This window comes from Bythopirellula polymerisocia (assembly GCF_007860015.1).
Taxonomy (GTDB): Bacteria; Planctomycetota; Planctomycetia; order Pirellulales; family Lacipirellulaceae; genus Bythopirellula; species Bythopirellula polymerisocia.
This window is the reverse complement of sequence record NZ_SJPS01000007.1, coordinates 288,358-346,028: the sequence shown is the minus strand read 5'-3', so window position 1 is coordinate 346,028 and position 57,671 is coordinate 288,358. Positions and strand designations below refer to the sequence as shown.

The window sequence follows — 57,671 nt, the reverse complement described above, 5'->3', positions numbered from 1 at the left end:
ACCAATTCGACCAATGGAAGAATGAGGCACTAAGGATGGGATTTCTTGCCGTGGCGTCTGGCCCGTTGGTTCGCAGCAGTTATCGGGCGGGAATGCTTATGGTAGAGGCTGAGAGAGCGCAATTGGGGAAATCTTAGTCGTTGGATTCTCAATCAATCTTTGGGCATCTTGCAAAACCGATTCGAGATTGACCCCACAATAATTGGACAGCGAGAGTGAACCAAAGAGTTCGATCGCTCGCCGGGCGTGTCTGCCAACGCCAGTCGCATTCTTTTCGCGCTGTTTCACGCCTGCAGCGGCAAGCTTGATGAGGCCCTTTAGAAAATCTCCCTCGATTCCGGTGCGACCTGCGGCATGCCATAAGGCTTCCCACTGTTCGTGGGATTCCCAGTAGTAACCGTTATTGAACAAATCAACAGCGTACAGATAGATCTCGTTCCCTGGCCAATGCTCTGGATCAAGTGGCAGCGTCGGCGGCTCCGGATTGCCATACATGTGTCCGCGTGAGTCGCTCACGGGGTGCGGGGTGCCACTGCCGGGTACATAGCTATAAGGAGGAAACGGTAGCTGGCAATAGCGAGGAACTGGGGAGTCTGACATCATGGCAGGGCCGCAGGGGTCATCTTCAGTTCCACATGAGCCGCCAGCTCGCCGTCTGAGACGCGGAGGTCTCCCTGCATGCCGCGGAACCACTCCAAGAAAGAAAACTTGAACCCTTCTGGCACCTCGGTCAGCATAAAACGGTTAGCTACGGGAAGAGCAGAGGACGACCACACTGGAAGTGACCCTTCAGATTCGTTAAGTTCATACTCGCCATCTAAAGGGCACACAAATCTGCCATCCACGAGCCTTTCTGCAAATTCCTGAGATTGGTCTCGAGGTAAGTGTAGCGAATTGGCAAGCGAATTCATCAAGCGGCTAGGTGCCACGGAAGTCTCACGTGCTCGAGCGTAAGCCAAGGCATTTACTGCCTCAGAAACCTGCTTACCGGTTAGATCATCCACTCGAAACCGTACCTGAGCAGGACGCTCGGCGGGTTCGAAACCCAATTGTGGTTCGACTTCTTGAATCACATCTGGCTTAAACGAGATTAGCAGAAAATTCTCCGCTTGGGCCTGCCACATTTGGTCACCGAGAGCCTGTGGCTCAGGACCTTTGGCAGTATCCGGCCCCTGCAGGATTCCTAGAAGTCCAGGTCGAGGCCAGGCACCAACGTAAGCACGAACCAATTCACTGCGGGCAGCGTTAGGAGCCACTGCGCCCCGCCTTACGACGAGTGGAGAGCGAAAGTCCCGTAAACCTGCAAACAAAATGTGCGGCTGGTTCTCTCCCCCGATCAGTGGCACTGGCACATCGAGCACTGCTTCGAAAGAAACGACGTCGCCAGCGATTGGTTTCATCCTTTCTTCAATTGGATCGCCGAGCGAGTCAAGGAGTTTTCCCAACTTCACAGTCCCTAAAGGGGCCGCTAACACGTCAATCATTAGTGTGTGGTCCTCCTCAGGCGTACGAGGTAGCCGTTGTACCCCGGCAGCAATCGGTGGCATTTCACCCACTTCCTCAGCAAAATTAGCGAGAAACTTTCGATAGGCTGCCAGTTCAGCACCAGAAGCCTGCTTGAGTTCCATGTCGCCAACAGGAGTAAAATATCCCGGCGCACCTCGGAGTGAATCCACAGGTCCCGACTTAGTTTCCTCCAAGTGGCTGCCGTCTGCACGAATCCCAAAATCCTTTGGCAGAATACCCGTGGCAATGAGCTCATCAGTCGTCATCGCTGGCAATCCTTCACACTCAGCGGCGTAGCGTGCCATCTCAACCAGGAGCGGTTGCTGGGCTGCCTGTTGACGTCGTCGCACTTCAATCCAATATTCAGGAGTACAGAGATTCTGAAAGAATTTCTCTGAGAAGAATGCAAAAATCGTATCCTCTCGCTTGAGATCTAATTCTTGGCGTGCTTTCCGAAAACTTGGCAAGGAAGCTAGAGCACCAGCCCCCTGCCCTGCCTCAAGAAATCGCTCTGCGATCTTCCGCGAGGTCGCTACCAGATGGAAATCACCTGACTGGGCATAATACGAACGGACTCGACCATCCGGAGTGGCGATCAAGGAAACATCCTGCCCCGCAATAGTCACTGTTGATTCAGTAGCATCAGAGAACTTCTGTAGAGACTCTCGTCGCTGTCGCATGTAGTCTTGCGAAAGCAATTGATTATTTCGCGCCTGTACTAGAATCCCGATTGCAGCCCCCTGCCGCATATAGGGGTCAAGGCCGATCAGTGCCGCATCGCTAATGAATTGCGGAGCAAGGATTCTCGAAAGAACGTTTTCCTTCAAAGAAAGTTGTTGTTCGATGCGACTCGATTGGAGGCGACTAATTCCCCGACGTAGTAACATGTTCTTGAGATCACCGTCCCATTTTTCATTCAAATCGCGGAACCAAAAATAGTTCGTGAAATTGCCGAACCGCAAGTAAAAACATTCTTCCGGCACATGCGAAGCAAGGCCTTCGATTTCCACTTCATCGAATTGAGTCTCATCGATGCGAGGACTTGGCCAATTCGGAGCCGGTGGGAGGTCTTGCAACCTTTGGGATTCGTCATCTGTGCCGATCACCATGTCGCGGTCGACGGAAAGAAGAGCGGCTTCGCCCCCAAACAACTCCTGCAGCGCGGAGTCTTTTTCCTGCAAGCCGAATAATCCACCACCTATCTCCGGCACAGGGCGATTCAACCTACGGGAGAATGTCCCCACGAGAAAGTTCTCTGCAATAGGAGGAAACTCGGGGTCCTTTTGCAACCTTGACCAACGCTCTGTCAATTGTTTCCACCACTCACTGAGCAATCGCAGGTGTCCCTGAGGATTTCGCTGAGGCTTGATGCGAACTCCTTGCTCGACTGGCGAGTAGACAGAAACATCGAAAGGCGCTTCACCACGGAATAGGAAATACAGGGTCACCGTTCGGGGAGTTTCGATGCCCAGCAGTCCTCGCAAAAACTGGCGGGCGGGCTCTACCTTCACTATCGGATAAATCGCGCGACCATCTTTTTCAACGACTGTAAAACGTTCGTCATTGAGAGGCAACGAAGGTTCACCTCGAAACACGTCAACCGTCACGCGGGCCACGCCCAATGGCTGGCCGACGTAGGCCTCGACTTCAGGAGCCGCTTGAGCTTGGGTTAGCAGTGCGCAACTAAAAACCACAGCAAAAGTGAATCGAATTGAATCAAGAAGAATCCCTGTTGTTCGAGACATCTGCTCCCTCGTAAATCAAGAATATTGCTCATCAGGTGGATGTTTCATGCTACCCGCACACGCTTCGGCAGGCCAGGGGCGGCTATCTTCCCAGCCGATCAGTCTTGCTAGGTCGCGACGAAAGACTTGCTCAAAAGCAGGCAATTCTGCGAGAATAGCGGGCATGTTTATCCCGCGATTTACTTTGCTCACAACGTTGAAATGGGTCACGGTCTGCGCGCTGTTTTGCGTCGTATTGGCACATGCTGCTGCCGGAAGTTATTGGGCCACTGCTCTGAGCGTCGCAGTGTTGAGCGTTGTAGTCATTCTCCTAGTTCAGGCATTTACATTTGTGATTATTGCCGCATTTTCAAAAGTATTCGGAAAACAGCAATTGCCAGCAAGGACACCCCAAGGGGGCATTCAAACGAATCCCGATGAGCGCTATCTTCCCGGAAAACCCACGACAGAACGCAGTCCTTGATCTTCGACATCTCCATGACCTGTAACCACCATGCCTTGCTAAGTCGGTCGAAGACTCTCGCAATCGTTTCTGCGATGGTAATAGCTTGGATTACAGTTTCTTCATCACTGCTTGCCGACAGCGGCGGAATGTTCGAATTACCCTTCTCACAAAACAACAAGGCGCGATATTCTAAGCAATCAGGACTCCGAGTTAGAGTTAAAACGACCTGGATCGGCGAGCACGGCTACCGACCGGTTGTATTTACCTTGAAGTCTCAAACCCCCGCTCCGGCTGACGTTCAGCTCACAATACGTTTTTTCGCCAGCAAGGGCGGTGATACCGTAATCGATGTTGAGCAGGATTGTCAGCTTCTCGCTGGTGATACTTCTACAAGCCTGACAATGTTGGTTCCAGAATACGTTGAGTGGCGTTACGTTGGCTGTGAGATGTGGGTTGATGGCGTGAAGGACAACGAGCTGAGCATTGACCTTGTGCAACATGCCCCATCCTCTGTTTCTCGTGGTGGACACAACTTTTCGGCAATTTTGGTAGGGATTGATTCAAGTATGCTTGTTCCGCAACTCCTGCAGGATGTCCGAGGCGCGCCAGCAGAAATACACTTTTGGAATAATCGTCCACTTCCCGCAAAGTGGCTCGACTATTCTTCGTTTGACGTAGTCATCACAACGGTTGCCGCGTTGAATTCCATCAAAGAACTTCAGCCTGAGAGATTTGCAGAATTACTCCTCTGGATTCGCTCAGGTGGAAATCTTTGGTTTATGAATTCAGGTGAATCGTATCAACTCGTTCCAGAAATTGAGACGGTGATAGAGGTGACTTCTGATCCTGTCTCTTCCAAGATGACCTCAGAGGCACTTTTCGAACGAGGCTGGCGATTTCCGAGAGTGGATAATCCTGGAACGGATGCCATTGAGAAACTAAGCCAGCTTCAGACGCAGGAATCCTCGCCTAATGATGAGACAATCGAAAATGAGGATTCAAGTACTCCCGTCGATTCGCGACATTGGTTTACATCTCGACAATACGGAATGGGAACTGTTACGGCCTTCACTGGGCCGTTCATTGACAGAGTAGATGTTGAGGGCACCTCCTGGGCAATTACACAATCACTACTTTCCGACAGACTCTCTTGGACAAGACGTCATGGAAACAATCCGGATGAAGGAAATCAAAACTTCAACGACTGGTTAATACCTGAAGTGGGAACGGCACCAGTAACTGCCTTCCAAGTGCTGCTGACTTTGTTCGTGCTTGGAATTGGACCAGCAAACTATATCTTTTTGAAACGACGCGAACAATTACCTTACTTGTTGTTCACGGTACCAGCTGCGGCCGTTGGAACAATACTATTGCTGCTGGTCTACAGCTTCGTGTCCGATGGATTCGGAGTAATCGTGCGAGCTCGGAGCTTTACCCTGCTTGATCAGAATTCAAGAACTGCGGCGAGTTGGGCGAGACTTTCTTATTATGCGGGAATAGCGCCCGCAGAAGGATTAGAAGTACCCGCTACTACCGTAGTGTATCCAATTTTACCTTCTTCCCGAGCGGGGAATCGCAGATTGATTAGGAGCTATGCTCAGCAGCGACGAGTGTTGCACTGGAACGGATCTCAAAAACTGAGTGAAGGATGGCTCGCTTCCCGGACGCCTACTCAATATTTGACAATTTCCAGTCGTGAATCGCAAAAACAAATCGAATTCCAGGCAGTGGAAGATGGATTGCAAGCGAAGAATCAACTAGGCGTCAATATTCACACACTTGTCGTGGTGGATGCCGAGGGCAGGTTCTACCTGGCGGAGGACTTGCCCAATAACGAGTCACTTCTCCTCCCGCCATCGACTCAAGTCCAAGCGATTACAAAACTACGAAAACTGTTCTCAGACCAGCTACCTCAGTTTCCGGCTGGCACAGTAGAATCTCTTACTGCTAGTGAAGATATCCTCTCCTATCCATTGCCACAGAATCTCATGGAAACCCAATTAGCGGCGATTTCCTCAGCAGTGTCTCCTGGATGGAGCCCCCGGTCTTATGTCGCCATCACGGATCGTGGTATGGATTTATCCTTAGGACTGGAAGACATCTCTGAGGTCGGCAGTTTTCATGTCATACGAGGAGACTGGTAAGCATGATTTATGCCAGACAGCCTCTGATCGAATTGAGAAACTTGCATCGCTATTTTGGCAAGACCAAAGCCGTTGATGACATCAGTTTTGAAGTCTATGCCGGGGAAGTGTTGGGTTACATCGGACCAAATGGGGCTGGCAAAACGACCAGCATGAGAATTCTAGCCACGCTGGACGAACCGACCTCAGGAGACGCCATTGTCGATGGGTTCTCAGTGGTCGATGACCCAGATCGCGTGCGGCGTCGCCTCGGATTCATGCCAGACTACTTTGGGTCTTACGAAAACGTGAATGTCCGCGAGTATCTTGATTTCTTCGCCCGCGCATACGGTCTAAGAGGTACTGAGCGGAAGACCGCAGTGAATTCCGTCATGGGTTTTACTCTGCTCGATACCTTGGCGGAAAAGCCAATCAACGGTCTTTCAAAGGGAATGAAACAGCGACTCTGCCTCGGGCGCACGATGATTCATAACCCGGCAGTTCTCGTTCTCGATGAACCCGCTGCGGGGCTCGATCCACGTGCTCGTATCGAATTGCGAGAAATGATTGAGCAACTTGCTGAGTTGGGAAAAGCAGTATTGATAAGTTCTCATATCCTTACAGAACTTGCAGAATTGTGTGACCGCGTAGCCATTATCGAACAAGGACGACTACTGGCAACTGGTAGCGTCGAGGATATCAACAGCCGGTCAGATACGTTAAGTCGCATTTGGATGCGTGTGATTGATGATCCCCAACCCCTCTTGAATTGGCTTGAGAACCGTTCTGACATATCTGCGATCTCACTTGAAGCAGGAAAAGTGGCGTGTACACATGAAGGGGGACAAGAGAATCAAGCTGTGCTGCTGCGCGAAGTCGTAGAAGCAGGATTTCTCGTTCTGGAGTTTTCCTGCAAAACAAAAAGTCTTGAAGACTTGTTTCTATTCGTGACCGAAGGGAGAGTCCAATGAGCGCAGGAGCAGTCCCTAACCCTTCGCCCGTCACGGAGACGATCGAACGTCGCAATTCAGCAGAGATTATCACCTCTATCGCGCACTGGGCAGAGCAATTCATCGACCGACTGAATCCCATTCTTGTCAAGGAAACTCGGCAAGCCCTCAAGAGTCGCCAGTTCGTCGCAACGTTTCTCGTGGTGTTGATTGCCTGCTGGGCAGCCAGCTTTGCCGTTGTGGCGATAATCGGACCTGACGTCTATTACGTCGCTTCCGGCCAGACAATGCTGTTGGTCTATGCCTCGATCCTGGCATTTCCTCTCATCCTCATTGTTCCGTTTTCCGCATTTCGTTCGCTAGCTGCCGAACAGGAAGACAATACCTATGAACTTCTTTCAATTACCTCACTCTCGGCGAAGCAGATTATTTCCGGCAAGCTAGGTAGCGCTGCCGTGCAAATGATGATCTATATGTGTGGAGTAAGCCCTTGTATCGCCTTTACTTATCTCTTGCGGGGAGTCGACACCTTAACGATCGCCTTCATCTTGGCTTACTTCATGTTCTTGTGCATGGGACTCTCGATGTTGGGACTGCTGGCCGGAACGAATGCGAAAGCGCGTCATACACACGTCTTGATCTCGCTCCTGGTAGTCCTCTGCTTGACAATTGTTTTGGGAAGTACGATTACCTCACTTCCGGACTTTGTCGAATATGGCTTCGTCAATCTACAGAATTCATGGTTTTGGCTGGGAAGTCTGGCAGCATTGAGTTTTTATCTCACGTTATTTGCACTTGTCCATGCCGCGGCAGCGGCACAGATCGGATTTTCCAGCGATAATCGTTCGACACCCTTGCGGAAACGCATGATTGCTCTGCACGCATGCTTCATTGGTTGGATAAGCATAATCGTCCTGCTCACTCCCACTACGATTGATTATTTATTGCGAGTTATCCTCATAGCTGCCGCCGGCTCGGTGATGTTTTGGTACGCCATGGGAACTTTCATGACAAGCGAGTGGCCTCATCTCTCGCGAAGAGTCATGAGAAGCCTGCCATCGAGCACCCTTGGGAGAATGTTTCTCACCTGGTTCAATCCCGGCCCTCACACCGGTTTTATCTTCGCTGTGAGTTCTCTGGCGGCAGTTACGCTCGCTGGATTACTTACAGTTGCATTCCTACCAAATTCCACAAGATGGCCAACTCGCGAAACCGTCTGTTATTTTCTGTTGCTGAGTTGGTGCTATTGTGTGATTTTTCTCGGAGTAGGGAAAATGATTATCAGCTGGATGAGAACTATAACTTTTGTGCAGTTGTCAGCAGGATTCCTGATTCACTTGATATTGCTGCTTCTTGCTTGTGGTATACCTCAGGTGATTTACATGATGACTCCTTCGCTAAGAATGGGAAGCGAGTTCACTTACTTGCAGGCATGCAATCCAATTTGGACCCTAGTTACGCTAATAGACAATGGACCCATGGCGATTGAAGCTTTTACTTTGCTTTCAATCCTCGGGCCCTTTGCGATTGTTGTGGTCATATTGAACATTCGCCCTTTAGTGACCGAAGTTCAGTATTTGCCACGCGCAATTCCAGAGCGAGTAGTTCAAGACGAAATCGAACTACACCCTCCGCCAGCGTCGAAGCCGACAAGCCCCTGGGAAGAAAGCTCGTCTAAACTTTAATTGCTAACTGGAAATCGATTACCGACTAGTAATCCAGCGACTCTTGTCAACGCTGATGATTGCGCTGCAGTACGACAGTAGAGGGATGGATCGAAATCACTTCAATTCCGGAATTAAATCCGCCTTCAGCGATTGGCACGACCATGCCGTTGATGGAGATAATTGCTTTCTAACCATTAACGTCAGCAAACCCTGGGAGCTGAATATCGCCATCGGAATTGCCAACTCCGCTCCCGTCCGCCTTCTCCCTGCGCTGTGATTTCTGGAACAGATTCTCACGCTCGGGATACGGTTGCGTCTAGGCGACGGTTTCGGTGTCTTACTGGGCAGCTTGCTGATCAGTTTCTAATGACTTATCCGAATCTGCCTCCTGGCTACCGTTCTCGGATTCACTCGTTTGACAAGGGACGGGGCTGGCAATCTGCTCTTCTACCGTAGGTGTCACCTCAGGAATCGAGGATTCCTCAGCTGCCCCGCACCCGCAGATCGCAACGCATAAGAGAATGCACAACAAACGGTACAAGACTTCGTAACAAGATATCATCGGTCTGCCTGAAATAGAGGGCTACGGGCATGGTTGACTGCCAAAGAAATATTGCACACGTATCCTTCAGCACTGCCAGTATTCAAAGGAGCGTGACCAAATCGAGTACTTCCAGGAGTAGCTAGAACTCTAACAATCGAAACCAATACGGCGAGTTCTAAAAAGCTCATGGCCCGGCGCACCGAAATGCGTCGAGCCAGGTTAGCTTGGATTTGCGAGGTATGGTCATTGGAAACCACTAATCATCCCATCTACTTAGTTCACCCGATGCGTGGTAGCATTCAAAGAATACTCTTTGTTGTCCACTGGATTCAGGGGAACTCCGTCAGGAAAGTAGCTCTTATCGACGCCTATGTCACTCAGATTGTTCTTAGGCCAAGTCCCTTTATCGATATACCAGCGCTCGACCGTGGCGTTGATTGTCGCTTTGTGATGGTCTCGAACGCGTTGCTTGGCGGTATCATTGGATACAATAACCCGCGGAATGATAATAGCGGCAATAATGCCGAGGATCGTCACAACCGCAAGAAATTCGAGGAGCGAAAAACCGCTCCGATTCTTTCGTGATTTCATGGCTAGATGGCTCCTATACGAATCCGGTAAATCAGGTTCAAAGATTTGAGATTTCTGAAAAACTTTGCAACATATTTGATTGCTAAGGAAACGTAGGTTATTCCTAAAGTCGTGCTGATTTTTTCTGCAAATTTTAATGATCGTATCCAATTACCCGGCTTGTAACGGCGTTAAATACATGCGCCGAAGAATCCACCATACAATTTGGTGTTAGATCCGGAATATAGTCGGGTTCGGCCCCGATATCGCTCAGATTGTCGGCGGACCAGACTCCCGAGCTTTATAGTCAGAACTCGGCTTGGATTTCGCTATTTCCCGCTAAGATTGGATCGATCCGAGAACAAGGACCCGAGCAAAAATTGGTAGCCAATAGCGCTGTGAAACAAGTGTATGTATTCAAAGAGATCGTCAAACTTCGCACGCTGCTTCTTGGCTTCGGTACATCCCCTCCAACACATCGCGCCGAGCAATTACACCCAGCAGTCTTCCATCTTGCACTACCGGAATCCGGCGGACACGATGGATAATGCAAAGGTCAGCCACCTTGCAAATCAACTCTTGCGGCCCCACTGTGATCAGCTCCGTTGACATGTGTTTCAATACTTTTTCCTGGTGGATGCCTTCATTGTAAGCGATCGCTAACAAGGCGAATTCGGTCACCACACCTACGAGCTTTCCCTGTGCGTCAACCACGGGCAGTCCCGAGATGTGATTATCGAGTAGGATGTCAATAGCTTCCCGGACTAAGGCATTGGGGCCGATGGTCATCACACTTTTGGTCATTATGTCTTGTGCGAGTAGCATATCGTGTCTGGCCCCCCCGAGAATGGAAACAAGTCGAAATAATTGACAGTAGGATTACGCGAAGATCTCCCAAGTTTCACCAGAAGTTTAGCCCGCAAACGCTGGGTTCCGGCTGAGCTCGTCCTAAGATTTTTCTAGAAATCGAAAGTTCTGGCGAACGATGATAAATTTCACCGCTTCCTTGTGACAGATGCGCCGTATAATTGCTACGATCCACCAGATTGAAATGACTTCTTGACTGCACCGGCAAGTATCGTCCCTTGGTGAATGTGTCCGATCAGAGCGTAAGAGAATCGCCGTGAGCAATATTAAACCAAAAATAATGGCACTTTCGCAAAGAGTTGATCTCTCGAACACCGCCCTAGCCTTTCGAGGATACAGTGCAACCAACCTGGGTCGCACTGCCGAACTGTTGGCAGTCGATGCTTACCGAGGAATCTTGACCGAGGAACTCAAACGCTATGCAGATATCTGTGCCGAAATGTTGGGTGAGCCAGTCGATTTATTAGAGCGAATCAACTCTGCCAATGAATTTGGGGTCGATCACTATTCGGAATCGATTGCTCTCATTGCAGCAGTAGAAGTAGCCCACCTTCGCTTGTTGCGAGAGGTTCACAACATTGACATTGCCCGTGTAGGACTCTCCTTCGGCTACAGCCTCGGAGAATTAGTTTCAGTGAGTTGCGCTGGTGTCTTTGATCCTGCGGACATGATTCGTGTTCCCCTGGCTATGGCTGCCGACTCAGTGGCGTTGTCTGCCGATGTAACTATGGGAGTGCTGTTCTCTCGTGGGCCGAAGATCAATCAAATTGACGTCGAGCGACTTTGTCACCAGATCACGTCAGAGGGGGCCGGCACAATTGCCATCTCTGCAATGCTATCTCCGAACACCTACCTCCTACTGGGTCAAAGGGATACAACAACTCGATTTAAGGAGGTGATGCGTGAGTTGCTTCCCTACCGAGCACAACTTCGCACGAACGATCTACGGTGGCCTCCGTTGCACACCCCAATCGTACGACAGCGGCAAATCCCTGATCGCGCGGCTGTGATGATGGAGACGCTCGCCGGTGGCTTTCTCCCTCCCAATCCGCCTGTGCTCTCCTTGGTTACTGGCAAGTTGAGTTACAACGACCACTCGGCTCGCGAGATTCTCAGGCAATGGATTGATCAGCCCCAACGACTCTGGGATGCGATCGATTATTGCCTGGCGATAGGGATCGAACGTGTCATCCATGTTGGCCCAGAGCCAAATGTCATTCCTGCCACATTCCATCGACTGAGCGAGAATATTCTGGAACAAACCAACTGCAACTCATTGAGTTGTTACAGCCTCAAGGCTGTAACCCAACTTGCCCGCCGCCCCTGGCTAAGCGGCATGCTGCCAGGCCGCGCCAATCTGCTCCGCGCCCCTTATGTGGAGCACATTATTCTGGAAGACTGGCTGATAGAAAACTCGCCTCAATGATCAATCCGCTGTATGAGCCAACGAGACATCGGCCGAATCAGCCAACGGCAACTTCAAACACACGGCTTGCTCAGCATTGCGCAGTAGCAAATAGGGCGAAGAAAACGCGGGATTGTTCCAGGTGATTTCCTCTGAGGGAAAGACAGACATACTGGCCAACTCCTGATACTCTTCAGGGTCAATAGCCACTAGGATTAATTCTCCCGTTTCGGAGAGGATGACCAGATTGTCGCCGATCGCCATGATCTGGCCGTGACCGATGGCTGGCAGGCGGCGTTTTTTCCATTGACTTTTGCCGCGCTCGACGTCGATGCACTGCAAGATGCCACCGTCCAGACCGTAGATAAAACCGTCACGGACAATAACGTTGCCCATTTTAGTTTTCATGACTTTTCTTATGGGAGGCTCCCAGAGCGGTCCTGCTAGAATGTCCCCTGACTCGTCACGTGAAAGTTGCACCAAGGAAGCCCCGACTCCGTATCCTTTCGAGAGGAATACGCGATCCTCGGATAATGGAACTGGTTGGGAAGCAGTGGCGTCGCTATCACTATTGCCCTGCCAGGGATACTCCCAAAGTATCTTGCCGTCAGTAGCGGAATGGGCTGTCACAAAGTCTTCATTTACACAAAGAATCTGCCGTTCTCCCAGAAGTTCACAGATGACCGGCGAGGCATACGAGGAGCGCCGACTCCCCGCCGCCCACACTTCCTTGCCAGTCTCAAGATCATAGGCAACTAACGAAGCCGATGGAGCACCCACGCTCATGAGGACTAGCGTTGGCTTGCCCTCTGTTTCGAGAATAGCGGGGGAACAGGCTTTGCCCCACATAGTGTTCTGCATGTTGTTTTCTGTAAGCGTGTCGTGGGTCCACAGCAGGCTGCCAGAGCGGGCATCAATACAATTGAGGATTCCGGTTGCACCGACGGTCAAAACACGTCCGTCGTGAATCGCAGGAGTCGCCCGAGGTCCCACATAGCCGAGGGCACCTGCGCCGCTCGGATCAAATCGCACGGGGTCGGCATGCGTCCAGACAATTTCTCCCTCAGGATTCTCGGACGATACGCGATAGCATACCACCAGCTCCTGGGAACCACGCTGCTCTTGGGTTACGGCGAAATCTCCGACGATCGCAAACCCCGACCACCCAGCACCAACTGGACAACGCCACCGCTCAACAGGTGGTTGTTCGTCCCAATCGGTAGCGAGTTGTACATCCAGCACTTCGGCCCAGAATCCGTTACCGAGGAAACGGGGATAGTCGTGAGTGGTGGTCTCCCACTCAATCGCGATTTGCTCTTTTCCGAGGGGTACTGACAGCTTTTCATCGTGCTTGGCTGACCACCGCCATCGCCAGTCGATCACACCCACGTCTCCGTTGTTGACCAATTCTACTGAGGCTACCCCCGCCAAGACGAGAATCCAGGGGCCCCCACCCCAAAGCAATCGTTTTGCGGTAGAATAATGACTGCAGAGAAACACCCATCCAGTCAGGCCGAACAAGAGCAAGCCGAGACAGAAGACGGTGGAAGAATTTTTCACGTCTTGATCGAGGCTACCTAGCTGCATGTAGAGGTACCCCCCGACAATCAACACTACCCAAAACAGAGGGAACCAAGGCAACCAGGCAGACTTGGCGGCCGGCATCGCCTTGATAGATTGTGAATCAGAAGACACGTTTCGATCCAAAGGTTGGTGTTTGATTGGCACACGCAGGGAATCCTTCGCTATAGTAGGTCTCTGAAGCATGGCTGGCAACTCAGATCGAACGAAAGCCTCTCTGATTGCTTATTGCCAAAACCATGATTAGAGCCGAAACTTAGGCTACTAAGTTATCAACGACTCATTTCACACTGAATCCTCCGAGCCGAGTCTATGAAATCTTTCGACTCTGAATCATTGTGCGGGAAATGGGCTTTGGTGACTGGTGCCTCAGGTGGTATTGGCAGCCAGATTGCTCGAGAACTCGCCCGCGCAGGTGCCAACCTCATCTTGCATACCTATCGAAATCGGACCGCAGCAAGCAAACTTGCCGAAGAAATCGATGCGATTGGGCCGCGTGCAGAAATTGTAGAGTGCAATCTCGCCGAATCGCAGAAATGCAATGACTTCGCCGATGCCGTTTGGCAGATCGCCTCGCTCGACATCCTAGTCAACAACGCCGGTGTCGATGTGCTTACTGGCGAGGCTGAAGAATGGTCGTTTGCCAAAAAGCTCGAACTGCTTTGGAAAGTCGACGTGCGGGCAACCATAGAACTCTCTCGAACCCTGGGCGCAAGAATGCGCGAGCGAGGTAGCGGAGACATTATTAATATCGGCTGGGACCAGGCTGAACATGGCATGGCAGGAGACAGCGGCGAGATGTTCGCCACCATCAAGGGTGCCGTGATGTCATTCACACGGAGCCTGGCAAAATCATTGGCACCCCAAGTGCGTGTGAACTGTGTTGCCCCAGGGTGGATTCAAACCAAATGGGGAAGCACTTCTTCCGATTATTGGCAAGAACGAGCCCGTGCGGAATCGCTTGTCGGCCGTTGGGGAACTCCGTCTGATGTCGCAGGTGCGGTACGATTCTTGGCTTCACCTTCAGCCTCTTTCGTCAATGGTCAGATTCTCAACGTCAATGGCGGTTGGGCCGGTTCCGCCAGTAACCATTGATTCAGCAAAGCGCTCCATCCATGGCCCACGACCATATCCACTTCGTTACGGGACGCCTGGCCCATCACTCGCTTGAGCAACTCCTTCCTGAGTTGGCTTCCGAAGTGGGATTCGACTACTCAATCGACGTGATGCCGATCACCGTGGCAGCGTTGATGACTCCTAGCTGGATCGCCAAACACATCCAAATGCCTCCCGAAGCGACCAAAGTGCTGGTGCCTGGGTACTGCGAGGGGGATCTTGCGCCTTTGCAGGCTTTTACGTCGTTGCCAGTGGAGAGAGGCCCACGAGATTTGCGCCACCTGCCGCGTTTTTTTTCACATCCTGCGAATCCTCCCGAGTATGGAACGCATGACATCGAGATTCTTGCGGAAATTAACAATTGCCCACGCCTTTCACTCGACGAAATCCTGATCGCTGCCGAGCATTATTCGCAAAGTGGCGCCGATGTGATCGACCTGGGTTGCGATCCTGGTAGCACGTGGACCGATGTGGCAACTGCGGTCAAGGCGATTAAGGATCGTGGGATTCGCGTGTCTATCGACAGTCTAAACCCGCAGGAAATTGCTCCGGCTGTCCAGGCGGGGGCAGAACTCGTTTTGAGCGTCAATTCCACCAACCGCACGGCGGCAGTCGATTGGGGCGTAGAAGTGGTTGCCATTCCCGACGATCCCCATAGCTTGGAGGGACTGGACGAGACAATCGAGCTTCTTGCCAGTGCATCAATTCCCTTGCGGATTGATCCGATTCTGGAACCGATATCATTTGGCTTTGCCGCAAGTCTGGGCCGCTATCTGGAAACGAGGCGCCGTTATCCGGATGCTGAGATGATGATGGGCATCGGCAATCTTACAGAATTGACCGACGTTGATTCGGCTGGAATCAATGTCTTGCTCATAGGTTTTTGCCAGGAGTTGGGGATTCGCAGTATCCTGACCACCGAGGTAATCAACTGGGCGCGCACCAGTGTTCGGGAATGCGACCTTGCGCGGCGACTCATGTACCATGCAATCAGTAACCAAGTCTTGCCCAAACATATCGAGCAGGGCCTCGTGATGCTTCGCGATGAAGAGGTACTCGCCCCCACGGGAGAGCAAATTGCCGAATTGGCCGCAGAGGTCCGTGACAACAATTACCGTGTCTTTGTTTCTAAAGGTGAAATTCATCTTGTTGCACGAGGAGTGAATCTTAGCGACGCCGATCCATTTAAATTGATGGAGTCGTTGCGAACCGCAGGAGCGGATGGTGGATTGCCCAAGAATCTAGATCCCAGCCACGCCTTCTACCTTGGATACGAGATGGCAAAAGCCCGCATCGCACTAACTCTAGGTAAAAACTACGTGCAAGACGAATCGCTCGACTGGGGTTTGGCGACTGAACCGGAGCAACGGCATTATCTCAAAGCTGAGCCGCGATCTAAGCAGCAGGGCAAGCCGCAATGATCGACGTCGCTCGAAATGATTTCCTTCCTGTTGTCGCATCCTTGCCGAGTTCATTGACGGCCGTTGAAGCTTTCTTAAGACTAGCTCATCTGCCGCATGTGCTATTTCTCGACAGCAATAAAGGTTTCGGAAAACTAGGACGCTATTCGTTCGTCGCAGCCGATCCCTTTACGTGGTTCGAGAGAGATGCTTCCGAGGGAAATCCGCTAGAGAAACTTAAGTCCCAATGCCAATTATTCCAAACTACAACACGTGACGACATGCCACCTTTCCAGGGAGGTCTCGCAGGGCTATTTGGGTATGAGTTGGGACAATCTTTGGAACGACTCCCTGTGCCGAGGCAAACGGACTTCGAGATCCCAGCTGTTGCCGTCGGCCTCTATGATGTGGTACTTGCTTTCGATCACGAAAAAGATCAAGCGTGGCTGATTTCCCAAGGTTTTCCAGAGTTGGAACCCACTGCTCGTAAACAGCGGGCCGAAGAACGTCTAAGGCATTTCTTCGAACGGCTGGAGCATCCTCCGCGAGAAACCCCTGCGATCAAAAACACGGCTTCGACTTTGCCTGCATCGCAGTTTGACGTCGGACTCGGGCATGTTACCAGTAACCTCACTGCCGCAGCGTATCAAAGTATGATCGAGCGCGCAGTCGATTACATTCATGCTGGTGACGTCTTTCAGGTAAACCTATCACAACGATTGTTGAGCCCTGCTACGTGTTCCTCCCTGGACTTGTATCTCAAACTCCGCAACAAGAATCCCGCTCCCTACGCCGGTTTTTTAAATCTGGGGGATTGGCAGATCTGCAGCAGTTCGCCCGAATGCTTCCTGCGAGTTCGAGGTCGCAACGTGGAATCTCGCCCCATCAAAGGAACTCGGGGACGGTCCTCATCACCAGAGGCTGACTTATTTACTGGCGACGAGTTGCAATTAAGCGAAAAAGATCGTGCAGAGAACGTCATGATTGTTGATTTAATGCGGAATGACTTCTCTCGAGTATGTAACGCGGAGAGTGTCCATGTGGCCGAGCTTTGTCAGGTGGAGACCTACGAGCATGTCAAACATCTGGTTTCATCGGTGAAGGGCGTGCTTGGTCCAGGGTACACGCCCATTGATCTGCTGGGAGTCTCTTTTCCCGGCGGATCTATAACCGGGGCCCCCAAGATCCGGGCTATGGAAATCATTGCTGAACTCGAACCCACCGCTAGGGGTGCCTATTGCGGCTCACTGGGCTACATAGGCTTTGACGGACAGATGGACAGCAGTATCCTGATAAGGACGATCACTGCGGGAGGGGGATGGTGGCAGTTGCCCGTGGGAGGTGGAATTGTCGCTCAATCCGACCCCGTAGAAGAGTACCGCGAAACCTGGCACAAAGCTCGCGGTTTGCTCCGCGCTGTGGGGCTAGGTTGATTTTTTTCGGAACGGACCATGATTCTACTCATCGATAACTACGATAGCTTTGTTCACAATCTAGCAAGATACTTTCGTCGCCTGGGTCAGGAAACGCTGGTCATTCGGAACGATGTGTTGACTGTGCAGGAGATCACACGACTGGCCCCGCAGGCAATCGTCATTTCCCCCGGTCCTGGAACACCTCATGACGCAGGAATCAGTGTCGATCTGGTACGTCGATTTCGCGGTGAAATCCCAATTCTCGGTGTCTGCTTGGGTCACCAGGCCATCGCATCCGCGTTCGGAGCCACTATTGTCCGGGCTAAAGAGCCTATGCACGGACGCACTTCCCTCGTCTCGCACCTAGGCACTCCGCTCTTCAGACAAATTCCTTCTCCTCTTACTGTCTGTCGCTACCACTCGCTTATCGTCGATCCAATCACACTTCCCGACGAGTTGGCAGTGACTGCCCAAAGTGAGGATGGAACGGCAATGGCTATCAAACATGCGCAATACCCACTTGTCGGCGTACAATTTCATCCTGAGGCGACATTGACCGGTTTCGGATTTCGCCTGCTTGCCAATTTTCTGAAGATCGCTGGGATTGGGATAGATATCGAATCAGAAATTGAGCAACTATCGAAATCAGAATTTCGCTTTGCCGACCGAGAGTCGGTGTCCCTTCCAGTTGTGCCAGTCACGTTTTGAGGAGCGAGTCTGTTATGCATGAAACCGCTCTGCCACAACTCGGAGTCGAGGGACGAATTCTCGAAGCAATTGTCACGACTTCTAACGAGGATGGCTCCATCAACATTGCCCCGATGGGGCCGATAGTGGATGCCTCTTCGGAGACGCTAGTACTTCGGCCTTTCCGCACTTCAACAACCTACCACAATCTGATTCGCACCCATTCGGGCGTGCTTCATATTACCGACGATGTACTCCTATTCGCGATGGCAGCAATTGGCAAGGTTGAGCCACTACCAGAATTCCTATCCTCCGAGCCTCTCGTCTTGGCATCCGCTTGCCGCTGGCTAAAGTTTTATGTCCTATCGGTGGATGATTCTGCAGAGCGCTCAGTCCTTATAGCCCGCACAACCGCCGGGGCTCACATGCGTGAGTTTTTCGGTTTTAATCGAGCCATGCATGCAGTCATCGAAGCCGCTATTCTGGCAACTCGAGTGCAGCTCTTGCCTCCCGAAAACCTATTGGCCGAATTGGCTCGTCTTGAGTCTCCAGTTCGCAAGACAGGTGGTGCCGTTGAACTCAAGGCCTTTGCACTGCTTCGGGAGTTTATAAATCAAGAAGTGGCATCACCTTGCAAAGCTGAGGACCAGCCAGCATGAGTCGCCAAGTGGTAGTTCGTACTCCCTGCCGTCTGCACTTTGGCTTGACCAGCATGGGGCATTGCCGCAATCGGCCCCAGTTTGGCGGTGTCGGGGTGATGGTCGACGTGCCAGGGGTGCAACTAGAAATAGTTCCCGCCCGTTGCTTTCAGATCGAAGGCCCACTTCGGGAAAGAGTTGCCCTCTTTACCCAGTCAGTGTTCCGCCAGTTTCAATTCAGTTGCCCACCCGAACTTCTCTTGAAAGTTATTTCGGCCCCCCGCGAACACACCGGTCTAGGAGTTGGTTCCCAGCTTGCTCTAGCAGTTGCGGCCGGGTTGGCCGAGTCTTTGGGACTTCCCTGGCGCGATCCGATGAGGCTCTGCCAACTCACGGGAAGAGGTCGGCGATCGGCAGTAGGCACTTACGGATTTCTCATGGGAGGACTCATCGTCGATGGTGGGCACCTACCTCAGGAATTGCTGGGACGTCTCGCTTTTCAAAAATCCATTCCAGAAGAATGGCAATTCATCTTACTATCTCCCCCGAAGCTGACGGGTCGTTCCGGCAAGGAGGAAGAGTCCGCAATTGCCAACCTGCCACCGGTATCTGAGCGGCTGACCGAAGAATTAGAGAAGATCGTGATGAGCGAAATCGTCCCGGCCCTTCAAGCCAACAATTTCGAGGACTTTGCTCAGTCGATCTATCATTTTGGCTGCCTTGCGGGAAACTGCTTCTCAGCCGCACAGGGAGGCACTTTTTCATCCCCAGCCACGGCCAATCTAGTCTCCTGGCTCCGTGAGAATGAGTTTCTCGGCGTAGGGCAATCCTCCTGGGGACCCACTGTATTTGTCATCACGCCCAATGGGCATGAAGCCGAACGACTCAAACTCGCCGTCGCCGCCCACGAAACATATCGCGAATACGAAATTCAGGCCGGCCCCGCCGCCAATACTGGAGTGCGAATTGAGGTGAGTGATTAACTCACTACAGCAACCCATAATTCGTAAGCGTCTTACGCAAGGATGTCTCTTCCTCACTTGAAAGCGGCGTCATCGGCAACCTTAATTCACCCGTATCGCGCGAGAGCATCTTCATCGCAGCTTTGATCGGAATCGGATTCGTCGAGAGCCCCAACATATCCATACAGAGTGGGAACAGTTTGTGATGCCACTGACGGGCCTCCGCTAGTTTGCCCTCTTTGAATGCGGTGAGAAGCGAAATCACGTCCTGTGGAACAATGTTGGCCACAACCGATATCACACCACTTCCCCCCACGGACAATAAAGGCAGCGTCAGGCTGTCATCACCGCTCAGTAGCGTAAGATTCGTACTACCCAACACCGCCGAAGCCTGATCCATCGAGCCGGTTGCCTCTTTTACCATGGCAATCTTCTCTAGCTCAGCTAGGCGGATAATGGTTTCAGGTTCGATGTTCTTCCCCGTCCGACCCGGTATGTTATAGATACACTGAGGGATGCCGGTTTCTTCGGCCAGGCACTTGAAGTGCTCGTAGAAACCTTGTTGTGTGGGCTTGTTGTAATAGGGGGCGACCTGCAAGGCTGCATCGGCTCCAGCTTTCTCTGCAGATTTAGTGAGTCGCAATGCTTCTGCCGTGCTGTTGGAACCCGTCCCGGGCATCACCTTGATCCTCCCTGCCACGGTCTCGCACACAAATGCGATTACACGTTCATGTTCTTCATGTGAGAGCGTTGGAGACTCACCGGTGGTCCCCACGGGGCACAAGCAGTTCGTCCCTGCAGCGACCTGAAACTCGATCTGTTGCTTGAAACAGGTGTAATCAACCTCGCCATTTTTGAATGGCGTAACGATCGCGACCGACAAGCCGGCAAAAGCTTCTCCCTTGGTGGCCATGCGAGAATCCTCCTCCTTGGAGCAACAAATTGTGGGTTGAATGTTCGGGCAAGTAAGCCAAGCATGATAACGACTGTGGGGCCGGATTCGCAATCACCCTCGCCATATCAAAAGGCAATTCACAGCTTAATAAGCCGTTTCATATCCCGTACTGCTTGTTCCAGACCTACCATAATGGCCCGCGAGATGATGCTGTGCCCGATATTTAATTCGCACATGTGTGGGATCTCGGCGATGGGCCGCACATTGCGGTAAGTAAGTCCATGGCCGGCATGGAGGGTAAGGCCTGCCTCGTGCACCAAGCGCCCCGCATTGAGCAGAATTTCAAGCTGCTTGCCCGTGGCAAACTTGGCTTCCGCATAGGCACCCGTGTGGAGTTCCACTGCCGTGGCACCGGTCGCGATGCCCGCTTCGATTTGAACAGGATCGGGATCGAGGAACAAACTCACGACAATCCCGGCGTCTTGTAACCTCTTCACAGCATCACGCACCTTCTCGGGATTGCCAGCCACATTCAACCCCCCCTCGGTCGTGACTTCCTCACGACGCTCAGGAACCAGAGTGGCTTGATAAGGATGTGCCTGGCAGGCAATCGAAAGCACGTCTTCACTACATGCCAGTTCCAGGTTCAATTTCACCGCGACGGTTTGACCTAGCAAATGCAGATCCCGTTCCTGAATATGGCGGCGATCCTCTCGCAAATGGAGCGTGATCCCATCCGCCCCCCCCAGCTCGGCCAGAGTCGCAGCCCACACTGGATCAGGCTCGTTGGTCATCCGAGCCTGACGTACGGTCGCAACGTGATCGATATTTACACCTAAAGTGGGCATCGTGGTTCCTTCAAGACTTGGCTCTAAAACTGTCAGCTGGCATCAATCTTGCGTTTCGTAACGATCCTGACTGTTCGGGCGACACCCTAATTCTGGCTAAAAACTGGACACCTCCTGGCGTTCCTGGTTCGTTGCATTTGGGAAACACCTGATTCAGTCTAGGCATCGCTAGACGGTTCTATCATATCGGGCACCACTCAATTTGTAACCTAGACTTTAGTGATGCCACTGGCAATCGACCCAGGAGCAACAGCCAAGCCGGCATCTTCCTGATCTCTGAATAATCTTTTCCCAAAGATCTGTCGCCGATGTATCAACTTGTTTACCAACCTGAGACTCGACCACTATGAACTGCCAACTACTCGCGAGTAAAATCCAGCAGCTCCAACCGGAATCCTCAACGCAGGATATCGCGCGCCTCTGCCTGCTGCTTTCCAACGTATCTGAAAAGCTCGATGAGCTTCAAGACGAGAGAAATCTGCGTGCTGCTTGGAGCGAAGTAGGACTGAAGCTGCAAGCAGCTACCGACCAGCACGCTGCCATGACTGAGGAATTGGAAGAATTAGCAAGTTCCGATCCCGAGCAATTCAGTCGCGACCAAATCTGGGTTCTGATCCGTGCAATCAAAGTGCAAAGCCAGGTCCTGCAAATGTACGTGGGCCAACCCGCCCTCGACGTATAGCAAAACCTTGCTTGTCAAATACCTTTGTCCAGCAGCCAGCCTGCCACGTTCATATAGAGCACGATGCCCACGATATCGCTTATGCCAGCGATAAACGGCGTGCTCATCAAGGCAGGATCGAATCCCAGCCGCTCAAACATCAACGGCAACAGAGACCCCACGATCGTGCTGCAAGTGACTACTAATACGATCGTCAGTGGGAGCACGAGCGCATCGGTAATGCTTGGAGCCATAAAACAGCCAACCAGGTAACCGATCAGCGACAGACAACTCCCCAGTAAGAAGCCGATCACGAGTTCCCGAAAGATCACCCTCCGCCAATCTCCCGGAGTGATTTCTTTGGTGGTCAGAGCTCGAATCATCAGCGTTGCCGACTGGCTGCCAGAATTCCCTCCCGTAGAAATTACCAAGGGGAGGAACCAGGCTATCCAGGCAAATTTCTGGACATTCTCATTGTATGAACGCATCGCCAAAGCAGTCAGCAAGGCACCGCCGAACAGCAATGAAAGCCAACCTACTCGGTATCGCGTGAGTTGCAGCCACGGTGTCGCCAGATAGCTCTCTTTGAGAGGTTCCACCGCACCTGCCTGATAGGCGTCTTTGGTGGCTTCCTCCTGAAACACGTCGATCACGTCGTCGTGGGTAATAATTCCTACCAAGCGCTGCTCACCATCAACCACCGGGATAGCGAGAAAATTATAGTCCGCAACCTTTTCCGCCACGGTCTCCTGTTCATCGCTCGCGATCACGGTGACCAGATCCCGAGACATCAAGTCCGACAACAGCATCTGCGGCTTATTCAGATGGGTCACCAATTGCCGGGCCGATACCAAACCCCGCAAATGCATTTCCTCGTCGACGATGTAGATGTAGTAGACCGTCTCAAACTCGTGCCCTTCTCGGCTGATCTCTTCGAGTGCCTGGCGGACTGTTAAATTCTCTGTCAGGCAGGCGACCTCGGTGGTCATTAACGCGCCCGCCGTTCCCTCGGGATAGGCCCGCAAGCGCAGGATGTCGCGCCGCTCTTTGGTCGGCACAAGCTTCAACACTTTCTCCACTACCGTCGGATCGACCTTCTTGATCAAGTCGACCCGGTCGTCAGGAGCCATGTCGGCAATCAAGTGGCTCAGCTCAGCAGGCTCTACCGCCTCGAGGATCTCGATCTGCATTTCCTCGGGCAGATAAGTGAAGATCTCCACACGGGTATGACCATCCGCAGCCCGCAAAACCCCCCAGGCCTCCGTCGGGGTGAGACCTTCCATGAACTCAGCCGTGCGGGCCGGGTGCAAAGCGGTACAGAATTCCTGCAACTCGGCCAAGTCGTTGGCAGCCAGCATTTCGCGGAGTTCAGGCAGATACAGCGTGTTCATGATTGAGGCTCGAAGCTGACTTGGAATAAGCTGTGGTAGTACCGTCATTCCCGCGCAGGCGGGAACCCAGATTCATGACTTCGTGCCTAGATTTCCGCCTGCGCGGGAATGACGTTGAGCAACTAGTGTAACGCCAACTCCCCCGACTGGGCAGGAGCACTATTACTAGCCTAACCAGGCTTCACAATTAACCCAAAACGTTTGAATTGACATTTTCGATTATCCTGGCTAGCCTAAAGGTGCGATTAAGTATATTTCTTCGTCGCACAAGTTGTGTTCCCTCGGGCATTTTGCCCCCGTCTTGCCGATTGTCTCCGTCTGTCGAGGACCATTCGCAAGCCGGACAATTCAAGCAAGTTTCTTGCGTCCAGCTATTCTAATTGAGAATCCGTTGTCTGAAGAAAACTCTACCCTCCAACCCGATCTGGAAGATTGCCAGCGGCGTATTGGATATCAATTTCACGATCCCTCATTTCTCAGTGCCGCACTGCAGCATGCCTCAGGGGTTTCGCATCGGTTAGCCTCCAACGAGCGCATGGAGTTCCTCGGAGACGCTATTCTCGGCTTTGCCGTCTGCGAACAACTCTATCAGCAGTACCCCGACTATCTCGAAGGAGACATGACCAAGATCAAGTCAGTCGTCGTGAGTCGGGATACCTGCGCCATTGTTGCCGAAAAGCTTGGCCTGCCAGAGTTCCTCATGCTGGGCAAAGGAATGGCTGCCGATCCTGAGATCCCGCGCTCGGTCGTCGCGGCAGCACTGGAGTCGTTAATTGCTGCGATCTATCTGGATGGAGGCATCGAACCCGCTCACCAGTTTGTGGTGAAACACATGGCACCCGAGATCGAAGAAACTGTCTCAGGTGAATTCCGAGGAAACTACAAGTCGCAACTCCAACACTTCGCCCAGCGCGAACATGGCCAGACGCCCAGCTACAACCTCCTCGATGAAAAAGGCCCCGATCACAGTAAGTGCTTCAAGATCGCCGCCCAGGTAGCGTCTCAACTATTCGCCCCCGCCTGGGGCCGCAGCAAAAAAGAATCCGAACAACGAGCCGCCCACAACGCCATCAACGAACTAGCCGGCAAACCCCTCCCCTACCCCACCGACAATCTCTTCGACGAAGAATAGACCCCGCCTCTCCCCGTTAGCCGCGACACGCCCGACGCGTTGAGCACGCCAGAGCGAAGCGCGAACCCAGGCGATCCAGCATTTTCTCCAGCCGGAACCCCAACGGCTCACCAGACCACTTCGCGCTCCCTCCATCATCATTCATCATTCATAACTTCCTTCTCCCGGCCGGTCTGAGTTACTTCGCCCCTCCATCGCGAAGGAACGTACTGCAAGACCGCTGATAGCTGGCAGGTTCATACACCAGTGAGTTCTTGAGACTCGAGCGGAGATTCGCAGCCTTCTTGAGAGAAACGCCAATTACACCGCGAGCGACAACAGCACCCTGGTTGGCGTCTCAGGGAACGGATTCGAGCATGTCGGACTAAATTACAACAACTTATGCGTTTACTCGGCAAGGCATCAGATGATAAAGTGGTGTCTACTTTTCCTCTAGTGCTACATTGTCCCCGTGGCGAGCGACTGACTGCACTCGATTCAATGGCCGACGAAAATGGCAAGCGTTCGTATTGCGGTCAAGCGATTGTCATTCCGTCTTCCAAAGCTAGGCGCAGTGCCAGCCAAGCCGTTAGGGCCCAAAAAACTTCGAGGACGTAACGCAGAAATTTTGGCGAGATTTATCGCAAGCTTGGATCCTGTCAGACGAATTCTCCTACCTGTACATTTTCCGGTTGTCTTAACTTTTCGCTCTTACTACGAACCCAGAAGGGAAACGAGACGATGAAATTTGCGATACCTAATGCCCTGGCAGCATTGCTCCTTCTGCTGCCGGCCGGATGCGCCCCGACTCAGTCGGCTAATGCCGTGGTACCGGACGACACTTGGAAAGAACAAACGCCGATGCATCCCCTCGACCCTTTAACTTACGCTGAGATTCAAGCGGCCGTCGATGCACTGCGATCCGCGGACCGGTATGCTGATGGCATGTTCCTTCCGACGCTCGTTCTACGCGAGCCGTCCAAGGATTCCTTGCGAGCTTGGACACCCGGAGCTCCGATGGAGCGCGAGGCCTTCGCCGTTGTCCTCGACCGAAAGAACAATCGGAAGTCGGAGGCTGTCATCGACCTGAACACTAGCACAGTCACTTCGTGGACCGAAATCCCCGGTGGCCATCCGAACGTGATGGTCGACGAGTTCAATGGCGTTCCAGAGATAGTGAAGGCGGACCCCACCTGGTGCGCTGCCATGGCCAAGCGGGGCATTACCGACGTTTCGAAGGTACACGTGGATACTTGGGCTGCCGGTGTGTTGCCGACCGAAGGCGCTGAACCCGGCGCCCGCCTCTGCAGAGCACTCGCTTTCTATCGCGGGGAGGGCCAGAATGCCTACGCCCGCCCCATCGAGGGGGTCGTGGCGGTGGTGGATGTCGGGCTCGGCAAAGTCGTCCAGGTTGTTGACACTGGAGTCCGCCCCATCTCGAAGAAGGCGTCCGAGTTCGACGCGGCATCGCTTGGCCCGCCCCGCACAGATCTCAAGCCTTTGACTATCGAGCAGCCCGAGGGCCCAAGTTTCGAGATCGACGGCCACCATGTCCGCTGGCAGAACTGGCGGTTCCGCTTCGCCATGCATCCGCGGGAAGGCTTGGTCCTTCACACCGTGGGATACGAAGACGGCGGCAAGCTCCGCTCGATTCTGCACCGAGCATCGATTTCCGAGATGATCGTGCCTTACGGCGACCCGGACCCGAATTGGTACTGGAGGGCTGCTTTTGACGAAGGCGAGTACGGACTCGGTCGACTGTCCAACGAGCTACAAGAAGGTCTCGATGCACCCGACAACGCCCGCTTCGTCGACATCGTATTGGCGGGCGAGACCGGTGTTCCCGAACTTCGTCACAACGCGGTCGCCATGTTTGAGCGTGACGGCGGCATTCTGTGGAAGCATTATGACGAGGTTGCCGAGCAAAACTACGTCCGTCGGCGCCGGGACCTTGTTCTCCTCTACACCGTGACAGTGGGCAACTATGACTATTTCATCAAATGGATCTTCCACCAGGACGGCACCCTTGAGGCTCGCGCTGAGGCTTCTGGCATCCTGCTGGCCAAGGGCGCGCCACAGGAATCGTGCCAGACGTGTATTGCGGCCGCCAAGGGGAAGCCTGTGGAAGGGGATGAACGCTTCGGGACCCTCGTCGATCACCAGGTGATTGCCCCTATTCATCAGCACTTCTTCAGCATCCGACTCGACTTCGACATCGATGGTCCCCAAAACAGTGTCGCGGAAGTAAACGTCTCCAGTCTTCCTGTCGGACCGGGCAACCCCCAACTCAACGGTTTCCAGGTGGAGAAAACCCCACTGACGTCCGAGCTTCGGGCGCGACGCGACATCAACCTCGATAGCCACCGCCACTGGCGGGTCTACAACCCTGGTGTGATGACCGCCCTTGGGCATTACCCCTCTTACCTGCTCGTGCCCGGCGAAAATTCAGTTCCCTACGTCCACCCGGAGGGGAGTGCTAGGAAACGAGCTGCCTTTATGGAGCATCACTTCTGGGCCACCGCGTACCGCCCCGAGGAGATTTACGCCTCCGGCTCGCACCCCAATCAAAATCCTGCCAGCGAAGGGATGCCGAAATGGGCCTCGGACGACGAGTCGCTCGAGAACCGCGACCTCGTCGTGTGGTACACGATGGGCCTCACCCATGTGCCACGCCCGGAGGAGTGGCCGATCATGCCAACGGCGGGGGTGGGATTCAAGTTGGTGCCAATGTCCTTCTTCACCGAGAACCCGGCGCTCGACGTGCCGGAAGAGGGGAACTAGGCGAATTACTTACTCGAAGGCACGGAAGCCAACGGGAATTCTGAGGAATCGGAAGTCTTCATCGAACAAGACGAACGATCCATAGTGAAAAATCGCAATTGCACTCTGCAACTCTTTCAGAGAAGAAACCTGGAAGGAAGAATTCCGGTACCCAGGGCTCACTCCGCGGCCCCGGGCTGGGCAGTGCAACACATTCGACGTAAATATGAAAACTTAAGTAAGTAGTGGCTGGTGGTTCGCGGTCAGTAATATATTGACAGCCCAACGCCCTCTAGCCACTCACCGATTTCTCCCTTCTTCGCTGACTAGCGGTCAGCAACAAGCGACTAGCAACTATCTCTAAATGCCCAAAGTCTTTGAAGACAAGAGGTCAGAATAATTTTTCTAAATCGTTCTGACCTCTTGTCTGCCTCGTATTCGTGGCTCTTCCTCTTTCACGACTTATTGCACCTTACATAATGGCTCATCATAAGCTGTGCTAAAAGCTCTTATCCTTACTGGATTTGAGATGTACGAGACAAAGTCCAGCCACAATAAGGGCACAAGCAAAAGGCCATATATTTGGCCTCATGTGAGCCCGATAGTCAGTCAATATAGGGCCTTACCAGAAAATGGTTCACACCGAGTTGCCTTGAAGCCTCTCTCCGACCAATTGTGCTCAAGCTCTTCGTTGCTGATAATCAACACTACTGTTCCCCACCCAGCTTTCTCAACTTGTCCTGCCGGGAGTCCTGTCTTGAAATCCCTCGTCATTAGCTGCTGTTTCTTTCTATCGTACTGCTTTGGTGCCATTGTCTTTGATGCCATGGTCTCTGAGGCCCATGAGCCTTTTGTTGTCGTCGATAGCGATGCCATGCGTCAGGCGGTATTGGCGTGGCGTGCTACCTTGGGGCCAGAGTTAGCGAAGCAAGCGAGCTTTGAGTTTGCAGGACCAGAGCGGACGGGTTGGCATTTTGTTCCCAAGGACCGCGTAGGAGTGAATTGGCACGACATGAACCTGGAGCAGTGCCGGGCGGCACACAACTTGTTGCGAATCGCGCTTAGTAGCCATGGTTATTTCAAGGCGCTCACCATCATGTCTTTGGAGCAAGAACTGCGTCGGTTGGAAGCGAATCGCCCTAATGCCCAAAATGTTCGTGATCCCGAGCGATATTGGTTCGCCTTGTTTGGTGATCCGAGTACCGACGAGCCGTGGGGCTGGCGGGTGGAAGGGCACCATTTGTCGCTCAACTTTTCGTCGGTCACGGGGCAAGTTGTCTCGGTAACTCCCGCCTTCTTCGGCACGAACCCGGCAGAGCTGCGCGACGGACCCCGCGCGGGGCTGCGCGTGTTGGGCACCGAAGAAGATTTGGGCCGTGAACTTATCACCAGTTGTACCTCTGCACAACTCACAACGGCGATGATCGCCGAGACAGCTCCGGGAGATGTGATTGCACTGCCCGGACTCGAAATTAACTTTGGCGAACCCGAAGGGCTCAGCGCCGAGGAGATGAGCGACGCACAGCAAGCGCTGCTACACAAACTGCTCGAAGAGATTGTCGGCAACTTCAACGAAGAATTAAAAGAACGTACGCTGGATGAACTGGAGCACGCTGACTTCGACAAGTTGCACTTCGGCTGGGCAGGGAGCGTGGAGGTGGGAAAGGGCCATTATTTTCGCATTCACGGTCCGACCTTGGTCATTGAATATGACAATACCCAGAACAACGCCAATCATGCTCACCTGGTGTGGCATTCCCCAGACAACAATTTCGGTGCCGACTATCTGCGTCGGCACTACGCCGAAAGCCCGCACCATCAGCCCGCCAAGTAATGGAAATTTCCCCCTCCCGTCTAATTCAAGAGAGGATCTTCCAGGTTACTAACAATACAGATCTTTTCAGCCTGCATAAACTTATTGAACATGAGGTTAAAGAGAAAACGGAGTGAATGAAAAAGATAGCGATAGGAACACTAATCTACGATAATCAGCGCTAAAACCATTAGTGAAGATTCGCGAAGAGAAGTTCAGTGTTTCTTTCTTCATTGCATTCATTCTCTCTGTTTGCTTCGCTTCCTCCTGTTCCATGAATCTTGGTTTCGGCTAGGTGCCTCGCTGGGTTTTGTCATTACGAGCATGCTTTTTGCATCCTCTGCGATTGTCAGAGGTTTATTCTTCGGCTAAATCGTCGTGCGTGATAAATAGACATTCAATCACCCTCCATTGGGAGGGTCGCGAGCTATCGAGCGGGGAGGGATTACTCAAGAATAGTTCAGAGCGAAAACAATCTCTCGTATTACCCTCCCCGGCCGCTACCGCGTCCGACCCTCCCGCAAGCGGAAGGGTGTTATTCGGTGGAGCGTCTCGAATTCGCAATCGGTGATTTAGTACTCGCTAATCTCTGACTAGCACCTAGCTCCCAGCGGCTCGCAACTATTTCTCGGCTGGCCTCCATTTTTTGGTAGAGATTGTGCCACCCGATTTCGGATAATAGGCCTTGCCACTCGTTAGGCACACTCTTTGAACATCTCGAAATCAGTGCAACCAACTCGATTCCTGGGGATAGACAACGTGTTCGAATCTGTTGAGACCTGTATTACCCTGATTCCTGTGGGGATTCTAGACGCAGGTGCGAGAAAATTGCGAAGTCGAAAATTCAGCCAACTAAAAATGGCCACAGAGAACACAGAGATCTCAGAGCACAGAATACAAGGAATTCTCTGTGCTCTCGGTGTTCTCTGTGGCAATACTATCTTTGGAATTCCTGACTTTGCAGTTTTCCTGGCGGACGCGGAAAGCTGGCCGAGTGAAGGGTTTTGTGTTACAAAACTCACAAAACTCGAAGGAGGCGGGAGCTGCGTAAGCCTTGGTCCACTAACAAGTTACAGTATGCCAGACCGGCGGCGAAAGCGAGGGTTTTGTTTTGTAAAAAAAGTTTTTATCAAAAACGGGTCCGTCAACCAGGGATCGTTCGTGGAAGGTGGTGAGTCATTTTCTGTACATCACTCCCCATCCCCTGCCCCCCCTAAATTGCCACAAGAAGCACGAAGGCACCACGCTAAAGGATAAACTTTATTAATGCATGAACACCCTCCCCCAAAAGGAGAGGTTAGAATCCAATCACCAATCACTAACCACTAACCACTAACCACTAACCACTAACCACTAACCACTAACCACTAACCACTAACCACTAACCACTAACCACCTCCCCCCCATGCTCCCCGACCTCAAAGCCTGTCACTGTTGCGGACAAATTCAATTAGCTCCGCCGCTGGCTCCTCGCCAGTTAGCCAAATGTGCGCGATGTGGTTCGACGGTTTGCCGGTTTGGCAATCACTCCGCCAGTCGCACGGCAGCGCTGGCGACGGCTGCCTTTATTCTCTATTGGCCGGCGATCTTATTGCCGATTCTTGAGATCGAACAACTGGGTCGGCATCACCAAACAAGTCTGCTCATGGGCACGATCGATCTGTTGCGGGAAGGAAGCTGGTTTGTGGGAATGGTGGTTCTGCTATTTTCCATAGTGTTTCCGCTGGTGAAGATCGTCTTGCTCTTGGAACTCAGCTTGTTGGGAATTCTTCACCAGAAGCACAAAGCGGCGACCTATCGTATTATGGAACAAGCCGGCAAATGGAGTATGCTGGATGTGATGCTGATTGCATTCATGGTCATGTTGGTGAAACTGGGATCGCTCGTAGAATTCCATTTTGGCCCCGCGGTTTGGGCCTTTGTGTTGTGTGTGGCGATGAGCATGTGGGCATCGCTGTCGTTCGATCCGCATTCGATCTGGGTAGATGAACATGACTGATCCTTCCCACGAACAATCTTATCCCACGGCAGAAATTGCTCCGGTCGCCGGTCCCGTGGAGCTGGTCAGAAAGCTCCGTTCCCGGCTCTGGGGTGTCACCTTACTCTGTCTCGTGGTGGCGATAGGACTCGTGTGGGCTGAACTTCGTTCGAACGGTACGCAAATCCAGATCGCATTTGCCGACGGTAGCGGCCTGGTACCCGGTGATCGGGTTCGCTATCGAGGGATCGACGTGGGAGAAGTCAAATCAGTTTTACTCAATACGTCCCTGGATCGCGCGGTAGTCACCGTAGTGCTGAATGCGGAATCGGCTCCGTTGGCGCGCGAAGGAACCCGGTTCTGGATTGAGCGCCCCGATATCCGCCTGGGGCAAGTCCGTGGCTTAGACACACTCATGGGAGGTCGTTATGTAGGTGTTATCCCCGGCCCCAAAGATGCGCCTTGGGCCAATCGTTTCGAGGGCCTCAGCGATCCCCCCACTGCCGTCGAGAACGTCTTCGATGGTTTGGAGATTGTGTTGGAATCGAGCCAACGGTACGGCTTGCAGCGAGGTTCGCCGGTAAGTTATCGGGGTGTCGAGATTGGTCACGTCGTTAGCGTTGGTCTTACCAACAATTCATCCCGCGTCGTGGCTCGCACTTTCATCCAGGGAGAATATCGCTCGCTGGTGCGAGAGAATTCCCGCTTCTGGAGCAACAGTGGCATCGACTTGCGGCTGGGAATTCATGGCCTGGAACTCGATGCGGAAACGTTGGCCACGATTGCTGCCGGAGGTGTTGCGATGGCAACGCCAGATGTCCCTGGTAAACGAGTTGCAACCGGGCACCGCTTCGATTTAGTCAAATCACCCCGCGAGGAGTGGCTTCGATGGCAGCCGCACATGGCAATCGGCAGCGCGTTGCTCCCAGAAAACGTGCCGATTCCACAACCCATGCTAGGGGTGTCTCGCGGCGAAAAACAATTGGGCCTGTTTGGCGGTGGCCAGCGTCGAGGCTGGATCCTGGCATTAGAGGATGCCACACTGCTCGGCCCAGCGGACTTGCTTACGGCTCAGGAGGAAGATAATCGAACTCTCGAGATCAGCGGCAAAACACTCGTGCTCGACGCAGAAGGGGTAACCACTTCGGGTCGGCTGGCGACGCGCAAGCTTTCTGAAAGCCTCGCCAGTATCGACGCCATTTGGCCCCGCACTCGTATCCGCTCAATCGCCGACGCAGCAGACTTGCCCAATGAATTAGTCGTCACCTGTGGCACCGACAATCTCACGATCCCTCTGGCGACGGATCGAATCACTTTTGAAAACGACCTGTGGACGATTGATCCAGAGATTCCTCTGGACGAGGATTGGCATGGTGCCTGTGTGCTGTCAGTAGAAGACGGCTATTTGATTGGAATCGTAGTACAAACTTCTGAAGGCATGTTAATCGAACCGATTCCAGCCGAATTGCTCCAAGGCGAATAGTTGCTACCCCACGTCGGGGCCTGTCTCCAGTTCTTCCCAGCGAACATACGCGGCTGCAAGATCTTCCTCGCGGGATTTCAGTCCTGTGTTGCTTGCTGCTATCGCCTCGGCGGGCTGTTTGTAGAACTCCGGTTTCGCCATGGTAGTGTGCAGGTCGGCGATTTCAGTTTCGAGTTTTTCGATCTTCGCCGGCAGGCTGGCCAGTTCCCTCTGCTCTTGATACGAAAGTCGCCGAGTGGCTATCGCCGATGGTTTCGGTGCGGCGCCTTGGGTGCGCTCTTTAGCAGAAGTTTCCGTTGGCTGCGGCTCGTTGCGCTGTCGGAGCCAATCGTCGTAGCCCCCCACATATTCTCGCGGCCCGGCTTCCTCAAAGACAATCGTGCTGGTGACCACGTTGTTCAGAAACACGCGATCGTGGCTTACTATCAGGAGAGTACCAGGAAATTCAATGAGTTGTTCTTCGAGCAACTCGAGTGTCTCAGCGTCGAGGTCGTTGGTGGGTTCGTCGAGGACGATGATATTGGCAGGCTTGGAGAACAGTTTGGCGAGCAACACACGATTACGCTCTCCGCCGGAGAGAAATCGCACCAGGGTCCGCGCGCGGTCGGGAGTAAACAGAAAATCCTGCAAGTAGCCAAGCACATGGCGCTGCTTACCACCGATGGATATCTGGTCACTTCCTTCGCCGACATTGTCTTGCACCGATTTTTCTTCATCCAGTTGACCGCGTAGTTGATCGAAATAAGCCACTTGAAGATTCGTCCCCAAGCGGACCGAACCTGATTGGGGTTGCAATTTGCCGAGCAAGAGGCGCAAAAGCGTTGATTTGCCGACCCCATTCGGACCGATCACGCCGATCTTATCGCCTCGCATGATTTCGGTCGCAAAGTTGTCAACGATCATCCGATCGCCGTAGCTAAAGGATATATCCTCTACGCGTGCCACCAGTGCACCGCTCCGCTGTTCGGTTTGAATATCTAGTTTTGCCTTGCCGACGACCTCGCGTCGATCAGCTCGCTTCTCGCGGAGCGATTTCAATGCGCGAACACGTCCTTCATTGCGTGTACGCCGGGCCTTGATGCCTTGGCGAATCCACGCCTCCTCCTGGGCCAACTTCTTGTCAAACAATGCATTCTGTTTTTCCTCGGTGGCCAGTGCTGCCTCCTTGCGAACAAGAAAGGTCTCATAATCGCAAGACCAATCGAACAGGTGACCGCGATCAATCTCCAGAATACGGTTTGCGAGTCGTTTCAGAAACGCTCGATCGTGGGTCACGAACAGCAACGTCCCGGGCCAGCGTTCCAGAAATGCCTCCAGCCAGTTGATCGCGGCGATGTCGAGGTGATTCGTGGGTTCATCCAGCAAGAGGACGCTAGGATTGCAAGCCAGCTGCTGCGCGAGCAGCACCCGCCGCTTCATCCCTGCCGACAGGGTGGAAACCTGTAAGTCGCCGTCGAGTTCCATCTCATTCAACAACCGTTCGACCCGCATCTCGAACTTCCAATCGTGGTCGTGATGTTCCTCATGCCCCTGATAGCCTTGGCGAACCACTTCGCCCACCGTCCCTGCCAAGTCCTGGGGAACTTCCTGCGGGAGCAAGGCCACGGTGACACCGGGCGACAATTCGCAGCGGCCATGATCCGGGGTGAGTTCCCCCAACAATATCCGCATAAAAGTAGTCTTGCCCGCCCCATTGCGACCCATCAGCCCGATCCGCTGACGCGGCTCGATCTGACAGGTAACGTTTTCTAAAAGTGCGGGCCCACGAAAGCCTACTGTCACGTCGCTAAGTTGAATAAGTGCCATTGGTATATATCAGTAAGCCTCGAACGAAGAAATGTCCCGCATGTGTGACTCCACATCGAGAGGGTTTGCAAATTACCATCAGAGACACATCTTACTGAGAATAGTGGGCAGGGCAAACGAGAGGTAGTTTCGATTACTTTATTAAGGGTCTGGATTCGCTGGAAAACTTGCTGGCGGCTCGGATTTTCGGATCACCTGGAGCTCCGTCTATTGGTATAATGAGAACTTAGCAGGAGAGTTTGTTAGGAACCTTTCTTGCCATCAGGATCAGAGAAGCAAGCACCCCCAGCAATTGACAGACATGAACAATTCGCAATCTACTCCCCCTATTGCAGACAGGCCCAAGCACCTCAGGGAGTCATCCACATTAATGAGGCGATTTTTGGCAGTAGTTTTTGTCGCCCTCATGATAACAGTTGCTATTTCCCCTCATCTGTGGGCTCAACAGGAGTCAGTGTCTGCCTGGGAGTCCGCCGACTTTCGAAATTGGACATTCATTCCCTATTGGACAACGCAGTCGCAGTTGGCATCCTTCTCCGGCGACGGATTCTACGATCACGTGTCCGACGTGATCTATTTTTCTGGTGTGCGGCCAACTGCCTCAGGAGATTTGAATTATCATCCTTGGGCGGCTCAGCACCTTGCTACTCTTGCTGCACAGCAGGCCGCCCACGGTTTTCGTTATCACATGAGTATGTTCGATACCGCTGGAGGAACTGTCGACGACGTGTGGAACTCGATCGTTTCCAATTCGAGAACCCGGGCAAAGTTCGTTGCGAATATTGTGGACCTCCTGCAAGCCAATGGGATGACCGGCTTTAATCTCGATTGGGAAAGGCCAGGTACTGACACTGAATGGGCCAATTACACGCAACTGGCCAAAGACCTTAAAGCGGCCATCGGGCCTCTAGGGATGGAAGTTTCCGTTGACGACTATGGTTATGCCGACCCTGACTGGGATGATACCTCGGTTTTTGATGCCAGAACTTATGACCAATTGTTCATCATGGGATACCATTACGGAGCGGCCAGTAACAACTCCTTCGCCAACGGAAAACTTGCCCTCACGGGGCAAGGTGCGGCAAAGGCCTTCACCGACGAACAATTGGTGCTCGGCATCGGTACTTGGGGCAAGGGCCCGTCAACCAAAAGCTTGAAGTCAATCATCGCGGCCGACCCCAATCTCGCATACAACGCTTCGACCTGGTCGGACGGCACCAACACATGGGAGATCGAGAGCAGGCAACAGGTACGAGAAAAAATTCAACTTGCGCTCGATCGCAATATGGCCGGCGTGATGAACTGGGCTCTGCAATATGATTCTCCTACAGATCTTGGTCTGCATCGCGTCGAACATCACTATATCATGGTTAAGCGCGACATCCCCGATCTCAACTTGGACGGCAAGGTGAATGCCGACGATGCCTTGGCGCTGTCAGACAATATGGGAAGCGTCCCCGGCTGGACTGGCACCAACACTGCGGCCCGATTCGACGACTTTTATCGCGAGGGTAATTGGGAGCTGGGCGATCACAATGGGAACGGCTTTGTCAATCAGGCGGATGCCAATTGGCTAGCTGGACGCTTCACCGCTCTCGGGGTGAACCTGCCTGACCGCTTGGCTTACACAGGCACTTTCGAAAACTTTGCGGACGGACTTGGACTTGCAGGGCGTTGGGAGGCAGTTCGGGATGGAAGCGGAAACCTGCCAGAAACCGGGAATTATACTCAACATGGCTCCGGATTCTTAAACTTTAGCGGCAGCGGCGCGGGTTCTGACAAATACAGCAACGCTTCGATCACAATTCGCAACCAGAACTCTGCCGAAGCGTTTGACACACTGAACACCGAACAACGCGAAATAGAGGCCAGCCTGACTGCGCCCATCGACTTGGGCCAAAACGTGCAGCAATACTTTACTTTTCTAGTCAGGCAAAACACCGGCACGTTACTCCCCTCACAATTAGCTTCTGATCAACGAGACCTCTTCCTCCAGTTCCATGATGCAGCCGGTACAAATCAGTTTGACGTCTCCATCAGTGGCATGAGTGGACAGGTGGGAATCAACAGCCGGGCGGATGTAGGTGGCGATAATGATTCACTCGGAGGTTTCTTACCTGATACCACCTACCTCGTTATTGGGAAAATAACTGGTAGCGAGTCCAATGCCAATACGTTGGAACTCTCATTTCTTTCCGAGGGATCTTCGGTTGGTAATTTTACCGATAGTACTTTTCCGTGGATGCTCTCAGCACAAAGCAGCATTGGCTTCGATCCGCTCATCTCCCATCTACAACTGGTCAGCCTTTATGAAGCCAATTACACAGTAAGCAACATACAGATTGGCCCAGCAAGTCACTTTTTCGAGACTCCACAGCCGGGCGATTTTGATCTCGACGGAGATGTGGACGGAGATGACTTTCTCAAATGGCAACGTGGCCAATCCCCCAACCCACTGAGCCAATCAGACTTATCCAATTGGCAGTCGAACTACGGCGTTGTGCTCAACTCAATTGCCACGGCTGCGACTGTGCCCGAACCCGGGACCTTCATAGCACTCGCGATAGGAATGACAGCAATGCTTTGCGGCCGGGGACCAATGAAACACAGATAGACACTCACTCCGAGGTTCGAAGTAGAACCTTGGTTGGATTCATGTGCTACTAATGGTTCAAATCTTCGCAGCTTGCGAAAAATAATTCAACGCTAGGAAAGAGACACAACGGAGGGATGAAAAAATTGGCTGGAAGACTAGTTTCCACTTGTCGACACAATTTAAATTGTTGAAAATGAGCGAGAAGTAGGTAGTCCGCCCCTTATACCTGAAATTCTCTCTGTAATACCGGGACCGGTATAGTGAGGTGGCTGAGGTCACGGATGGAGCGGGGCACTCGAATGTGGGTATCACCAGCATCTATCTGCACGTGGCGACGAATGAGGAGGAGTTGGGGAGTATTTTTGGGTGGAGCCAATGACGCAGAAAGACCATCTCCTATTAAACACGTTTGGTTCGACCCTGAACTTGTTTTTTATTCAGCAAGAAGATAGCTGAAAAGAATTACGTTTAAGCCTAATTCGCTTTCGGGTTACATAATTGACGCATTTTTGCAGTCGTCCTAATATGCATTCGTTGGGATACGGAAGATGGCTGAGTTTCTTATTGCGGCACTCAATCATCTGACTCTGCTTTAGCTCTTCGAAAGGTTCCAGATGATTGAGCGATTTTGCCAAGTCATTTCTCTAGTTATTATCTTTAGCAGCCCAACATTGGTTGGATGTAATTCCCGTCCCACGGCGATTGAGCCTGTGGAAATCGACGCCGATCAAGCAGGAGAACTTGCTATAGAGATGCACGACAAGGATGGTGACGGTGCACTTAGCTCTTCCGAGCTACAAGCAGTTCCTGGTATTTTAAATCACCTCGAGAAGTACGATCTTGACGAAGACGGGATGGTTTCTTCCCAAGAGATAACCGAGCGAATTGAACTCTGGAATGATCAAGCTATGGGGATTCGTACTCTGGACGTAGAAGTGTCCATGGATAACCGTCCGTTGAGTGGCGCCAGTGTGCGATTCGTGCCTGAAACTTTCTTAGGCGATGGTCCGAAACCCGCCTCAGGCATGACCGACTCCAAGGGGTTCGCCAAAATATCAGTAGCGGTAGATGAATTACCCGAAGATCTTAGAAAAGCGCGGATGCGGGGTATCTATGGTGGTACCTATAAAATTGAGATCACTCATCCCAGCATGAATATCCCATCGAAGTTCAATACTGCCACGACATTGGGTGAAGAGGTGGCACGTGACACGATTGGTGATTGGCTGGTTTTGAAATTGCAGAAGGACTAGTTACCACCTCAATGCAGTAGTTGCCATCAGCAAAGTCAGCAATCCAATTTGTAATAAGAGATTCTTGGGTTCTGGTACCTGCTTCAAGTTAGAGCCGGACTGCATGCCATAGTGATTCTGCCATACTGTTCGGTCAGCAGCGTTTACAAAACCGTCACCATTGGCATCCCCCTGATCGGGAAGTGCACCTCCGGTCAGATTTAGGCCGCGTTGCCAGCGAAGAAAGTCCGCTCCATCGACGTCGCCATCGTTGTCAAAATCACCTATTGAAGGTCCCGTTGGGAGTGGTCGGGTACCTTTGAGACCAGCCGGATAGTTGGCTCCCTCTTGGAAAGCCGTCCAGAGGTCACCTGGATTACCCACTGGATTGCCCATGTTTTTCCAATACTCCAACGAATACTCATTCCAGCCACCGTAATCTTGGTTATGGACAAACCAGCTCAGCGAAACAATGTTGTGGTTGCCAGGCGTCTGATTCCACGCGTGAACATCCTCAAAGGAACCTCGAATGAAGTCCGCTGTGACTGCTTCGTTGTTGGCCAAGTTGCCACTGGTGCTCGTTGAGCGAGCCCATTCGGTGAGGTAGACCGGGGCATCCTGTTCACCATGGGCATCGATGACAGATAGTTGGGACACGTAGGAGTTGTGAAATTCCGTGACAGCAGCATTTGCCGATGCAAATGGATTGCCATAAGCGTGGAGACCAAACCCGTCGATCTCGCCACCCGGGATGGCCTGAATTGCCGCAATCGTTTGCGAAAGCCAAGTATTGCCATCCATCCAACGTACGCCGCCGATCACGCCTCCAGGGCTAGGTGGGGCAACCAGCACTTCATCATCAGGCCGAGCGAGCTTAATAGCTGAGCGGATTTCGTGATAAACATCCGCGTATCCTTGGGGAGTTATTCGATTGTTCGTCCAACCGTTGCCCTCTCCAATAATGTTTGGCTCATTGCCAATAATCCATACATTGGAGCTACCACCTAAGGTATTCACCACCCCTAATACCGAAATTGCCCAGGTGGCACGATCCGGGTTCGTTGGGGCAGGAATGGTCTGTCCCCAATCATAATCGATCCGAGTGATTACGGACGCACCATGGTTGGCAGTGATCGATTGGTAGAGCGGTTGGAAATAGCTAGCGCCCCACCATGGTGCTGAGTGGGTGAGTACGGTTTCTGTGCTCCATCCTCCTTCGGCACCTTCGCCAGCTTGCGAGCCATTGAAGTCCCACCAATGTACTCCGTAAAGGCTTTCTCCGTTGGCCCATACTGGCGCACCGCTTAGCAACAGAAAGAGCAACAAAAACCACAAGCAACCCTTCACCATGTCACCTGTGCCTTTCTCTTTGAATAGTCCGAAAGCATCCCGTTGATTGGAGAATGGCGATTCTTACATATCAAGAAGAATCATCTCAAAGTGAACAATTACCGACTTTCACTTCGTAGGTTCTCACGGCTCCTCCGTCGGAACGATGACCATTTTTTCGATGCACTTCCGAATCCACATCGTATGAGATTGATTGAACGGAGCCATCAACCATCGCTAGATTGCAACCTCCGGAGTGGGCGCTGCCAAACCGCTCGGAAGCCCCGACAATTCCATCGCGATCTTGCAAAGGAAGATAGGCTTCACCATTGAGAGGATCCTTTTCGTCATACCACACTGAGCGATACAGATCATCTTGGTAGCCGGTGTACATTGGCCAATCGTCTGCATGGGCCAAACCAGTCTGGTAGTGTTGCGGTTCGATAAAACGTTCGCCAATTGCATACGTATTACTAAGTCCGTCAGTGATTTGACGTAACTCTAGCGTGGTACCGCAGAATCCAATGCCTGAGTGTTCTTCCAGCGGAGGTCGCCAACCGGAATTTGTACCCTCGCTATAGCTGTTCGGTGTACACTTAAAGCACCATGCTTCAAGTTCATGAATATCTCCAGCGTTCTGAGCATAGTCGGAGCGACCGTGAAACTCTGAAAGATAGCCATTTTTGGGTGTGTGTCTTGCGGTATTCGGATAAGCAATTGCAGGTCGACGGCTGGGACAATTCATGATTGCGATCGGGATTGCATCTCGCTCAGCAAGAACACGCTTTTTCTGGAATCCAGTAGGCATTCCAGCGGCTATGTCGTGGACTGCTTGCTGTTCGATGTAGGGCAAAAGATTGTAAACCCACCCACCAGGTTGTTTTTCATCTGAGCCGAAATCGGGATCGCCAACCCAATCTCCTAGCCACCCACCCGCAGGCAAGTAGCCAAAAGTCGATTCATGTTGCAGCATTGCAAGCGAGAGTTGCTTGAGGTGGTTCTTGCACTGGGCATTGCGAGCGGTTTCTCGTGCCGCTTGAACGGCAGGTAACAGCAGAGCCACTAAAACGCCGATGATGGCAATTACTACCAGCAACTCAACAAGAGTAAAACCCGATGGATCCCTATGAAAAACTCGCTTGTTAGAGTTCACTTCCACTACCTCTCCCTGACAGTGCGGTTCCGTGCGACGCAGTTCTTTCAAAATGGAATCTCTAATTCCATCGTTCTGATATCTGAAGTTATTCACAAAAGTGAGAGGCGCTTCCGGCAGCGTTTCAGCGGCCGGAAGCAGACCCCGCATTCTGCGTGATAATCGTTCAATCTCTAGCGATTCCTTCGAGTCAACAGTGTGCTTCCCAATCCAGCCAGCAGTAGCAAGCACGAAGCCGGTTCTGGAACGGGAATAACATCAATTTCCCATACCAATGGCGAAGCAATTGCGGCTGTCAGGCCGTCGTCAACACCTGTGTAGGAGTTGATTCCATCAAACGGATCTCGGTTTTCTCCTCCTGTATTGTCAACTGCAAACAAATCGATGGTGAGATTAGTGATACCTAAAGCCAATGGTGTTCCTCCATCGTCAGAAATAGCCAGCAACGTGGACTGCCATTGCCCACTATTAACTACTCCGGAAGCATCCGACTGGTAGTAGCCCGCACTATTGGCACCCAGGCCTGGGACGAATCCGCCGAGGGGAGAAAAGCTTCCACCATTATTGGTAGAGACGTTAATTACCGCCGTAGAAAAAACTCGCCCATCTCCACCGAAATTACCTGTGAGGATTTGAATCTTCTGGATGTCCGTGGGACCTGCCAGATCGTATTGGAGTCGCTTGGTTGGAAGGCCCGCCCCAGGAAAGTCATTCAGCAATCCGGTCAAGTTGCTGATAGGACCTGCGTCGTCAGTAAGAGCTTGCAGTCGTTCTGGTTCCGAAGGAGTCGCTCCATGCCAATTGCCATCGTCTATTGAAGAAATCAATCCGGAAATAGCGTCGCCCACGGCTATCGAGCCATTGAGATCGTTTCCCCCCGCTCCATGAGTCGTCGTCGACGTGATTGCGGCACCTGCAATTTGCATCGTGGCAATTGCTGTTACCAGTCCAAGACATGCTGAAAATACTCTCATTAGTCATTCTCCCATTCAAAAAAAGTCACTAGAAACCAGAAAAGAAACAAAAACAGAAACTCAAATTAGCATATTCATTATCTGCCGATCAGGCGACTCCTACACCTTCCGAAACTAAGCAATGAAAACATGGCTGCGCAGGCGATGGCCATTGTAGCTGGCTCAGGCACGGAGACACTTGACACAATGAGTGCTTCTGGGCTGTAAGTGTTTTGCCAAACGCTTAGGTCCGCTGCGTTCACATTGCCGTCACCTGTAGCATCGCCGTCCCCTGGTTGCGCTGAGCCATCGTTGATTCCAAAACCGCGTTGCCAAGTGAGGAAATCTTTACCATCAACGTCGCCATCCATATCAAAGTCTGCCGATACGCTAGGCCCTTCAATTACGTCGATTTCCCAAACAAGCGGTGAGCTGATCGCCTGCGACTGCCCATCATCAAAACCTGAAAATGGGTTTACGCCATCGAATGGATCCCAATACCAATTGACGGTGTTATTTGTGGCATAGAAATCAAATTGAAGGTTTGTTACTCCAGTCGCAATAATCGGGGAAGCATCATCTGCAATACTCATAAAACTCACCAGAGTCTCAAGATTGCTATTAGCAGCTCCCCCGGGTTCATTGATGGTTAGAGGGACATCGGACTGGTAATAGCCCCCGTTGTTTGCACCTACTCCAGGTACAAATCCTCCCAGTGGAGAAAAGTTAGCCCCATTGTCGGTGGAGTATCGAATCAGGACAGTACAAAATGCTCGCCCATCCACGTCATTGCTATTCCCGGTCAGTATATTTATTTTCCCAATATTTGCTGCTTGACTGAGGTCGTATTGAATCGATTTTGTTGGAACACCTTCTCCAGGAAAGTCATTGAGAAGACCAGTTAAAGTTCCCGTCGCTCCCAAACCATTTGTGAAAGCGGCAAGTTGATCAGCGGGATTTGTATTTGCAGGATGCCAGCCTTTGTCCGCAGCCAATTCGGTTGCAATAAGCCCCTGAATGAGATCGCTATTGGAAAGCATCCCATCAAAAAGTGTGTGATCGAAATTCGGGTTCGGGCCATGATCGGTAGTAACCGTAATCGCCGCGTGTATCTGCGACGCAGTAATTGCGAATCCAAGTAGGACCGCCAACGCAACTCCATTGTGCCTGTTCATGAGAGCTAATTCTCCTCTCTTTGATCGAAAGACTAGTTTTACTGAAAAGATTCGCAGTGAGCCCCGACGAAGGCAATTGAATATGAGTCGTAGTAGTGGATCATTAGAACTCAGTTCCTAAGTCAGGCAACAGTGCCAAACTAATGATGTATAACGTGCGCTTATATAGTCCAGTTCAGCCTTAAGGGTCATTAACAAGGTCATGAACCTTCTAAGCAAGGCATTCTAAAGGGCCAACTTGAATCACCCTATATTACCATAATACTCGAAAACCATTGCAATATTGTGTAATCCTTTTAAGATATATAGTAGGTTGGTTCGGCTCTATGCCCGGCAGTGGCCGAGCTGATTCGCTGATTCTGGTGCAGCTGATCGAGTGCGGCGAAATACATGTGCAGGTAAGTGATTTCCTATATCACTCGGCAAATCTTGGAATAGCACAGCCATTCGTGAGAATTGGCAAATCACATCCAGCGGCCTCCGATCTCCGATTCATGCCCGAGCGTAAAAAGTCTATTCTAGTTAGAGTTTTCAAGAATGTCACGAATTTCGTCTCGATTAGAAGTCGCCCTCATCGTCGACCCGGCGAAGCCATACGATAGGCGGATTATTAGAGCTGTGGGATCCTATGTGACCCAGCGCCAATGCAATTGGTCTCTCTACGTCGAACAAGACCCCATTATTCGACTGCCAGACTTACAGGCGTGGGCAGGAGATGGCATTCTAGCCAACTTCGACGACCGGCGGATTGCCAAGGCGGTGTCTGATATCAATATCCCAGTCGTTGGGATCGGTGGCGGTTACGGTTACTACGAGGAAAACCCCACGATCCCGTACGTTCGTACCGACAATCGAGCCATTGCCGAGTTGGCAGCACAGCACCTAATCGATTTGGGGATCCGAAGTTTTGCTTTTTGCAGCGAGCCACCGAACCGTGCCAATGGTTGGGCTCGAGAGCGTGCGGAAGCTTTCCAAGGATATCTAGCTGAAGCTGGATTTTACTGCGAAGTTTATACGGGGCGGTTTACCGCCTCACGACGCTGGCGGGAGTCTCAGGCGGAATTGGAGCAATGGGTTTCCAGTTTGACGCCGCCCGTCGGCATGATGGCTTGTCGTGATGGCAGAGCCCGCCACGTAATGCAGGCTTGCAAGACGGTGGGATTACGCGTGCCCGAGGACGTCGCGATCATAGGCGTCGACAATGACGATGTAATCTGTGAATTAGTCAACCCTCCGTTGACAAGTATCGAACAAGGCACCAAGCGGATCGGGTTTGAAGCCGCAGCACTTCTTGACGTCATGATGGCTGGCAAGATTCCTGATGACAAGCATACTACGATCCCTCCCGAGGGCCTTGTCGTTAGACAATCTACCGATGTACTAGCTACCGGAGACCTTGAAGTCTCCGAGTCGTTACGTTTCATTCGTCGACATGCGACTGATCCGATTACTGTTCAAGATGTACTCGACGTCGCCCAATTATCCCGGTCGACGCTAGAAGCACGTTTTCGTGGGGTCCTGAACCGATCTATTCATGCCGAAATAAATCGCGTGCAAGTCGAGTTCGCCATGCGTTTGCTCACTACCACCAAGATTCCTATCAAGGAAGTTGTAAAGCGGGTTGGGATTTCATCGGTCCAGTACTTTACGGCTGTCATGCGACGCGAGACAGGAAAGACCCCTGGACAGATTCGAACTGAAATGCAGCCTTAGAAATTGCATCACGTTGTTGCTTTTCAAGTGCATTTTCTGCGGTCAACGACTAAAATCGAATAATAGAATAAACATCGAAACTGCTTTAAATCTCTTGGTTTTTTCAAAAATGTCATTGATCTACGGGTACTCGTCGGCTTCCTACCGACTTTTAATCTGCTTTGGCTTCAGCTGCGCTTGGTTAGTAGCAACATCTCAACGGGCATCGTGTGACGATATTCATGGCCTCAATGCAGGGGCGCCGATCTGGAATGGAGCCATTCAGTTGACTCCTCAGAAGGCAGCACAATTTGCCGCAACTGGTACGGACTCAATCCGAGTTAATTTCCGACTCGATTCAGGTGCAACTTCCTGGAACACCACTCAATTGGAACTCTACGACGAGGTGATTCAAAATGCAAAAAACGCGGGACTCAGAATACTCGGGCTCTTTTCCAACGAAACTGTTGCCGGCGGACAAACCTCATGGAATTTCGATCCCGATGGCGACGGGATGAATTCTTACGTCAACGATTTTGCCGATACAGCACAGTTTCTAGTTGATCGCTACAAGAACGATATCAAACAGTTCGAAATATGGAATGAACCCAATGCTTGGTCGAACTCAAACTATCCAAGCGACCCTCAGAATGCGGGAGGCACATATATTTTGCCTCGTGTGTACGCCAAGATGCTTTCGGAGACTTATCGGCATCTAAATACTGGTGGACAAACGCTGCTCAGCGATTTCAATATTTCGTTGACTACAGGCGGGCTCTTAGCTCACGATATCGGTGGCAGCTTTAGCACTGCAATGCCCTATTTTCAGCAAGTCTACGATCAATCTTCTGTCTGGAATAGCTTTCAAGCTGATACGGGATTGCAATATCCTTGGAACGACTTTGGTTATCATTTTTACATCAGCCAAGGCAGTCTCGTCTCGACGTCGCAACTTTCCAGCTATTTTAATGCGGTTCGTTCCACTCAGGCAGCCAATAACGATTTCTCGAATGTCGCTGTTACTGAATTTGGATGGCAAACAGTCGGGAGCAATACGGAACAGTTACAGCGCGACAACATGGCAACTGCCTACAACTTTCTGGAGAACCAACCCTACATCAGTGGCTCTTATTGGTACCAGTGGGTAGACGATGGGACTGGTGCTTGGGGCATTGTCCATGGAAACGGGGTACACAAACTTTCCTACGACGAATTCGCTGCAAGAAACAACTCCAGCCAGCCCGGTGGAATTCTTTTTAGTACCGAGCATGCGGCAAATGACGGAGCCTTAAGCCATTCCTTTAGCTCATCTGACATTTTGCAAGGATTAATAGCTACGGAGAGACCCGGCGACAAGGGATGGCATTCTGCGAACCCTGCTGCCACGAATGGATCCAGTGATCCAGACGGCCTTCCAGCTTTCACGGACGGCATCGGAGATATCGGTACTGGTCTGACAGGATTGCTCAACGATTTCCCCGGCTCAGGCTCACCTGCGAAATTGCTTGAGTATGAACTAGGCGGAGCATATGACATTGATGAAATCCGTATCTTCACAGGGAACAATGGTGCTGACGGACGAATTTTTTCTACGACCGGAGTATGGACATCGAACGATGGCTCAAGCTTTGAATTTCTCGGATACTTCCAGTCCGATTCCTCTGGGGTAACGAACAATAGCACGACACCCGGTGGCCCCGATGGCTCGACTTTGGTTCGCATTTTTCGTGACGATGCGATCCCTTTGGCGACCGATATTACTCACCTGCGGTTCGATCTTTATGCAGTATCCAATGTTGATGGAGTGATGTTCGATCCATTCAACGGTGTCAATTCGTTCACGGGTACAGATGACGGCTTCGAAACCGCCTACGTGTCGCCACTTGTTCGGGAGATCGATGTTTTTGGAGCCTTGTCAATTATCGACAATGCAGACTTCGACGGGGACGATGATGTCGATGGCATCGATTTTCTCATCTGGCAGCGGAACTTCCTCTCTGGTACGACACTCTCAGAAGGAGATGCAAATAGCGATGGCCGGGTCGATGAAACTGACTTGGCAATTTGGCAGAGCCAATACGGTTTAACAACATCAAGTGTGAGTCACCTGTCGAGGGTGCCCGAATCTAATTCACTAATATACCTCCTACTGATCTGTCTAACACTAGGATCTCACAGGTCGAATAAGCAAAGATTATAATGAAGCTAAGAGTGCACAGGTTCCAAGACGTCCTTTCGTTCTAGAGACGTCACAGTGCCATCCATGTCTGCTGAGACAATAGCTGATTTACTGTCAGTGCCAATTCCTGAGAGACAATAAAGCCTGGGACTAATCGAATACTGGAACAATTGCTGGCCGGAATCGGAGTCGAGAATAGTCAGGATTCCTGTGTCGGAGAGAATCGCCACTCGCCCGTCAAATTCAACCGGTTGATTTGGCACGCGTCCAGTAGGTACTTCAACCTCCCAGATAGGTGTGCACGCACTATCTAATCGCGTTAAATAATTATTGAGACTCTTAGCGTACAAGGATTGATCGACATTACTTGCGGTGATCGACGTAATATTCTCCTGAATAACTTCTTGAAATTCACCATTCAACGTAAACCTTCCGAGCACCCAGCCTCGGTCGCAAGCGAAAAGAGATCCTCCGCAAGCAACGATAGGACTATCCGCTGCCCCGTAGTAGCGACTCTTGACATCCTGGTGCCCTTTGGGAGACCACGTTTTCCAAAGCGTTCTCCCAGAATCGCAATCTACTGAGTAGATAAAGCCATCCCAGCAGCCCGCAATTAATTGTCCTTCAACAAGAAGTGGCTTAGATTCAAAACCATAGTTAGTTAGCTGACTAGACCACTGAATTTGGCCATCTTTGTGATTAATCGCATGGAGCCAGCCAGCGCCGTCCGCAAAAATTGCGAGGGCCCCATGTATTGCCGCGGCGGCATAAAGGGGATTAGGAAGCGAAGCTTTCCAGGTCTTTTTTCCATCAGCTGAATTCAAGCAATGCACTTTTCCGGCGATATCTCCTACTAGGATACGTTCGCCGATCTCCGAAAGGCTATGCACGACTTGGCTTTCCGTATCATACGTCCATTTCTTTTCAAGGCTGCGCGACAAACCGAAGACGCGACCTGATGTGTTAGCGAGCGATATAAGATCCTCATTCACTAGCGGCCGCGTCTTTACACCAGCGCCCACATTGGTTTCGTAAACTTGATACGAAGCATCCTGTCCCGGAAGCAGTTTAAATCTCTCTGCAGTCGTCACGGCACGTTTGCCCGACTCTCGGACACGTGCCGATACGAAATGCCAACCCCGACAGATTTTCTCAGTATCGAGTGCGAATATGTGGAAGTCCGATGCTTCACGGAGATACTGAGCGTTCTCTATGTCACTATCGATCCAGACTCGCATGCTAACTGAATGAGGCGACTTAGGAACGTGAACACGCAGTTGACCACCTGTATCGGTTTCCGTCGGCACACGTAGAGGGAAGTCTGCCAAGGAAGCCAAGTCCTTAAGTGGTTTTTCTAGAAGCGGCACAAGCTGGGGTCTCTCGTCGGACTCTTTCTCGTAGCGAAACATTACTCGCAGAATACCATCTTTCAAAGTTACGGTGTTGTAGCCTGTGTGTATGCCAAAGGTCGCACCTCCGTTCACTCGGTCGATTCCTTGCCACTGCTGGCAATGAACTGTGTGCCAGTGACCATCCATAATTAGTGCCACACGCCGACCGACGAGCAATTTCCATAACCGAATTTTGTCGTATTCGCTGGCATAACCAGCGTCGCCCGAGAGTGGATGATGCATAGCAATAAGCAGGGGAGTACTGTCTGGTACCGCCGCCAAATCAGCGGCCACCCAATCGAGAGTACGGCGATCCAAACTTGGGAGGGGATCTAATAGCCCTGAGGAGTTAATGCAAATAAAGTGACAACCTCCAAAGTCAAACGAATAGGAATCGTCTCCGTATGTTTTCCTCAAAAGATGGTTGATTTCTCCCCAAGTGTTGTCGTGATTCCCGGGCACAAGGCTAACCGGACAAGCCATACTTGCTATGGCTTTTTCGAAATCTTGCCAAGCATACCCGACTGGTCCATATTCCATCACATCGCCCGTGTGGATAGCGAAAGCCGGCATGCCCGTTGTAATCGAATAAGGTTTCTGGACAACTGGTTCACTGCTACACCGTGCAAGCCACTCCAATGTTTCAACACTTCGACTATCCTCGTTTTGCAGTTGCCCAGGGGTGCGAGGATTAATATGCGTGTCGGAGAAATGAATGAAGGAGAAATCAGAGCCGTTAAGGCTAGCCTGAGGACGAGCGAATTCAGCAGCAGTTCGGGTTAATCGCTTAAAGCCCGTAAGCAAGCTAAGCGACAGTCCCGACAGACTCGTGACTACGAATGTGCGTCTATTGTGATTACTCATCGCACTCCTTCCTCCACCAACTGCCAGCAGGTTAGCTTCGTGCTCACTTTCCACTAAGAAAATGATATCTGATGGAACACACTATTTACTATACGAAAGTTTACTCGTCAAACTCGCGATATTCATTAGCATACTGAACTTCTTCGCCCAATAAGGTATAAGCAAATCGAATTGTAGCCAATTTCGGCAGTACACAATGGCTGGCGACTATTGCGAATAAAGTCAAGGACAATTCGCATTTCGTTAAAGTAACTGAACGTACGCAACCCACCGCTTGGACGATCTCCCTCCGCCTTGGTCATTTCGTCTTTTTGGCTCGTAGCGCCAGCGATTTAGAATTCTTCGAGGATTTCTTCGATGGAATTTTTCCAAGCGAGTCTCGATTTATCATAGTGAACTAATTCTTGTTCAGCCGTGATACGCAAGGCACCTCACTCTGCCGAGTAGAAGTTCTCCGCAGCTCCATTGGAAGTTGAAGTCTTGATGGAACTCTTGGCTGAAACGAACGATGACATCGCCATCGAACAAGTACTCCGTAGTGCATACGTCGTATGTTTCACGATCGTCGCGATACTAAGTTACCCCAAGACCACACACTCTTTCTGGACTGCGATTACCCAGCAACCAGCTTGACGCATCCAATTAATGAGTTCCGTTTTCTGCAATCAAGCCATGCCTGTATTCCCGATGAACTCACCAGTTGATCAAATGGTTGGCCGTTGGGAATCCCCACAAAGAGAAATCTTGATCAATCCAATGAGGGCAATGTGGATCTGTTCGCTAGGGCTGTTGGTGAGAGTTTCGGCTTTGCTTGAGGGTCCGGTCGAACCCAGGGCAGCTCCTAAAGAACTACCAAGAAACAACCGCCGGTCAAAAGCCGCCACAATCAATCTCCGATTCGTTGAATCATAACAAGAGGAGTCATACGAGATATCGTAAGTTATGAAATCCTCTTGTTTGAAGCGACTTTTAGGCGCTCTCCCGTTGGAGCAGGCTGTCTAGCATCCGACTTAAACCAAGGACTTGCGAGTCCTCCATTTTCAGACGCATATGTTGTAGTCGAAATCTCTTAACTGATTGCTCAGCCACTCATCAAATGGTTGAGGACTACCATCTCAAGCGATTCGTAGTCTCGACGTTTAACACAGTCTTCGACCACGTTGAGAGGTAGACTACGTGATTTTTCAACAAGTCTCAGGAAAACCTGTTTGCTATTGGCCAAATGAAGGTGTGCCTTATCCTGTGATTGGGTGCGCATCGCCTTAACGTCCAGTCCAACAAAACGACCTGTACGAGCGTACCCAGCTTCCTCCAAGACACGCACCTGATTGAACGCTGCCCGAAGATTCACACTGCCAAACGTCTTGTCCTGGTCGAATTTAAGCCCGTTCTGATCGTTCAAATGAACACTCCATAGCTTGTCCATCTGCAATGCAAATGCCATCTCATCTGAGGGATCAAGTCCCGTGAGTTGCGCGTGGGCAGTTTCAATAAGTCCACCTACTCGTAGAGGATCGTCGGTTTGCCCTGCTAAGGCCAATGCGTGACCGATTGTCGGCAGATATGCTTGGTCCACAGGTTCATTCGGTTTCGGCTCGATAGCAATCCGAATCTTAGAGTCGTATTCGAGTAGCGAATTTACAGCTTCCAATAGCCTCGCGTAGGCAGTGCGAGCACATTTTGCTTCACGTATATAAGTGCCTTCCCGGGCACACCATAGCACCAGAAGATTGACCCCCAGGTCGTTCGCGATGTCGATGGCACGTTTGCTGCGGTCCAATGCCCACTTCCGACAATTTGGATCGTTGGCAGTAAAACCGCCGTCGATTCCGTGAGGATCTTCCCACAATCGAGGGGCGACAAACTCGGGAACCAAGCCGTTGTCGGCTAGAAAAGATTTGAGTTGCCTTGCTTCGGCAGAGATCTCGGTGGCAGACTTATTGGCTAAGTTCGGTACTGCATCATCGTCATGCAACTGAACGCCTTCGAAGCCAAGCTCTTGATAAGACTTGAGTTTTTCGGCAAACGCAATTTCATTGCGTGTAGCAGGGCCGAAAGGATCAGCCCCGCCATGAATATTCCACGGACCAAATGAAAACCGGTACGACTCACTCATTCGTACGAACTCCTGAGGACATAAGTGTGAACTCTACAGTATTCGGGGCGGCTGAGTCTGAAAGTTGATCCGCGCTAGTGGCGGAAACGCTAGTGAGCCCAGCCAGGCTGGCCGTCTCAGCATAGTTTCGAAGGCCCTGTGACGCGCCTAGGCCCGTCACACAACATGCGCCTGCAGCTGCGGCTAAGCGTCCTGAATCTGCAGGTGTTAAACCCTTTAGCATCCCGGCCACATATCCTGCCAAGAAAGCATCTCCGGCTCCAGTGGTGTCGAGTACAGCCCCCGGTGGCTTAACGGCCTCAATCTCAACAAATTCCTCGGGTGAGGGGCTGACCATAGCACCTTCCGCGCCCAATTTGACACCCACCACGCCCTTCGCACCTTGATCCCGATAAACCTTAATAATCTCTCGAGCATTGGTCTGCTTGGTTTGGTTTGATGCTTCTTGGAAACTAGGAATGTACACATCGACTACAGGCAGAGATGGGCTGAGTTCTTCAAGCGTCCCGCCGGTGCCAGCGGTTTCCAACACAGTCAAACAATTTACTTCCTGCAACATTTCCAACACCTGAGGTAGGTTGGCCTCTAACTTTGGCATTAGAGAAAAGTAACCAATTACTGCTGAACGACCTCGCAGGAAGAGATCCAGGTTTTTTTCAAACCATTTGATGTCCAACTCGCGAGGCGCACCTACGCAATGAGCAAATGTGCGCTCTCCCTGGGAATCGATCAATACGGCTGTAGTACTGGTAGCCTCAACTGGATGGACAGTCAATCCTACAGTGTCGATGCCGAGGCTTTCATATCTTGTTCGTATATAACTGCCGAACTCATCATTCCCGATAAAGCTGAAGCCGGCGACTTTCATTCCCAAGCGGGCAAATGTGGCGCCTGAATTGCTCACGACGCCGCCTGTCTCCAATTGCAGTGGTTCTACATGGTAAAGCTGACCGGCGACGATGGAATCGTGGAGTGGTAATGGACGAACGAGGACGTCGACCACGCAGGAACCGCAAACTATGCAATCGTATTCGTCTGAATCATCCACCAAGCAGTCCCTTTAACTTCACGATAAGATGGCGGAGAATCAAATCTCAGCGTTAAAACCTACCCAAATTGAGTCACTTCTCTCTCAGACATAGTAAAACTAATGGCAACCTGCCTCTACGCGTTTCGTCTTGACAATGATACTATTGTATCACAAATCCCTGCCATTTATCCCGGAGGAGTTAGCATATGCACTGGAAGCAGGCTTTCTCCACGATAGCAAGCACTACACAGCATTCGGAAATGTACCTATCAGCACAACCCAAATTGTCACCCAATGCTGGTAGCCTGCGTACGAAACTCACGAGGACTTTGTCCTCTTAAACGTCGAAAAATGCGATTGAAGTGGGACAAGTTAACGAAGCCTGATTGGAATGCAATATCGCTAACAGGTTCACTGCTGGTTGATAGTTTCTGGCAAGTGGCGTCTATGCGCACTTCATTCAAGAATTCGACGAATGATCTACCAGTGTAATTTTTGAACTCACGACAGAACGTAGCTCTTGACATCTGGGAAAGTTCCACCATTTCTTTTAATTCTAGAACCTCAGAGTAGCGGTTAAGAACTTCCAGAATGACTTTTTGAATCGCTGGAAAATGCTTTGTCGTGTCAGCCGCACTATATGCCTTGCTTGAGATCGGGTTACCCGGGTAGCAACTGAGCATCTCTAGCAGTTGAAAAAAGCTCCCCAGCCTTGCTAGCCGGTCTTGCTCGATCATTACATTGATAAGTCTGTGAGCATTTTCGACGGCCCCGGTTGGAAACAACAATCCCTGGTTGCTGCCCAGTAAAGTCTGGGATAGCGCATCCCATTCCGGCGTTGCACGCAAAGGTTGTGTCTTGTCAATGGAAAACTGCAGTGCCACCCCGCTAGACGAACCGATGCAATTCCAGTAATGAGGGACATAGGGTCCGAACAGCAACAATTCAGGCGATTCCACAGGCAGGATGCTGTCGCCAACAAATCGAGTCCCCTTGCCACTCTCAAACAGGGTTAACTCTGCCTCGGCATGAACGTGCCAATGTTCGCCTTGACCTTTTACAACCCTGCGCCGATTTTGTGGTCCAATGACCTCAACTTTCGAGATGCTCTTCGACCAGGAGAGCATACGAAAAGACTCAGAAGCATGTTCAATGTGTTCGACGACCAATACCATCGCTCCAACCTCAAGTCTGACTGACTAGTTTTCGACGAACCTCTAAGAGACCAGGTGCCACATCGATCTTATTCAGCACTGATCGAAATCTCCAGAAATTCTATTTGGGGGAAGAGGTCTTTTGAGATTATTACACTACAACTACTCGTTTGCCATGAACCATCCTGCACAACTAGCTTGCCAAACAGATTCCCCCACCTCACTCCTCCCTGGGTTCTTCGGTGTAGTCATTTCGTTTTCCTTAAGGAACTTTCTTTTTGCAAAATGTATTCTAGTGGGTTGATGTCGAAGTATGCGATTTCCTTATCGACAATCACTGGTCTGATAATACTTACACATATTCGCTTCAAAACCAAACGGATAGTCGCTCGTCCAAAGTTGTGTCATCTCGCCTTCGGCAGCAATCCTACTATTTCGTATTGCTATTGGATGTAGTTGATTCCAAACAGTTCAGAGAGAATATCAGATCTTGGAAACGGATGCCCCTGGTGCTGCAAGAAGGACTCGGCGTATTCTATACCGACTTGATGGCCGCGCATTGCACCATGACGCTTCATTGATTCTATGTACTCATCCATTCCATGGTGCGCGCGGAGCCATTCGCGTTGCGAGGCATGGCATGCAAGTATCTCGCTTTTGCGATCCATCACTTGGGTAATATTAACGTGTACCGTGGGACGCACAACTTTTCCTGAATAGGGATCACATCCCTCGATGGGGTCACAGTAATAAAGCCATGGGATCGTGGACCCAGGAAGCAACGGCAACGGCGAGGCATTGGGAATCGAGTAGGCAAACGCTGCACTTCGAGCTAACTGATGAACTTGCTCGTGATCGGACATGTAGTCAAGTCGGGGATGTGTGAACACTAATGAGGGTGCAATACGGCGAAACAAGTCGATCACTTTACGATTCGCCGTTTTGTCGAACACCACATTAACATCGCTTTCTTCCAGACAGTGATAGGTAGCCCCAAGCATGCGAGCGCCAGTAGCCGCCTCACCTCGGCGAACCTTTGCAATCTGGTCTGCCGGCAACGTGATCGAACCGCAATCACCAGCGGTTGCCGTTGCAATGTGAATTTCCCAGTCGTGCTCTACTAAGCGGAGAAGCGTACCAGCGCATAGAAATTCTGCGTCGTCGGGGTGGGCTAGAAAAGCCAGTGCTACATTTCGAATAGGAGGAGATTGGTTCATTAAGTATTATTCCATGTATAGGAAGAATCCATAAAACAAAAATGCAACCTGAGACCCAAGTCGCTCAAATAAATGCATGACGGTCGGGCGGAAGAATCAGATGGCGTTTAGTCAAAGCATATTGCAACCGATTCAATATGACACAGCACTCTGGTTGCTCAGTAGCGCTCCGATCCTATTGGAATTTACGCAACACCCTCTAAGATTGTTGAAGATGCGCGGTACATAAAATGATTGATCTACCGGTAGATCTGTGTCACATCAATTCTCGAATCAGAGGACTCTTTTCCTCATCAGACAATCAACCTACTTTGATGTCAGCCCAATTTCAGACTTCTTAGACTTTTACGATTTGTTATGTTGCTTCAGACCAGAATGGCATGCACTGGGTGCTGTTCTTCCACGCCAGTAAGACGCATATCGAGGCCCTGGGAGCGGTAGGTCAATCGACGATGATCGATTCCCAGACAATGGAGAATAGTAGCATTCAGATCGTGAATGTGCACTGGGCAGTCAGCGACATTGTAACTAAACTCGTCAGTTTCACCGTATACAATTCCGGGTTTGATTCCGCCACCTGCAAGCCAGACGGTGAAGCACCGCGGGTGATGATCTCGCCCATAGTTTTCATGCGTTAACTCTCCCTGGCAATAAATAGTGCGGCCAAATTCCCCGCCCCAGATTACGAGTGTATCGTCCAGCATGCCGCGCTGTTTAAGGTCTTGGATCAGTGCCCAGCAGGGTTGATCAATATCTCGGCATTGATTGGGTAAATCGACTGCAATATTTTTATGCTGGTCCCAACCTCGATGAAAGAGTTGCACGAAACGCACATCACGTTCCGCCATTCTCCGGGCAAGGAGACAGCTGGCTGCAAATGTTCCGGGCTTTTGGACGTCAGGGCCATACATATCCAGGATGTGCTGCGGTTCGTTACTAAGGTCAACCAGATCGGGAACAGAACTCTGCATCCGGAATGCCATTTCATACTGAGTGATTCTCGCAGCAGTCTCGGGGTCACCATATTGGTCTAGCGTCTCATGGTTTAGTCTCCCCAATGAGTCGAGCATACGCCGTCGCGTTGATGCATCAATGCCAGGTGGATTGGAGAGAAACAGGACTGGATCGCCTTGACTACGCAGAGCGACACCTTGATGCTTGCTAGCCAGGAAGCCAGATCCCCAAAGACGGTTGTACAGGGCCTGAGCCTCAACGGGTCCCGTCCACGAAGATGTCATCACGACAAAAGACGGCAGATTCTCGTTCATAGAACCCAGGCCATAGCTTAGCCAGGCTCCAAGGCTGGCCCGACCGGGGAGTTGATTACCTGTGCAAATGTATGTGATAGCAGGATCGTGATTGATCGCCTCTGTGTAGATAGATTTGACGATTGCTATGTCATCGGCCATTCGGCCATGGAAAGGTAGCAGTTCACTTACCCATGCGCCGTGTTGCCCATATTGCTGAAAATTGTACTTCGATGGAGCAATAGGAAACCGGGTCTGCTCACTGGTCATAGTGGTCAGTCGTTGCCCTTTTCGGACCGATTCTGGTAAGTCTTTGTCATACCAAAGGTGCATCGTAGGTTTGTAGTCGAGCATATCCATTTGCGATGGGGCACCTGCCATAAACAGATAGATAGCCCGTTTTGCTTTTGGGGCAAAATGCGGCACCCCTGGCAATCCAATTGACGGCAGAGCGGTAGCAGAATTAGCTGAGGTGGCTGAGGAAAGGAGCGAGCTGAGAGCAGCCGAGCCTAGACCCAATGCACCCTGCCTAAAGAAATGTCGACGAGTCGTGCCCAGCAAGTATTCGCGAACTGGTTCCATATTCTTCTCTCCCTCGGAAACAACTAATTCTTATTGACGACTTCGTCAAGATTCAGGATTAGATTGGCAACCACCGTCCAGGCGGCAAGCTGGGGCGATTCAAACTCTTCACGATCTATATTCCCATAGTGCACTGCTAGGAGCTCTTGAGCAGCCTCGTCATTTTGCTCGTATTCATCCAACTGGTCTTCAAATAAACGTACGAGTTCGTCCAAAGTTGCATCAGAAGGAAAACGTGCTGTACAAAGTCGGTACATATGGGCAGCTCGCTCAGCATTATTAACCAAAGGTGCGGAAAGGGCACGTGCTGCTAAGGCTTGTGCTGCAGAAACATACTGAGGATCATTCATCAGCAACAACGCCTGCAACGGAGTGTTGGTGCGCTCGCGCCGGATGCAAGTTGACTCACGTGAGGGGGCATCGAATGTGCTCATCTCGGGAGGGGGAGAAGTCCGTTTTAAGAACACATACAGAGACCGGCGATTGATTTTGTCCGGTTCCTGGTCAGGCACAAATTCCACGGTATTCGAGCTTGAGAACCCCACGGCTTTCCACAGTCCGGCTGGCTGAGGAGGTTTTACGCTAGGACCACCCAGAGCCAACACCAAGTCACCGCCTAAGTACAAGGCTTGATCTCTCAATGTCTCTGCATCAAGTCGAAAGCGAGGCCCGCGGGCCAGAAACCGATTCTTGGGATCCTTTAGCACAAGTGTAGGTGAAACGTAGGAACTCTGGCGATAAGTTGCTGAGAGCACAAGCTGCTTCATTAGTTCTTTGATGTCCCAGCCACTTTCACGGAATTCTACTGCTAGCCAATCCAGCAACTCTGGGTGAGAGGGAACGGTTCCCTGATTTCCAAAATCTTCGCTCGTCTCTACCAGTCCAATGCCAAACAGTTGCTGCCAGAATCGATTCACGGCAACTCGGCTCGTGAGTGGGTTTTCAGGAGACACTAACCAGCGAGCAAGCCCCAAACGATTTCGCGGGAATTCAGCCGGCATGGGCGGGAGAGCCGACGGTGTTGAACGCTGGACTTGTTCTCCAGGCTTATCGTATTGGCCACGGATCAATAGAAAAGCTTCACGGGGATTCTTGCTCTCTCGATAAATGAGAGTGGTAGGCACCGATTGTGTTACTTTGCGTAATTGATCATGCAACTGTTCGAGTTCTTTCGAGCAGGAAATGAACTCGTCATCGTGGTGCATTAAATAGAAATGTTGAAGGATCTGACGATGAGCTTCGCTCAAGTTCTCGGGAGGATCGGCAAGAAAAGAGAGTTCGCTCTCCAAAAAAATTGCACGAACTTCTGCTTCTGAAAGTCGCTTGCCGTACACGCGCACATCGTCAATCGTCCCATCGAGAAAGTGAGAATCTACATCGCGGCGACCTAGCAA

General features: G+C 51.5%; 46 protein-coding genes (2 of these 46 only partly in view). 23 read left to right on the top strand and 23 right to left on the bottom strand.

Annotated features, from left to right (window positions below; genetic code table 11):
- Positions 1–137: the end of a lipoyl synthase gene (gene lipA, locus Pla144_RS20445; RefSeq protein ID WP_146452563.1), read on the top strand. Its footprint begins 811 nt before the window's first position; 137 of the gene's 948 nt are visible here — the last part of the coding sequence; its start codon lies off the left edge, out of view; its stop codon occupies positions 135–137.
- On the opposite strand, the gene Pla144_RS20440 is transcribed toward lipA, so the two are convergent.
- Genes Pla144_RS20440 through Pla144_RS24775 form a run of 3 tightly spaced genes read right to left on the bottom strand, consistent with a single transcriptional unit; the run spans position 97 to position 3,416 of the window.
- On the bottom strand, positions 97–603 hold the full coding sequence (locus Pla144_RS20440) for a DUF309 domain-containing protein (protein WP_197530866.1): 507 nt from the start codon (positions 601–603) through the stop codon (positions 97–99). The two genes, lipA and Pla144_RS20440, sit on opposite strands and share 41 nt — an antisense overlap.
- Positions 600–3,251, bottom strand: a complete 2,652-nt coding sequence (locus Pla144_RS20435; protein WP_146452562.1) for a hypothetical protein — start codon at positions 3,249–3,251, stop codon at positions 600–602. Before Pla144_RS20435 ends, Pla144_RS20440 begins: the two co-directional genes overlap by 4 nt.
- A gap of 15 nt (positions 3,252–3,266) precedes the next feature.
- Positions 3,267–3,416, bottom strand: coding sequence for a hypothetical protein (locus tag Pla144_RS24775; protein ID WP_197530865.1), 150 nt, complete (start codon positions 3,414–3,416; stop codon positions 3,267–3,269).
- On the opposite strand from Pla144_RS24775, the gene Pla144_RS20430 reads away from it, so the two are divergent.
- The 4 genes from Pla144_RS20430 to Pla144_RS20415 are packed head-to-tail and all read left to right on the top strand — an operon-like array spanning position 3,415 to position 8,454.
- Positions 3,415–3,714, top strand: coding sequence for a hypothetical protein (locus Pla144_RS20430; protein WP_146452561.1), 300 nt, complete (start codon positions 3,415–3,417; stop codon positions 3,712–3,714). The genes Pla144_RS24775 and Pla144_RS20430 overlap by 2 nt on opposite strands.
- Before the next feature lie 14 nt (positions 3,715–3,728).
- Positions 3,729–5,840 carry a hypothetical protein gene (locus tag Pla144_RS20425; RefSeq protein ID WP_146452560.1) on the top strand — a complete coding sequence of 704 codons (2,112 nt, stop codon included), beginning with the start codon at positions 3,729–3,731 and terminating at the stop codon, positions 5,838–5,840.
- 2 nt (positions 5,841–5,842) lie between these two features.
- Entirely contained in the window at positions 5,843–6,790 is a 948-nt protein-coding gene (locus Pla144_RS20420; RefSeq protein WP_146452559.1) for an ABC transporter ATP-binding protein, read from the top strand.
- The gene (locus tag Pla144_RS20415; RefSeq protein ID WP_146452558.1) at positions 6,787–8,454 is read left to right on the top strand and encodes an ABC transporter permease; all 1,668 of its coding nucleotides are present in this window, start codon (positions 6,787–6,789) and stop codon (positions 8,452–8,454) included. The genes Pla144_RS20420 and Pla144_RS20415 overlap by 4 nt, the downstream gene beginning before the upstream one ends.
- Positions 8,455–8,773: 319 nt before the next feature.
- On the opposite strand, the gene Pla144_RS20410 is transcribed toward Pla144_RS20415, so the two are convergent.
- From Pla144_RS20410 to Pla144_RS20400, 3 genes are all read right to left on the bottom strand, one after another.
- A complete protein-coding gene (locus Pla144_RS20410; protein ID WP_146452557.1) occupies positions 8,774–8,998 on the bottom strand; it encodes a hypothetical protein in 225 nt (74 codons plus the stop codon).
- Positions 8,999–9,253: 255 nt separating this feature from the next.
- On the bottom strand, positions 9,254–9,571 hold the full coding sequence (locus Pla144_RS20405) for a prepilin-type N-terminal cleavage/methylation domain-containing protein (protein ID WP_146452556.1): 318 nt from the start codon (positions 9,569–9,571) through the stop codon (positions 9,254–9,256).
- Between the two features lie 408 nt (positions 9,572–9,979).
- Positions 9,980–10,375 (bottom strand): CBS domain-containing protein, encoded by a 396-nt coding sequence (locus tag Pla144_RS20400; RefSeq protein WP_146452555.1) that lies wholly within the window; start codon positions 10,373–10,375, stop codon positions 9,980–9,982.
- Positions 10,376–10,673: 298 nt separating this feature from the next.
- On the opposite strand from Pla144_RS20400, the gene Pla144_RS20395 reads away from it, so the two are divergent.
- Positions 10,674–11,843, top strand: coding sequence for an ACP S-malonyltransferase (locus Pla144_RS20395; RefSeq protein WP_146452554.1), 1,170 nt, complete (start codon positions 10,674–10,676; stop codon positions 11,841–11,843).
- Here the strand turns inward: Pla144_RS20395 and Pla144_RS20390 are convergent, their stop codons facing one another.
- Entirely contained in the window at positions 11,844–13,517 is a 1,674-nt protein-coding gene (locus tag Pla144_RS20390) for an outer membrane protein assembly factor BamB family protein (protein WP_197530864.1), read from the bottom strand.
- Positions 13,518–13,715: 198 nt separating this feature from the next.
- Here Pla144_RS20390 and Pla144_RS20385 point away from each other — a divergent pair, with 198 nt between their 5' ends.
- From Pla144_RS20385 to Pla144_RS20360, 6 genes are read left to right on the top strand one after another with little or no spacing between them, the layout of a single operon-like run.
- On the top strand, positions 13,716–14,498 hold the full coding sequence (locus tag Pla144_RS20385) for an SDR family NAD(P)-dependent oxidoreductase (RefSeq protein WP_146452552.1): 783 nt from the start codon (positions 13,716–13,718) through the stop codon (positions 14,496–14,498).
- A 20-nt stretch (positions 14,499–14,518) separates the two neighbouring features.
- Positions 14,519–15,940: a DUF6513 domain-containing protein gene (locus Pla144_RS20380; protein ID WP_146452551.1), complete on the top strand. Its 1,422-nt coding sequence runs from the start codon at positions 14,519–14,521 to the stop codon at positions 15,938–15,940.
- Positions 15,937–17,352 (top strand): anthranilate synthase component I family protein, encoded by a 1,416-nt coding sequence (locus tag Pla144_RS20375; protein ID WP_146452550.1) that lies wholly within the window; start codon positions 15,937–15,939, stop codon positions 17,350–17,352. Before Pla144_RS20380 ends, Pla144_RS20375 begins: the two co-directional genes overlap by 4 nt.
- 18 nt (positions 17,353–17,370) lie before the next feature.
- Positions 17,371–18,042 (top strand): anthranilate synthase component II, encoded by a 672-nt coding sequence (locus Pla144_RS20370; RefSeq protein WP_146452549.1) that lies wholly within the window; start codon positions 17,371–17,373, stop codon positions 18,040–18,042.
- A 14-nt stretch (positions 18,043–18,056) separates the two neighbouring features.
- On the top strand, positions 18,057–18,680 hold the full coding sequence (locus tag Pla144_RS20365; protein WP_146452548.1) for a DUF447 domain-containing protein: 624 nt from the start codon (positions 18,057–18,059) through the stop codon (positions 18,678–18,680).
- Positions 18,677–19,642: a hypothetical protein gene (locus tag Pla144_RS20360; RefSeq protein ID WP_146452547.1), complete on the top strand. Its 966-nt coding sequence runs from the start codon at positions 18,677–18,679 to the stop codon at positions 19,640–19,642. Before Pla144_RS20365 ends, Pla144_RS20360 begins: the two co-directional genes overlap by 4 nt.
- A 4-nt stretch (positions 19,643–19,646) precedes the next feature.
- Here Pla144_RS20360 and dapA read toward each other — a convergent pair whose 3' ends face one another.
- Together dapA and Pla144_RS20350 are read right to left on the bottom strand one after the other, a co-directional pair.
- Positions 19,647–20,534 (bottom strand): 4-hydroxy-tetrahydrodipicolinate synthase, encoded by an 888-nt coding sequence (gene dapA, locus Pla144_RS20355; protein ID WP_146452546.1) that lies wholly within the window; start codon positions 20,532–20,534, stop codon positions 19,647–19,649.
- Positions 20,535–20,653: 119 nt separating this feature from the next.
- The gene (locus Pla144_RS20350; protein WP_146452545.1) at positions 20,654–21,364 is read right to left on the bottom strand and encodes a pyridoxine 5'-phosphate synthase; all 711 of its coding nucleotides are present in this window, start codon (positions 21,362–21,364) and stop codon (positions 20,654–20,656) included.
- Positions 21,365–21,710: 346 nt separating this feature from the next.
- Here Pla144_RS20350 and Pla144_RS20345 point away from each other — a divergent pair, with 346 nt between their 5' ends.
- Entirely contained in the window at positions 21,711–22,046 is a 336-nt protein-coding gene (locus tag Pla144_RS20345; RefSeq protein ID WP_146452544.1) for a hypothetical protein, read from the top strand.
- Between the two features lie 14 nt (positions 22,047–22,060).
- On the opposite strand, the gene mgtE is transcribed toward Pla144_RS20345, so the two are convergent.
- Entirely contained in the window at positions 22,061–23,416 is a 1,356-nt protein-coding gene (gene mgtE / locus Pla144_RS20340) for a magnesium transporter (RefSeq protein ID WP_315851807.1), read from the bottom strand.
- Between the two features lie 391 nt (positions 23,417–23,807).
- On the opposite strand from mgtE, the gene rnc reads away from it, so the two are divergent.
- Entirely contained in the window at positions 23,808–24,548 is a 741-nt protein-coding gene (gene rnc, locus Pla144_RS20335; RefSeq protein WP_146452543.1) for a ribonuclease III, read from the top strand.
- Positions 24,549–24,564: 16 nt separating this feature from the next.
- Here the strand turns inward: rnc and Pla144_RS25320 are convergent, their stop codons facing one another.
- Complete coding sequence (locus tag Pla144_RS25320; protein WP_261342331.1) at positions 24,565–24,696, bottom strand: hypothetical protein; 132 nt, start codon at positions 24,694–24,696, stop codon at positions 24,565–24,567.
- 572 nt (positions 24,697–25,268) lie between these two features.
- Between Pla144_RS25320 and Pla144_RS20330 the strand changes: the two genes are divergently transcribed.
- The 4 genes from Pla144_RS20330 to Pla144_RS20315 all read left to right on the top strand — a co-directional run bounded on the left by Pla144_RS20330 (position 25,269) and on the right by Pla144_RS20315 (position 32,561).
- Positions 25,269–27,308, top strand: coding sequence for a primary-amine oxidase (locus tag Pla144_RS20330; RefSeq protein WP_146452542.1), 2,040 nt, complete (start codon positions 25,269–25,271; stop codon positions 27,306–27,308).
- Between the two features lie 736 nt (positions 27,309–28,044).
- The gene (locus Pla144_RS20325; RefSeq protein ID WP_197530863.1) at positions 28,045–29,121 is read left to right on the top strand and encodes a DUF3500 domain-containing protein; all 1,077 of its coding nucleotides are present in this window, start codon (positions 28,045–28,047) and stop codon (positions 29,119–29,121) included.
- A 1,384-nt stretch (positions 29,122–30,505) separates the two neighbouring features.
- Positions 30,506–31,099 carry a paraquat-inducible protein A gene (locus Pla144_RS20320; protein ID WP_146452540.1) on the top strand — a complete coding sequence of 198 codons (594 nt, stop codon included), beginning with the start codon at positions 30,506–30,508 and terminating at the stop codon, positions 31,097–31,099.
- Positions 31,092–32,561, top strand: coding sequence for an MlaD family protein (locus Pla144_RS20315; RefSeq protein ID WP_197530862.1), 1,470 nt, complete (start codon positions 31,092–31,094; stop codon positions 32,559–32,561). Before Pla144_RS20320 ends, Pla144_RS20315 begins: the two co-directional genes overlap by 8 nt.
- Positions 32,562–32,564: 3 nt before the next feature.
- On the opposite strand, the gene Pla144_RS20310 is transcribed toward Pla144_RS20315, so the two are convergent.
- Positions 32,565–34,367: an ATP-binding cassette domain-containing protein gene (locus tag Pla144_RS20310; RefSeq protein WP_146452538.1), complete on the bottom strand. Its 1,803-nt coding sequence runs from the start codon at positions 34,365–34,367 to the stop codon at positions 32,565–32,567.
- Between the two features lie 370 nt (positions 34,368–34,737).
- Here Pla144_RS20310 and Pla144_RS20305 point away from each other — a divergent pair, with 370 nt between their 5' ends.
- Complete coding sequence (locus tag Pla144_RS20305) at positions 34,738–36,981, top strand: glycosyl hydrolase family 18 protein (protein ID WP_197530861.1); 2,244 nt, start codon at positions 34,738–34,740, stop codon at positions 36,979–36,981.
- Positions 36,982–37,577: 596 nt separating this feature from the next.
- Positions 37,578–38,216, top strand: a complete 639-nt coding sequence (locus Pla144_RS20300) for a hypothetical protein (protein WP_146452536.1) — start codon at positions 37,578–37,580, stop codon at positions 38,214–38,216.
- On the opposite strand, the gene Pla144_RS20295 is transcribed toward Pla144_RS20300, so the two are convergent.
- The 4 genes from Pla144_RS20295 to Pla144_RS20280 form a co-directional block, all read right to left on the bottom strand.
- On the bottom strand, positions 38,217–39,545 hold the full coding sequence (locus Pla144_RS20295; protein ID WP_146452535.1) for a dockerin type I domain-containing protein: 1,329 nt from the start codon (positions 39,543–39,545) through the stop codon (positions 38,217–38,219).
- A gap of 85 nt (positions 39,546–39,630) precedes the next feature.
- Positions 39,631–40,677, bottom strand: coding sequence for a DUF1559 domain-containing protein (locus Pla144_RS20290; protein WP_197530860.1), 1,047 nt, complete (start codon positions 40,675–40,677; stop codon positions 39,631–39,633).
- Positions 40,678–40,850: 173 nt separating this feature from the next.
- Positions 40,851–41,651 carry a PEP-CTERM sorting domain-containing protein gene (locus Pla144_RS20285; protein WP_146452533.1) on the bottom strand — a complete coding sequence of 267 codons (801 nt, stop codon included), beginning with the start codon at positions 41,649–41,651 and terminating at the stop codon, positions 40,851–40,853.
- A gap of 77 nt (positions 41,652–41,728) precedes the next feature.
- Complete coding sequence (locus Pla144_RS20280; RefSeq protein WP_146452532.1) at positions 41,729–42,805, bottom strand: hypothetical protein; 1,077 nt, start codon at positions 42,803–42,805, stop codon at positions 41,729–41,731.
- Positions 42,806–43,342: 537 nt separating this feature from the next.
- Between Pla144_RS20280 and Pla144_RS20275 the strand changes: the two genes are divergently transcribed.
- Positions 43,343–44,518, top strand: a complete 1,176-nt coding sequence (locus Pla144_RS20275; RefSeq protein ID WP_146452531.1) for a XylR family transcriptional regulator — start codon at positions 43,343–43,345, stop codon at positions 44,516–44,518.
- A gap of 109 nt (positions 44,519–44,627) precedes the next feature.
- Positions 44,628–46,697 carry a dockerin type I domain-containing protein gene (locus Pla144_RS20270; RefSeq protein ID WP_146452530.1) on the top strand — a complete coding sequence of 690 codons (2,070 nt, stop codon included), beginning with the start codon at positions 44,628–44,630 and terminating at the stop codon, positions 46,695–46,697.
- Between the two features lie 5 nt (positions 46,698–46,702).
- Here Pla144_RS20270 and Pla144_RS20265 read toward each other — a convergent pair whose 3' ends face one another.
- Entirely contained in the window at positions 46,703–48,931 is a 2,229-nt protein-coding gene (locus Pla144_RS20265) for an outer membrane protein assembly factor BamB family protein (RefSeq protein WP_146452529.1), read from the bottom strand.
- Between the two features lie 480 nt (positions 48,932–49,411).
- Here Pla144_RS20265 and Pla144_RS24770 point away from each other — a divergent pair, with 480 nt between their 5' ends.
- A complete protein-coding gene (locus tag Pla144_RS24770) occupies positions 49,412–49,564 on the top strand; it encodes a hypothetical protein (protein ID WP_197530859.1) in 153 nt (50 codons plus the stop codon).
- Positions 49,565–50,012: 448 nt separating this feature from the next.
- Here the strand turns inward: Pla144_RS24770 and Pla144_RS20260 are convergent, their stop codons facing one another.
- From Pla144_RS20260 to Pla144_RS20235, 6 genes are all read right to left on the bottom strand, one after another.
- A complete protein-coding gene (locus Pla144_RS20260; RefSeq protein ID WP_146452528.1) occupies positions 50,013–51,047 on the bottom strand; it encodes a TIM barrel protein in 1,035 nt (344 codons plus the stop codon).
- Positions 51,040–52,095 carry a carbohydrate kinase family protein gene (locus Pla144_RS20255; protein ID WP_197530858.1) on the bottom strand — a complete coding sequence of 352 codons (1,056 nt, stop codon included), beginning with the start codon at positions 52,093–52,095 and terminating at the stop codon, positions 51,040–51,042. The genes Pla144_RS20260 and Pla144_RS20255 overlap by 8 nt, the downstream gene beginning before the upstream one ends.
- Positions 52,096–52,364: 269 nt before the next feature.
- The gene (locus Pla144_RS20250) at positions 52,365–53,252 is read right to left on the bottom strand and encodes an AraC family transcriptional regulator (protein ID WP_146452526.1); all 888 of its coding nucleotides are present in this window, start codon (positions 53,250–53,252) and stop codon (positions 52,365–52,367) included.
- A gap of 422 nt (positions 53,253–53,674) precedes the next feature.
- Complete coding sequence (locus Pla144_RS20245) at positions 53,675–54,448, bottom strand: PIG-L deacetylase family protein (protein ID WP_146452525.1); 774 nt, start codon at positions 54,446–54,448, stop codon at positions 53,675–53,677.
- Positions 54,449–54,813: 365 nt separating this feature from the next.
- Positions 54,814–56,277: a DUF1501 domain-containing protein gene (locus Pla144_RS20240; protein WP_146452524.1), complete on the bottom strand. Its 1,464-nt coding sequence runs from the start codon at positions 56,275–56,277 to the stop codon at positions 54,814–54,816.
- Positions 56,278–56,300: 23 nt separating this feature from the next.
- Positions 56,301–57,671, bottom strand: partial view of a DUF1553 domain-containing protein gene (locus Pla144_RS20235; RefSeq protein ID WP_146452523.1) — the 3' end only. 1,887 nt of this gene lie beyond the right edge of the window; only the last 1,371 of its 3,258 coding nucleotides appear in the window; its start codon lies beyond the right edge, outside the window — the gene reads right to left on this strand; the stop codon is at positions 56,301–56,303.

Coding starts and splice junctions, on each gene's coding strand:
- Pla144_RS20345 (WP_146452544.1), top strand. CDS start 21,711: ATGAACTGCCAACTACTCGCGAGTAAAATCCAGCAGCTCCAACCGGAA.
- mgtE (WP_315851807.1), bottom strand. CDS start 23,416: ATGAACACGCTGTATCTGCCTGAACTCCGCGAAATGCTGGCTGCCAAC.
- Pla144_RS20320 (WP_146452540.1), top strand. CDS start 30,506: ATGCTCCCCGACCTCAAAGCCTGTCACTGTTGCGGACAAATTCAATTA.
- Pla144_RS20440 (WP_197530866.1), bottom strand. CDS start 603: ATGATGTCAGACTCCCCAGTTCCTCGCTATTGCCAGCTACCGTTTCCT.
- Pla144_RS20410 (WP_146452557.1), bottom strand. CDS start 8,998: ATGATATCTTGTTACGAAGTCTTGTACCGTTTGTTGTGCATTCTCTTA.
- Pla144_RS25320 (WP_261342331.1), bottom strand. CDS start 24,696: ATGATGAATGATGATGGAGGGAGCGCGAAGTGGTCTGGTGAGCCGTTG.
- Pla144_RS20285 (WP_146452533.1), bottom strand. CDS start 41,651: ATGAGAGTATTTTCAGCATGTCTTGGACTGGTAACAGCAATTGCCACG.
- Pla144_RS20310 (WP_146452538.1), bottom strand. CDS start 34,367: ATGGCACTTATTCAACTTAGCGACGTGACAGTAGGCTTTCGTGGGCCC.
- Pla144_RS24775 (WP_197530865.1), bottom strand. CDS start 3,416: ATGCCCGCTATTCTCGCAGAATTGCCTGCTTTTGAGCAAGTCTTTCGT.
- Pla144_RS20415 (WP_146452558.1), top strand. CDS start 6,787: ATGAGCGCAGGAGCAGTCCCTAACCCTTCGCCCGTCACGGAGACGATC.
- Pla144_RS20250 (WP_146452526.1), bottom strand. CDS start 53,252: ATGGTATTGGTCGTCGAACACATTGAACATGCTTCTGAGTCTTTTCGT.
- Pla144_RS20400 (WP_146452555.1), bottom strand. CDS start 10,375: ATGCTACTCGCACAAGACATAATGACCAAAAGTGTGATGACCATCGGC.
- Pla144_RS20305 (WP_197530861.1), top strand. CDS start 34,738: ATGAGGCGATTTTTGGCAGTAGTTTTTGTCGCCCTCATGATAACAGTT.
- Pla144_RS20270 (WP_146452530.1), top strand. CDS start 44,628: ATGTCATTGATCTACGGGTACTCGTCGGCTTCCTACCGACTTTTAATC.
- Pla144_RS20240 (WP_146452524.1), bottom strand. CDS start 56,277: ATGGAACCAGTTCGCGAATACTTGCTGGGCACGACTCGTCGACATTTC.
- Pla144_RS20435 (WP_146452562.1), bottom strand. CDS start 3,251: ATGTCTCGAACAACAGGGATTCTTCTTGATTCAATTCGATTCACTTTT.
- Pla144_RS20405 (WP_146452556.1), bottom strand. CDS start 9,571: ATGAAATCACGAAAGAATCGGAGCGGTTTTTCGCTCCTCGAATTTCTT.
- Pla144_RS20265 (WP_146452529.1), bottom strand. CDS start 48,931: ATGAGTAATCACAATAGACGCACATTCGTAGTCACGAGTCTGTCGGGA.
- Pla144_RS20315 (WP_197530862.1), top strand. CDS start 31,092: ATGACTGATCCTTCCCACGAACAATCTTATCCCACGGCAGAAATTGCT.
- Pla144_RS20370 (WP_146452549.1), top strand. CDS start 17,371: ATGATTCTACTCATCGATAACTACGATAGCTTTGTTCACAATCTAGCA.
- Pla144_RS20350 (WP_146452545.1), bottom strand. CDS start 21,364: ATGCCCACTTTAGGTGTAAATATCGATCACGTTGCGACCGTACGTCAG.
- Pla144_RS20275 (WP_146452531.1), top strand. CDS start 43,343: ATGTCACGAATTTCGTCTCGATTAGAAGTCGCCCTCATCGTCGACCCG.
- Pla144_RS20295 (WP_146452535.1), bottom strand. CDS start 39,545: ATGGTGAAGGGTTGCTTGTGGTTTTTGTTGCTCTTTCTGTTGCTAAGC.
- Pla144_RS20425 (WP_146452560.1), top strand. CDS start 3,729: ATGACCTGTAACCACCATGCCTTGCTAAGTCGGTCGAAGACTCTCGCA.
- Pla144_RS20245 (WP_146452525.1), bottom strand. CDS start 54,448: ATGAACCAATCTCCTCCTATTCGAAATGTAGCACTGGCTTTTCTAGCC.
- Pla144_RS20380 (WP_146452551.1), top strand. CDS start 14,519: ATGGCCCACGACCATATCCACTTCGTTACGGGACGCCTGGCCCATCAC.
- Pla144_RS20260 (WP_146452528.1), bottom strand. CDS start 51,047: ATGAGTGAGTCGTACCGGTTTTCATTTGGTCCGTGGAATATTCATGGC.
- Pla144_RS20330 (WP_146452542.1), top strand. CDS start 25,269: ATGAAATTTGCGATACCTAATGCCCTGGCAGCATTGCTCCTTCTGCTG.
- Pla144_RS20300 (WP_146452536.1), top strand. CDS start 37,578: ATGATTGAGCGATTTTGCCAAGTCATTTCTCTAGTTATTATCTTTAGC.
- dapA (WP_146452546.1), bottom strand. CDS start 20,534: ATGGCCACCAAGGGAGAAGCTTTTGCCGGCTTGTCGGTCGCGATCGTT.
- Pla144_RS20360 (WP_146452547.1), top strand. CDS start 18,677: ATGAGTCGCCAAGTGGTAGTTCGTACTCCCTGCCGTCTGCACTTTGGC.
- Pla144_RS20365 (WP_146452548.1), top strand. CDS start 18,057: ATGCATGAAACCGCTCTGCCACAACTCGGAGTCGAGGGACGAATTCTC.
- Pla144_RS20375 (WP_146452550.1), top strand. CDS start 15,937: ATGATCGACGTCGCTCGAAATGATTTCCTTCCTGTTGTCGCATCCTTG.
- Pla144_RS20430 (WP_146452561.1), top strand. CDS start 3,415: ATGTTTATCCCGCGATTTACTTTGCTCACAACGTTGAAATGGGTCACG.
- Pla144_RS20280 (WP_146452532.1), bottom strand. CDS start 42,805: ATGAACAGGCACAATGGAGTTGCGTTGGCGGTCCTACTTGGATTCGCA.
- Pla144_RS20420 (WP_146452559.1), top strand. CDS start 5,843: ATGATTTATGCCAGACAGCCTCTGATCGAATTGAGAAACTTGCATCGC.
- Pla144_RS20385 (WP_146452552.1), top strand. CDS start 13,716: ATGAAATCTTTCGACTCTGAATCATTGTGCGGGAAATGGGCTTTGGTG.